We start from the raw sequence: 56,527 nt of genomic DNA, 5'->3' as shown, positions 1-56,527 counted from the left end.
TGTTGGTATAGAAACCTTCAAGCAGTATATGCAAAATAAGCAGTATAAAAATACTTCTCATCAAATACGGGTTGCGTTCGACTGTACAGTGGGAGAAAAAAGGAACCATACGCTGTGCGACGGAAAAGGTCAGCAGAAAAAGAAAGAGATAAACGGATATTTCTATGGAAAGACCCATGAGCGGTGCATAAAAAAATGCTGCAATAATGAAGAGAAAATGTGCAAACACCCCGATGCTCATGGCTGTAAGTATCCAGAAGATATCGTGTTTGTCTTCCATAACAGTGGTCTTATAGATTTTTCTGAGTACCTGGGTACCCATGAAATGGCCGATGAAAACGATGCTCATACCGATTCCGGAAAAAACCGGCGTGACAATACTGCCAAGCAGTATGAGTGTTGCACCGATATAGTAAAAACTGAAAATACGCATATATACACTTTTGTCAATGGGCGGTGTGGCAGTAAAACGGGGGAATGTTGTAAAAAGAAATCCGAAAAAGGCAGGTGTGAACATCAGATAGGTAAATACATAGACATGAAAACCGACAGGCGAAACGGACAGGTTCAGTATGCCTTTATAGGAAAGCATAAACAACAGCATACCGGCGAGAGCACTGATAAAAGCGAGAATGAAAAAAGGCTGATGTGGCTGGGAGAAGAAATAGCTGTCTTCAGCCTCTTCCGAAAAATTCATATGCATAGGATACCTTTTTTAAAAGATATCATAACAAAATAATATATAGAGAAAATTGAGCCGCCCCGGAAGAGGCGGGAAAAGAAAGTACTTTAATTGAATTCCGGCTTGGGCGTTTTCGCTGTACTTGCGGGAAACTGAGGGTAAATGATCTCAGGTTTTCTTCCTTTGAGTGCACCGAAGAAAGTCACGATCTTTTTGGCGTCTTCATCGGAAATTTTCATACCAAGCTGTGTTTCACCCATGATTTTGACAGCTTCGGCAAGATTCCATACGGTTCCGTTATGGAAGTAGGGTGCTGTTTCTGTGATGTTCCTGAGTGTCGGTGTTTTGACCAAACCGTTCTTGTCTCCTTTGAAGTCACCTACATTGGCATACTTGAACTTTCCAACTGTAGGGAAAGGTTTCATGCTTCCTCCCAGGGCAATACCTGTATGACAGGCAGTACATCCTTTGTCAATGAAAGTGGCAAGACCCTCTTTTTCCTCTTTGCTCAGAGCATTCTCTTTACCGTTGAGATAGTCGTCAAATCTTGATGGTGTGACAAGGGTTCTTTCAAAAATACCGATGGTTTTTGTGATGGTTACAAAATCTACCTTAACATCTTTGCCATATGCTTTTTTAAATGCATCAACATAGGCAGGGATAGAGTTGACCCTTGCCTCTACAAGAGAAGGTGCCGCAGCCATTTCAGGTGCCGCCTGCATAGGACCCTGTGCCTGGTCTTCAAGATTAGGGCTTCGTCCGTCCCAGAACTGTCTGTCGAAGAATACAGCATTGTAAACTGTCGGAGAGTTGAGGTGGTGAGGGTTGGCTCTCCACATATGGCCTCTTGCCGCAGGAATACCGTCTACACCGCCCAGTCCAAGGTTGTGACACGTGTTGCACGAAATGATACCGCTCTTGGAAAGACGCGGTTCGAAATAAAGTTTTTTACCCAGTTCAACTCTTGCAGGGGTAACCGTCTTGTCAGGGTCTGTCAGCTTCATCAGTGCCGCTTTGTCTGCAGGGATGGCTTTTAATCCCACACTTTTGGCTTTCTCAGCAAGACTTCCTGCACCGAACAGTAAAGAAGATGCCAGCAGTGACATCCCTACGACTTTAATTGTTTTCATTGATTTGCTCCTAAATAATTGTATAAAAAGAATTATAGGACAGTCATGCTTAAATAACGATTAAATTTATTAAATAAGAATTTTTATCTATATATTGAATTAAAGATGGATTTTTTGTATATTCTCTAAACATCAGGAAAGATAAATATGACAATTCGACACTTTTTTAACCTGCAAAAGCAACATTATGATACCCTACATGTATGAATCAATGATGAACCGCGTTTTATCAGGCGGACCATAGAACCCCTACAGGATACATATGAAAACAGAGAAATTAGCACGGACCAAAACGGCCGGATTCATATTGAAACCGGAGTCTCCCGAGATCAAAGCGTTGTATCAAACGATAAAAGCACAGTTCGAGGCAAAGGGTATTAATGTAATGCTTTCCGAAAAATCTGCTGCAATGGTCGGACTTCCGGGAGTACCTTTTGAAAAAATGTGTGAAAATTCCGATTTTCTTGTCTCTCTCGGAGGAGACGGTACACTGCTTTCTCTGGTGCGCAGAAGTTACGGTTTTCATAAACCGGTAGTAGGTATCAATGCAGGAAATCTCGGATTTCTGGCCGATATCACTATTGATGAAGTAGATGCTTTTCTCGCGCGTCTGCTTTTGGGTGAGTACCGTATAGATGACCGTATGATGATCGAGGGATATATCGAAAAAAAGAATGGAGACAAAAAGCGCTTTATTGCCTTTAATGATGTAGTCATTACCTCTCCCGAACCTTCCAAAATGGTGAAGGTCAATGCCTCTATCGACGGTGAACGTTTTAACAGCTATACGGGTGACGGGCTCATTATTTCTACCCCGACAGGCTCAACAGCATACAATCTCTCTGCCGGCGGCCCTATTTTGTACCCGCTGACACAGGCATTCATCATTACCCCGGTTTTGGCACATTCGCTGGCAAATCAGCGCCCTCTTGTCGTACCGGCTGATTTCGGTATTGAACTTGATGCGGAGAAATATCGTGCTATTGCTTCTATTGACGGACAGGAAGTCTATGATCTGGATGAAGGTGATGTTCTCTATATTGCCGGTGCCAAAAAGGGTGCGACACTGATCCACAGGAAAGAACATAACTACTTTTCCGTGCTTCGTGAAAAACTGCACTGGGGAGACCGAAATTGGTAGAGCGGCTTTATTTGCGTGACCTGGTGACTTTTCGTGAAGTGGAACTGGAGTTTGACAAGGGACTGGTTGTGCTGAGCGGACCGAGCGGAGCAGGGAAATCGGTACTGATCTCCGCACTTCTTTCCAGTTTCGGCTTTGCGACACAGGGTGCAGCCGCTTTATGCGAGCTTTCAGTGAACAAACCGCCGAAACTGAAAAGCGATGCCTATATGCTTGAAAAAGAATTGACACTCAAAGCACTCAAAAAAGAGAAGCTGCGCTACTTTATCGACGGACAGAACATTTCCAAAAAAACGCTGGCAGAACTTTTTAAACCGTATGTGCGCTATCTCAGTGTACGTGACAAAAGCGGTTTTGAATCAGAAACACTCATCGAAATGATCGATGATTCCATCAAAAGCAGGGAAAAACATTTCAAAGCATTGCTGAAAGAGTACAAAAAACGTTATGCACACTACAAAAGCAAAGCCCAGGAACTGCAAAAGATCAAGGAAGATGAAAGCAGACTGGCCGAACTGATCGAGTTTGCAGCCTATGAGATAGAAAAGATAGAACGCATCGACCCCCAGCCGGGGGAAGAAGAAAAACTGCTGAAAATCAAACAACAGCTTTCTCGGGTGGACAAGATCAGAGCTGCACTTGAGAAGGCTTCCGGTATTTTCGAACTGGAAAGCAGCATAGAGGAAGTTTACCGTCTGTTGGAGAAAGAGGGTGATGTATTCTTTGACGCGATGAATCAGCTTCGTGCCGATTTTGAAGAGACGCAGATACTTGCAGATGAACTTGAAGAGACCGATGTGGAAGAAGTGCTTGACAGGCTGAGTGACCTGACCGCCCTGAAGAACCGCTATGGCTCTGTAGAGGAAGCTCTGATATATAAAGAAGATAAAAAGGCTGAACTTTCCGGGTATGAAAACATTGAGCGTGACAAAAGCCTGCTTGAACAGTTCCTGGACCTGGAATATTCAGAGCTTTTTACCCTGGCACAGAAAATTTCCCTGGCACGTCAGAAAGAAGCAAAAGAGATCGAGAAAAGACTGGCGACTTATCTTGAAGCATTGAAGCTTTCTGCCATGCATTTTGGTTTCAGAGGCGTTGCGCTGGGTGAAACAGGTATAGACGAGATAGAAGCAGGATTGGGCAGTTCGGGTACAGCGACTCTGAGCGGCGGGGAGTTCAACCGACTTCGCCTGGCACTCATGGCAGTCAGTATCGATGAAAAGTCTGAAGGGCAGGGCGTGCTGATACTCGATGAGATCGATGCCAATGTCAGCGGAGACGAATCGATCGCTATTGCCACACTGATCGCAAAACTTTCTTCGGTCTATCAGATATTTGCGATTTCACACCAGCCTCATCTTTCTGCGAAAGCAGATCAGCATATTGTGGTTACGAAAGAAGGCATGCAGAGCAGGGTACAGGTTTTGGATGATGCGGGACGTATTGAAGAGATATCCCGTATTATCGCTGGTGAAAATCCGACAGAGCAGGCGGTAGCTTTTGCCAAAAAACTGAGAGCATAGTAGTCTACCGGTACTGCTCTTGGAGTTTTGCAAGATAGATCTTCAGGTTTTCAAGGTAGGCTTTGGCAAGGGGAAGGTCATGGCCTGTTTTAAGATAAGTGTTATAGTCTACCAGCAGATCGGCTACCCCGCCGGTACCGATATTGGTTGAAGAACCTTTGATACTGTGCGTCATGCGCTCCATTTGATGAAAATCGTTTGCATCAATGGCTGCCTGAATAAGAGGGATCTGATTCTCGATCTGTGTAATGAGTTCATCGACAAATTCTCTTGCCTCCTCGTCCGAGAGTCCCATTTCAAGCAGTCTTGAATGGCTGAATTCAGGATATTCCGGTATTTCCGGAATGCTTTCTGCCACTGTTTCTTTGGCTTCCTGTTTTGCAGCTTTTCTTTCTTCTTCCTCTTTTTGGGCCGCTGCTTCCGCCGCCTGCCGTTCCGCTTCGCGTCTGGCAGTCTCTTTGGCTTTTGCCTCGGCCTCTGCTTTTTCTCTGGCCTCGCGCTTTTTTTGTTCTTTTTTTCTCTTTGCCGCCTCTTCCGCGGCTTTTTTCTCTGCTTCGGCTTTTACGGCAGCAGCTTCCGCCGCCTGTCGTTCCGCTTCTTTTTTGGCAGCAGCCTCTTTTTCCAAAGCTTTTTTGGCAGTTTCCAGCTCTGCAGCCTTCTGCTGTGCTTCACGCTCTTTAGCTGCTTTTTCTCTGGCTCTTTGTTCTAATTGTACTTTGGTACGTTCCCTGGCAGCTTTTTGCTCCTCGTCTGTCCTTTTTTGGGCTTCGGCTTTTTTTTGGGCCTCAGCTTCTTTATTTCTGTTGTCTGAGGGTTTTTCTTCTTCTTCCGGAGGGGGTGGGGTTTTACCCGGGTTATAGATAAGCAGTGCAAAAATAAGAATTATAATAAACAGGATAATATAAGCAGCCATAGGAAAGACCTCCTCTTTTCATCGGACTGTACAATAAAAATATATCATTCACCACACAGTTTACAGCGGTTTTATTGTATCTTCCATTTTTAATTGATAAATAACTATAACCCATTTAAGATTAGAGTAAGTTTCATTTAGGCTGCCAAAACAGTAAATTTTGTTATAATTCACCCAAAAAACAGGGTTCTGTAAAAAATATGATAATAGACACACACTGCCATCTTGACGATGCACGGTACAATGATGACCTTGAAGAAGTGATAAACTATGCCAGGGAAAACGGTGTAGAAAAATTTATTATACCCGGAGCAGACCCTGAAAGTCTGGAAAGGGCTGTTGAGATTTCAGAACAGCACGATGCTGTGTGGTTCGCTGCGGGTGTCCATCCTTATGATTCCCGGAACTATGACCGTGCTTTTCTGGAAAAATTCACTGCTCACCCGAAGTGTGTTGCTATTGGTGAATGCGGGCTGGACTATTTTCGACTGCCTGAGGGCGAAACGGAAACTGCTGCAGAGAAAAAGCTGCAGAAAGAGGTTTTTACAGACCAGATCCTTTTGGCAAAAGAATTGAAAAAACCGCTGATAGTCCATATCAGGGATGCCAATGCCGATTCACTGGAATTGCTTGAAGCCTATGCAGGAGAAGAGGGCGGTGTGCTACACTGCTACAATGCAGATGAATCTCTGCTGAAACTCGCAGCGAAAAACTTTTATTATGGGATCGGAGGCGTACTGACATTCAAAAATGCCAGAAAACTGGTTAATGTGTATCCGAAAATCCCTCTTGAGCGGCTGGTGATCGAAACAGATGCCCCCTATCTGACACCGCATCCCCACAGGGGTGAACGGAATGAACCCGCCTATTGTACCTTCGTAGCACAAAAGATGGCAGAGCTGAGTGACATGCCGAGATCCCGTATGGAAACATTGACCACACACAATGCCGAAAGACTTTTCGGACTGCAGTAGGGATGAAAAAGATATATACGGGTGTCAAACCGGTTCTCTTCTGTCTGCTCCTGATACCCGCAGTACTTTTTTCTGCTTCGCTCCCGCTTGCTGAAAAATATCCTGTCTATACCTATGTATTTTCAGAATTCGATGTCGATGAAGGGTATATTGACAATGAAGATTTTGAACGCTTTGTCAGGAAGAATGAAAAGAGTATCAGGCATCTCTATAAACGTTCCATGCAAAGAGGGGAAATGATTTCACCTATGGTCAAAGGGTATTTGATGGATCAGGGGGTTTCTGATCTGTTCATCTATCTTTCCATGGTGGAATCAGGTTTTTCAACCGATGTTGTGTCTTCTAAAAAAGCCGTAGGCCTCTGGCAATTCATGCCTGCAACGGCACAGCATTACAAGCTGGATGTATGTAACAGTTTCGATGAACGCTGTGATCCGGTCAGTGCCACCAATGCCGCGATAAAATACCTTAAAAAACTGCATGAGCAGTTCGGAAAATGGTATCTTGCAGCCATTGCCTACAATTGCGGTGAAGGCCGGCTGAAGCGTGCCATTAAAAAAGCAGGCAGTGACGAGTTGGGTATTCTGACGGATGAAAGGGACAAATATCTGCCGGCTGAAACACGCAAATACATACAGAAGATCCTTTTGGCTGCCATGATAGGCGAGGGAAAATATATAGATTTCGGAGTACGGCCGGGAGAGGGTGAGTCACAGCCGGTACAGGTTGAAATTTCCGGAGGATGCGACCTTGAAAAACTGGCAGGGACCCTGGGAATGAAACCGCTCGATCTTCTGCGTATGAACAGACAGTTCAAACACGGTATCGTACCGACCAAAAAAGCCGTCTATACTCTGATGATCCCTGAAGAAAAAATGATACCTTTTTATCTCAAATATGAATTAAAACAGGAACCGGAAACCCTACCGGTAAAACCGCATTTTGTCTCCCATGTTGTCAAAATGGGAGATACACTCGAAAGTATTGCCAAAAAATACCATAGCACCGCAGAGGAAATAAGAAGAGCCAACAGACTCGATGATGACTTTCTGATACTGGGTTCTCTTCTTCTTGTGCCTGTAACACAAAAAATGTTTGATCAAATGCTGCGAAGCCTGTAAAAGCATAGATAAAGAGAAATAAAGAGATAATAACCCAAAAACAATCGAGGGCCTATGAGACGATCTGCCATGCTTTTTCTATCGGTTGCTGTGGTACTCTCAAGTCTGTTTTTTACCGGTTGTGCCAGTAAAAAGAAAATGGCCTACAGGGGAACAGGGCATACGTCTGCTGCAAGACAGAGATCGACGATGCGTGCGTACAAAGTGTGCGGAAAATGCTATACTCCCACTTATGTGGAAGTAGGGCAGAAAATGAAGGGTATTTCGAGCTGGTACGGTCCCAACTTCCACGGTAAATACACAAGCAACGGCGAGCGGTACAATATGTATGCACGGACGGCGGCACACAAAACCTGGCCAATGGATACGATGGTCCGGGTAACAAACCTTCAGAACGGGAAAAGTACGATCGTACGTATCAATGACAGAGGGCCTTTTGTTCGAGGCCGGATCATTGACTGCTCCTATGCAGCGGGAAAAGAGTTGGGACTTGACAGAATGGGCATTGCCAAAGTACAGATAGAAGTGCTTGGTTTCGCGGGCAAGGTAGAGTCTCCGGCCGCCATTGCCAAAGCCAGAAAAAATAAGACGAGCACACGTGTGCGCCTGACCAATTTCGGTGTACAGGTAGGTGCTTTCAGAAAGTATGAGGGGGCCAAAGTCTTTGAGCGCAGATATGCCCACATCGATCCGCGCTATAAGCCTATTATCAGGAAGTTCCCGGATGTGAACGGTGCACCGCTGTACCGTGTATGGCTGATGGGCTTTGATTCTGAAGGCGAAGCGAGAGAGTTTAAAGCGCATTACAATATGCCGGGCGCATTTATCGTAAGAAACTAAGGATGGTTAAATGATAGAAGTAACAAGAGAAACAAAAGAGACACAGATCACTGTAAAACTGAACCTTTACGGCAAGGGCAAAGCGAAGATCGATACGGGAGTGGGTTTTTTCGACCATATGCTCGAAGCTTTTGCCAAACATGCGCATCTCGATCTTGAAGTGCAGTGTACCGGGGATACCCATATAGATGACCATCATACGGTGGAAGATGTGGGTATTGTCATAGGGCAGGCTTTGAGAAAAGCGATCTATCCGGTACAAAGTATCGAACGTTTCGGCAATGCCACGGTAGTGATGGATGAAGCAAGCGTTACCTGCGATATAGACCTCTCGAACCGGGCGTTTCTTGTCTATGAACTGCCTATCGGCGGAAAAGTCGGAACCTTTGATGTGGAACTTGTGGAAGAGTTTTTCAGGGCATTTGCATTCAATCTTCCCCTGACGCTGCACCTGATCTATAACAGAGGAAAGAACAAGCACCATATTATAGAGGCTTCGTTCAAGGCACTGGCAGTGGCACTCCGCCGTGCAGTTGCTGTGAATGAAAATGCAGGTATTCCGAGTACCAAGGGTGTGCTGTGAGCATAGAACTGATCGTACTGGATGTTGACGGAACGATGACAGACAGCCGTATTACCTACAGCCACAACGGTGATGAGATCAAGTCTTTCAATGTCAAAGACGGGTTGGCGATCGCCAGTTGGCGGAAACTGGGAAAACAGGTAGCGATCATTACCGGCAGGAAGTCCGCTATCGTCGAACGCAGGGCAAAAGAATTGCATATCGAGTATTTTTATCAGGGAGTAGACAATAAAAAGGAAGTACTTGAAACACTGCTTGACAAACTTGATATCAGTATGGAAAATGTTGCAGCCATCGGTGATGACTTGAATGATCTTCAAATGCTTAAAACTGCGGCTGTCTCTTTTGTACCCAGAGATGCGAGTGCCTATGTGGACAGGATCGCTACTGTGATCCTGTCCAAAAAAGGCGGCGAGGGCGCGGTCAGAGAAATGATCGAATACCTCATCGTCAAAGAAGGCCTTGAAGAGAAGTATCTGGCATTATGGGCGTAAAGTTAGAACTTCTTCTTCTGGTACTGATTGCAGTAATGTTCATGCTTGGGTATACCGTGAAGCTTTCCGATGAAGTTTCAGGCAAACCAATTGCCCAAAAAGAAATGCAGTTCACCGATGCCACCCTGACAGAGGTCAATACACAGAAGCTGCTTTCAACACTGTCAGGGACATACGGTGTCCGTACAGGAGGGGTTCTTACCGTTGACAATCTCATTTATCATACCGATTCGATCGAGCGTATTTGGGCAGACAGAGGACGCTATGTGGGGGAGACAGCCTATCTTGACGGCCGGGTACGGGTAAAACAGAAAGAAGGGTTTAACTACAGTGCAGAACATGCAGTCTACAACAAAAAGACAGGCGTACTTGACATCACATCAAAGTTCACAGCAGTGCTGGCTAAAAATATCGTACACGGCAATACGGCACACTATGATACACGTAAAAAGATTCTCTTTGCCAAAGAGATCAATGCCGTGCTTTATACCGCCCAAACCCGGGAATAGAAAATTTTCAGTAGAGCCGGGTCGTCGCAGAACAAGTAATAAAATGGTATACTATATGCTAAATTTTCATAAGGGTATCTCTTGAATTGGTTTAAATACTTTCTTCCTTTTCTCTTCTTTGGTATTTTGTATGCTCAGAAGGTGGAAGTGACTTCTGATGCCATGAAAGCGGAAGACTTGAAGAAAGAAGTACATTTTATCGGAAATGTTACTGTCAAACAATCTGGCAGCTGGCTGCACGGAGACCGGGTGATCGTCTACTTCAATGACAACAATGAAACAAAAATGTATGAGGCGATCGGCAGTAAAAATCCGGTTACCTTTGAAGTCAAAGAGAAAAAAGGATTTTACAAAGGCAGTGCCCGGAATGTGAAGTATTATCCCATCACTTCCCAATATGTACTGACAGGAAAAGCCGTAATTGACGATCTGCGCAACAAGCGCCATGTCAACGGAAATGTGATCACCCTGGATATGAAAACCGGAAATGCAGCAGTGAAGGGCAGTAAGAAAAAACCGGTAAAATTTATTTTTGATATGGAGAAGAAAAAGTGAGTACACCCCGTATAGTCGAAGCATCTTTTATCAAGTCGGCGCAAAGTATTGCCGACTCTCTTCCTGAAGATATGAGTGAAGTGGTTTTTCTCGGGCGTTCCAATGTCGGGAAAAGTTCAACGCTTAACTCCCTTACCCAACGCAAAAATCTGGCGAAAAGCTCTGCTACACCGGGTAAAACACAGTTAATAAATTTTTTTGAGACCCGGTATCTGTATCATGAAGAGAACTATCCGGTACGGTTCGTAGACCTTCCTGGTTTCGGGTATGCCAAAGTGTCCAAATCACTCAAGGAAGTTTGGCAGAAAAACCTTGTAGCGTTCATAGAACACCGTGTCTCTATACGGCTTTTCATTCATTTGCGCGATGCGCGCCATCCCCATGCCAAGATCGATGATGATGTTGAAAAATATATTTCCCGGTTCATCCGTCCCGATCAGCGTTATCTGACCGTTTTTACCAAAATCGACAAACTGAACCAGAAAGAACGTGCCAAACTCAAACGTGATTTTCCCGGTTCTATTACCGTGTCCAATCTGAAAAAGAACGGCCATGACCGGGTACACTATGAAATACTCCGAACGATCTTCGGTATTGACGGGAATATACAAAACAGCAATGAGGAGAAAACAGTTTGATCACTTTTGTCAAAGCAAATCTGGCAGATATCCCTGCGATGCAGAGACTGGTCCTTTCCGAAGTCAAAGACGGCGTGATCCTTAACCGCAGCGAAGATGAAGTTGCTACGAACATACGTTCCTACGTCCTGGCAAAAGAGGGAGAAACGCTGGTAGGCTATACGGCTTTGCATATTCACTCCATGAGGGTGGCAGAGATACGCAGTCTTATTGTGGATGAAGCATACCGGGGAAAGAAGATCGGTCAGAGACTGGTTGAATTTGCGGTCGAAGAAGCAAAAACACTTGGTGTGGAAGAAGATGTACTGGTGTTGACATACAGACCGGTCTTTTTTGAAAAACTCGGATTTAGAGAGATTAGCAAAGAAGCCATTCCTGAACACAAGATCTGGGCAGACTGTATCAAGTGTATCCATTTCCCTGTCTGCAATGAAGTAGCCCTGGTGTATAAACTCTGATGCAGCACTCCTCACCGATGAAGTTTATGATGCAGGTACTTTTTTGGCTGCTGATCGTTTCCTTTGTACTTTTTTATCCTATGCTGATATCATTTTATGTGTTCCTTCCTTTGCTTATAGGTTTGATGGGGTATCTGTTCATTGAAGGCATAGAGCAGGGAAAATGGAGCTATATTCTGCTCTCTCTCATCTATTTCATCAATCTTGAAGTCAACCTTTCCCTGCCGTTTTTTCTGATACTGGTTGCGGTACTGATCGTCTATATGCTTTTTTACGGTACCCTGTCACATTTGAAAAAATGCAAGATATGCAGACCGCTTTTGACGGTTTTTCTGATAGATGTCATTTACCTCGGTATACTGCTTGCGTATGATTTTGTTTTTGGAACCAGCAGTATTGTGCTTGATACTATTCTGCTCTATTCTCTTGTCGTCGATCTTCTGATAGTGGTGGTGATATGAGATATAAAATAGTACTGCTGCTTTTTATACTGGTATGGGCCGGCATGATCACACGGCTTTACCATGTCAGTGTCAAATCAAACTTTTATTATACAAGCCTTGCCAAAGCGAATGTAGAGCGAAAAGAATTCATAAAGCCTGTCAGGGGCGAGATCACCGACCTTAACGGAAACCTTCTGGCAATGAACCAGATCGGTTTTTCTCTCTCCATCAAACCGCATTTGTCCATGAAAAGCAAAGAAGGGAAAAAGAGTCAGCTGGAACAGGCTGTCGATACGATACTTGAAACCTTTCCCGATTTGAACAAGACAACGATGATGAAGGTCTATAAAAAGAAAAGTTCAGCCTATAATCACAAATACATCAAAGTAGTTGATTTTATTCACTATGCCGATATGATGAGTGCCTACCCGACACTGAGTATGCATGATGAACTTAAGATCGAAGCTGAAACAAAACGTTATTATCCCTACGGAAAATACTGTGCACATCTCATAGGCTATACAGGACGGTCGAACACCAAAGAAAATAAAGCGGATGAAGTGGTCGATGTTGTCGGAAAAGTAGGGAAAAGCGGACTTGAACGATATTACAATACTTTCCTTGAAGGAAAACTCGGCTATCAGATCAATAAAGTAACGGCAAGGAACAAAGCGGTCGATGTGCTTGAAAAGATGCTTCCCAAAGACAATCGGAACCTGAAACTCAATATCGATGTCGATCTGCAGAAAATGATTTATGAACATTTTGGAGACGCAACAGGTGTGGCGATCGTTATGCGGACCAATGGCGAAATTCTGGCTGCGGTGAGTTATCCTGCCTATGATCCGAATCTTTTTGTGGGGGGCATCAGTTCGAAAGCGTGGAAATCCCTTCAGGAAGACCTTGCACACCCGTTTACCAACAAGATCACACACGGGACCTATCCTCCGGGTTCTTCCATCAAACCGGGTATGGCACTGGCATTCGACAAAGCAAAACCGGGTATTTTGGAGCAGGATGAATATTGCAACGGCTCGATGACCATCGGGAACAGCAAACACCGTTTCCGGTGCTGGAAACACAGCGGACATGGAAAAGTGTGGCTGCGCAAAGCTATTCAGCAGTCCTGTGACGTGTACTTTTACAAAAAGAGTCTCAAAGTCGGTATCGATGCGATGGCAAAAAACCTTCGCTCATTCGGTCTTGGTGTCAAAACAGGTGTGGATCTTCCCCGGGAATACAGCGGTGTCATTCCGGATAAAGCATGGAAGATGAGACGCTTCAAACAGCCGTGGTATCTTGGTGAAACAGTCATTGCCTCCATCGGACAGGGCTACGACCTGGTAACACCGCTTCAGGTGGCACGCTACACGGCTCTGGTCGCTACAGGCAATCTTGTCACACCCCGGGTAGCCAAAAGCATTGACGGCAAGGAGATCAATGCAACGATCGTTCCTATGAAATTTAACCCCAGAACGCTCTCCGAAGTACGCATGGGAATGTACGATGTGTGCAATACCCGCAGAGGAACCGCCTATCGTCTGATGCATGATCTTCCTGTTATTGTTGCAGGGAAAACAGGGACTTCCCAGGTCACTTCCATTCCCCAGGTAGGCAGAAGGCTGAAAGAATCGGAGTTGGCCTATTTTCACCGTTCACATGCCTGGATTACGACCTATGCACCTTATGACGACCCGCAATTTGTTGTAACGGTCCTCATTGAGCATGGCGGCCATGGCGGGAGTACATCCGCCCCTATGGCAGGAGATATATACAAATGGCTGTACAAGAACGGCTACTTTAAGAGCAAGCTGCAAAAAGAGATAGGCAATACCGCTTCCGAAACACCTGCACTTGAGGAAAAGAAAGAGAAGATCAAAAAGAGAAATGAAGACCTCAGAAAAAAGAGCGGCGGCGGTCTTTCTCTCTTTTAAGCAGTGTTTTTCAGAAGAAACATTTACATGTTCTGAAGAGTATTGTTTAGAAACAGTCCCAGAATGATTATCAGGCTGATCCCTGCTGATTTGTTGTAAAGTTTGTTTGCGGTAATGAAGACAAGAAGCAGGGTAGCAACGATCATGGTGGCAATATCGAAGATGTAGGCAGAAGCATCGATAGGCAGAGGATTGGCAAGTGCAGCCGAACCAAGAACCACTGTAGTGTTCGCCAGGTTTGAACCTATGATATTTCCTATGGCCATGTCCACTTTCCCTTTGAGTGCAGCGGAGATACTTACCACAAGTTCCGGCATAGAAGTACCGAATGAAACCATAACAATACCGATGATCCATTCAGAAATACCAAAACTTTTAGCGATTTCCGATGCACTTTCTACCGTAAAGTGGGCCCCCATGATCACGAGTACAAAAGCCCCGATCAGTACCGGGACCGTGCCTGCCCAGGAAAAATGGACCATATCGATCTCATCCAGCTCTTCAATGGGAATGCTTTTTGCATCCTGGAGCAGAAAGAGCAGGTAGGCTCCCATCAGAAGCAGCAGCAATGCTGCATCAAATCTGGAGATCACGCCGTCGAGGACCATGAGAACAAAAACGAGTACAGGGACAAGTGCCCAGGTACTGTCTTTGGCAAAAAAATCTCTGTCGGGAACGATCTTCCTGGCAATGAGGAAAACAGCAGCAAGCACCAGGGTAATATTCAGAATATTGCTTCCGATCACGTTCGCAATGGCAATATCGGGTTTATGGTCCAGACTGGCCGCAATACTGGCAGCCATTTCAGGCAGTGAAGTACCCAGTGCAATAAGGGTGGCTCCGATGATGAATTCAGGGATATTGAATTTCAGGGCAATCTTCTCACTCTGCTTGATAATAAGTTCCGCACCCCATATCAGTGCCCCCATAGCGATGACAAATATAACAAAATTCATGGATTTCCTTTAATCGTTTCGTACAATAAGGCTGGAAGGCAGACCGAATTTTTCAATGATCTCCTTTTCCTTTTGGCGCATTTCGCCATGATCTTCTTCATGATCATATCCCATAAGATGCAGCAAACCGTGGATGAAGAGCAGTTTAAGTTCGTCTTGTTCACCATGGGAGAACGCATCGGCTTTTTCTTTCACATAGTCGGCAGAAATGATAATGGAGCCCAGAGGCATCTTAAAAACACTTTCTTCTCCGAAAGGGGTTTCCATGGGAAAACTGAGTACATCTGTAGGGGCATCTTTGTCCCGGTACTCTTTATTGAGTTCCTGTATATTTTTATTGTCAGTTATGATGAGTTCTGTTTCTCTGTCTGTCAGTGACTGTGCGATCTCTTCGAGTGCACCCATATCAACATTCAGAGAGGTTTGGTTGTCAAGGTCTATTATTATACTGTTCATGCCCGAAGTTTACCCAAATCTTGGTAAAATGGGAGTAAAAAAGACAGGACGATACACATGGGTAAAAAAGCAGTCTGTATTATATCGGGTGGCATGGACAGCGCATTGAGCGCAAAGATCGCACAGAAAGAGCAGTATGAGATCATTGCTTTGCATTTTAACTACGGACAGCGTACCCAGAACAAGGAACTGGTATGCTTCAGAAAGCTGTCCAAAGCACTGAATGCATCCGAGTCTTATGAAATAGACCTTGATTTTTTTGAACAGATCGGTGCTTCGGCACTGACAGACAAAACGATCGAAGTACCTACGGGAGGACTGGAAGAGGGGGTTCCTGTAACGTATGTGCCTTTTCGGAACGGTATCTTCCTCTCTATTGCTGCTGCTTTGGCGGAGAAACACGGAGCGGAAGCATTGTTCATCGGTGTGGTCGAAGAGGACAGTTCGGGCTATCCGGACTGTCGTCAAAGTTACATTGAACAGATGGAAAAAGCGATCAATCTCGGTACGAGAGAAGAAACGTGTATTCAGATAAGGATGCCTCTTGTGGCTATGAAAAAAAGCGAAATTGTACAAAAAGCACTGGAATGGGGTGTTCCCCTGGCCGATACCTGGAGCTGCTACCAGGCAGAAGATGCTGCATGCGGTGTCTGTGACAGTTGCCGGCTTCGACTGCGCGGCTTTGAAGCAGCAGGAGAAAAAGACCCTATTCCTTACGCCCTTTAAGCGAAAATTTCCCTATCTCTTCAAGGAATGTCGTGGCATAGGAACCTTTGGGGAGATAGAAATCCGCCTGCAGAGTCTTTGTTTCTTTTTCATAGGCTGTTTCCACTTCTTTGGGCCAGATCCAGGCAAAACGTCTGTCTCCTTTGAGTGAGCTCAATTCTGTGTCATCAAAAGGCTCTTCAAGATGGTAGGCATCATTCTGTGCTCTGAGCGCATTGGCACCGCAGAGCAGACCGGTAGGCGAGATCTTTTTTTCCTGAAATACCCTGGCACTTTGCATCATATCTTTGACAAAGGATGTTTTGCCGTAGGGGTAGGGCATGACCACATCACCGAAAAAAAGTTTGAAGAACTGCGGCTGCTGAGCAAGGACCTTGACGAGTTCTGCCGGATATTTCAGTTTTCTGGCAGCACTATCTATTTTTTCTTTGCCAATAATGGCGGAAAGTTTGACCCGGGAGCCGAGCCATTTGTTGAAAAGATGGCTCTGGTATGCAGAAACCAGCAGTTTTTCCCGGCTGCCTTTGAGGCGTTTTCCGCTGTGGGCGATCTCTTTTCCCTGCAGGTAGGACTGGCTGTCTTCCCCGAAACGCTGGTATCCGTAGTAATTGGGTATGCCTTTGGTCTGCATCATTTTGGCGGTAGTATTGAAAAACTTGGCATCTTTTTCATTAATGTGATGCAGTATGACAGAAAATCGGTTCCCTTTGAGATGGCCTATTTTGATGGGTGCTTTGTTGTAGGTACGCTCAAGTATTTCTACTCTCTGGGTAGTCAGATTCTTGTTGAGCAGTTTTTCTGCCTGTTTGGGAATGGAAATGTACTGAATGGTCGTCGCACTTTTGTCTTTCAGTCCGGCATACCCGATGTCACGCTCCTGCAGTTCGGTTGCTTTGGCAAGTACTGTCAGCAGTTTGTGTGTGCTCATATCAGTCTTCTTGATTTTGAGGACAAGATAATTACCGCTGCCCGTAAAAGCATAAAGCGGTATTTCTTCAACAAAAAAGCGTTCAATGGTCTGTTTGAAATCAAAGTACAGCGGGGTATGGTCGTAGGCATAGGTCTTAATGTGATTCATGAAGGGAATTATAGCGAAATTATCGCAGATATGATGTGCGGGTAAATTTCCCAAGTCCTGTTACGGGTGAATGAAAAGTTTATCTGATTGCTGACAACCTGATAGGCTGGGAAATGTTCGGATATTTAACCCGGTAGACAGGGCAATCCTTACCCGCATTTCCCCGGAGCACACTTCATGCCTCCGCACTTGCCTTCTATCTTGCTTTTGACGCTGCCTGTCTGCATACTGTTCATCATTTGCTGCATCTCCTGGGGGTGGGAGATAAATCGATATCCTTTGTAGAGGGTGTAGAAACCGTAGAAGATCACAAGCATGGCAGCAAGCTTCATCATCGTGCCGCGCAGAGAACCTTTTTGCAGGAATTTGGTGACGGTTCCGAGAAAAAAGAGTGCAGGAATGGTCGCCAGCCCGAAAGTTGCCATAACGATGGCTCCCCAAAGCGGGCTGGCTGTACTGGCGGCAAAAATGGCAAACGAATAGACCAGCCCGCAGGGGATGATCCCGTTCAGCATTCCCAGCAGATAAAAACTCCAGAGGGACTGGTCTCCGATCAGTTTTCTAAATGCGGTATGATACCACTTGTGTTTGGAAATGGACCACTCCGCCGAGTTGAGGAATTTGAGATTGCCTACGAGTGAAAGGCCGGCGAGTACCATTAAAAGACCGGTCAGCAAAAAAAGTACTCCTTTTGTTTCAGGTGTAAATGCAATGGCTTTTCCCAGAAGCCCGAAGAGCGCACCGATGACCGAGTAGGTCGTTACCCTGCCAAAATTGTAAGCGAGATGCGAGATGGTCTGACGTGCCCATGAAGCTTTGTGGTCTATTTTGGTGGAACTGTAGGCAACGACGATACCCCCGCACATACCGATACAATGTCCGACACTCCCCAAAAAGGCTGTACTTAAAATAACGAGCAGATCAATATCGTTCATTTTCTCTCTTTGACTAAAAATTATAAAACTATAGTCTTTTTTTGTTAAAATGGTGTTAAGTCATCTATGCGCAAGGAAAATAATGCTTAAAACTTTTAAACGAAGTGTCATGAAAATGTTTCGGGAATTGCTGGTATATCATAACAGTTCTCTTGAATTTCGTGCAAAACTGTTAACCCTGATGATCTCTACGGATGATGAAATAAATGAATGCGAAAAGCAGAAACTCAAAGAGATCGCCCATACGATCTACTCGGAAAACCAGGAGCGGGCTGAGCTGCTCATAGATACAGTCTATGAATACCATACAAAGATCGTGACCAATAACGGGCTGGACTTTGAACATTTGATCGCACAGGTACGCAGGGAAGTCAAAGAGGTAAAGCGCTTTTGCGAAAAGATCGATATCGGCCTTTTGATGCAGCTGCATGAATGTATGGATGAAGAGGATGACGAAGCACTCTTTCAGCTGCGTATTATCGAATTTTTACAGGAACTCAAACATGAGTGCAGGGTGGCATAGAAGATGGAATGGTACAGATTTATCATTCAGGGCAGGGTGCAGGGTGTGTTCTACCGGAAGTTCGTTTCACAGGCACTGATGAGAAAACAGTTCAAAGGGTACATCCGGAACCTTCCGGATGGTACTGTGGAAGTAGTGGCAGAAATTTTTGATGATGATTTCGATACAGTCATGCAAATACTCAAAGAGGGGTCGCCTCTGAGCAGTGTCGAGGGGATCAGCCATGAGATCATCGATGATGCAGTGTTCAATACGGACGGTTTCGAAATCAGATATTGAAAATGATGGGAAAGGGGTGATGGAGGATGCCGGTATGCTTTTACATTGAAGCGCCCGTAGGAGCGCTGTGCTCCATGGTACCACTCAGCAAAAGATAAAAACCAAAAGATAAAAAGGACTCAAAAATGGCAAGCGGATGGGGATGTCAGTTCATGGGAAAGAACGGCGATATCAAAGAATGGTGCATGAAACTGGGGCATGTCTGTGACCCCGGATGCAGAGGATGTATTATTTACGGAAAAGTAGAATTCTCACAGCCTCAAATAGACGAGGAACAAGAGAGAAAAATAAAAAAGCGAAGTGACAACCCGCTGGGAGATAGATAGTTGTATGGAAAAATATACATGAGAGAGAAACAATAATATACTAAGAATACTCATACATAGTGTGTTGCAAATGCAACTTCAGTTCATTTTTTATTTTATGATATGTGCTATAATAATTTTTAAAATAAAATATATCATAAAATGATCGGAGGTTTTACCATGAATATAAATGTAGTATGCCCGCATTGTCTGAAAGTAAACAGAATACCCAAAAAGGACCATTACACCAAAGCCAACTGCGGAGCCTGTAAAAAATCGCTTCTGGACAGCAAGCCGGTTTCAGTCGATGCGAACAAGCTGGGGATATTTCTGGCCAATTCGGATATTCCTGTCGTGGTGGATTTCTGGGCACCCTGGTGCGGACCGTGCAGACAGATGGCACCGGCATTTGAAGAGGTGGCACTTTCGATGCCTCTGCAGGCACAGTTCCTTAAAGTCAACACGGAAGAACAACAGGCACTGGGTGCACAGTATGGAATACGCAGTATTCCGACCCTGATGGTATTTAAGAACGGTAAACAGGTAGACCAGGTCAGCGGTGCCCTGAGTGCCGGCAGGCTCGAAAGCTGGGTGAAACAGTTTGTCTAAGATCCTGCTGCTTGAAGACGATGCCAATCTCAATGAGACCGTAACAGAGTTCCTCGAAGAGGAAGGATACGAAGTTGTTTCCGTCTATGACGGACATGAAGCACAGGAGAAACTCTATGAAAGCAGATATGACCTTTTGCTGCTTGACATCAATGTCCCCGGTATGGATGGTCTGGCACTACTGAAAGAGAGCAGAGAAGAGGGGGTTGTCGCTCCGGCGATCTTTATCACGTCTATGAATTCTGTGGATGACCTTGAAAGAGGATTTGAGAGCGGCTGTGATGACTATGTCCGCAAGCCGTTTGCATTGAAAGAACTCAAAATACGTGTTGAAACACTGCTCAAGCGCAGTTTTTACCATGAGTCAAAAGAGATGATAAAGATAGATGACACTGTTTTTTACGACACGAAGAATGCAGAACTGGTCATTGACGGACAAAGTGTTTCTCTGGGCAACAAGGAATCGCGCCTGCTCAAACTTTTTGTCAAGAAGGAAGGAGAGGTTCTTTCTCATGAACGCATCTATACACATTTGTGGGATTATGATGAAGAGCCAAGCGATACGGCACTTCGTACCTATATAAAGAATCTTCGAAAGATCATCGGTAAGGAAAGAATTGTTAGTATCAAAAAACAGGGATACAAGTTCACTGCTAAGAAGTGAAAAAAAATCTCTTTTAAGATTTTTGGCACTCTATACGGCACTGGTGATCCTGCTTATTACACTGCTGTCACTCTTTTACTATCAGAGTCAGGAAAAGCTGATGTTCTCCAATCAGCGTGCCGAGCTTTCCAAGTATGCCTATATTCAGACCAAACGTCTTAAAGTGCTGCATTACTTTTTTCCCGAACGTACCACTTATCCGCGTGATCCCCGCTTCAAATCAGCTATTTACGATATTGAGCATAAAAAAATATTTTCTCTGCTTGAAGACGGAAATGTCCACTTCAATGAAGAGATCTATCTGAGTAACCACTATGTCCATTTTGTCAAACTGCTCGATACCTATTATCTTGGTACAAAATATCTTATTATCGAAGTGAAAGAAGATACTGCATGGCGGAGCGAAGCCCTGAAACGTATTGTCGGGTACGGTATGCTGGCTTTTATATTCTTTATGATGTTCGGTCTTGTTTTGGCAAGGCTTTTTCTCAAACCGATGCGTGATTCCATTATGCTGCTTGACCGGTTCATTAAAGATACGACGCATGAGCTCAACACACCGCTCTCGACCATTTTGACCAATATTGAAATGATGGATACCGAAGTCATGGCGGAGAAGAACAAAAAAAAGCTGAACCGCATCAATATTGCGGCTAAAACGGTTTCGCATCTCTACCGTGACTTGACGTACCTGACCCTTGAACAGGAGAAAAACTACAATGATGAAGAAATAGAACTGCAGGGGCTGATACGGAACCGTATCGAATATTTTGCCGCCATGGCCCAGACCAAGCATCTGCATTTTGATCTCGACCTTGACAATGTGATCATCCATGCAGACAAACAGAAAGTCACCCGGGTGATCGACAACCTTATCTCCAATGCGATCAAATACAATAAAAGAGGAGGCAAGATCGGTATCAGGCTGCGTATCGGGAAACTGGAAATATGGGATACGGGTGTAGGCATTAATGAAGAAAAGATACCGTTCATTTTTGACCGTTATATGCGTTTCAATCAGAGTGAAGGCGGTTTTGGGGTCGGCTTGAGCATTGTCAAAAAGATACTTGATGAGTATCATATAACGATAGAGGTGCATTCCAAAGTACAAGAAGGAACAAGAATGGTACTCACATGGTGAGAAGCGTAAGAAAACGTGAACTGCTTCACGTTTTTAGATTCGGAACCGAAACGGTCGGAACGAAGTGCAGCCGTGAAGGCAAAAGCGTAAGAAAACGTGAACTGCTTCACGTTTTTAGATTCGGAACCGAAACGGTCGGAACGAAGTGCAGCCGTGAAGGCAAATTATTAATCAAATCAGATTGGAGAAACCCAATGACACTTAAAATATTATTTTTTATTATGCTGTCTGTGAACATGCTGTCTGCACAGAATATCTATGAACGTAACTGTATTCCCTGTCATAAGGATCTGCCGACTTCTTTGCAGCAGATGTTCAAAGAATATCTGCTGGTTTACAGCGGAGAACAGAATGTCAAAGCAGGTATAAAACACTATTTGAAATATCCCAACAGGAGTATTTCGGTGATGTCGGCACTTTTCATCGATAACTTTGGGATCAAGAAAAAAAGTACACTGACACCCAAGGAGCTGGATGAAGCAGTCGATATCTATTGGGATAAATTTAAGGTTTTTAACAAGTTGAAGTAGATACAATATTTCTATATTATATAATTTTATATAAAACAAGGAGTACCAATGAGAAAACTGATAGGGATGGCAGCGGTTGCGCTGCTTGTATCAATGAGTGTGCCGACAGTATCGATGGCACGCGCCACTGCCAAGAAAGGCCAGAAGATCTTTAAAAAGAAATTTCGTAAGAAATGCGGTTTTTCCGGTGTGAGGTTTGCACGGACACATACCAGTGCAGAATGGGAAGATATTTATGACAGCGGAAAGTTTCAGGCCGAAGCAAAAAAGATCTGTCCAAGACTCAATGTCAAAAAGATCAAAAAATCCTGGTGGCCGTATGTCTATGAATTTTCACATAAATATGCAAGTGACGGTATCGTTCCGAAGTGTTAAATATGTAACTTCCTGAAGCAGTTCTATGAAAGCTGCTTCACATTTTTTCTTTTTCTTCACAATCTTTTCACAATTTCATGTTATTATCTTGCTGTCTTAAAATTTTACAAAAGGATGAACAATGACAAAAATGACAAAACTCGCAGTTGCTGCACTTCTTGGACTGGCTGTGGTTTCTACTACTGCTTCTGCCAATGTAAATAAAGGTAAAAAGATTTACATGAAGAAAATGAAAGCTGCATGCGGTTTCAACGGTGCAAAATTTGCTGCAAAACACACTCAGGGAGAGTGGGAAAAGATCAAAGGTGCCGGTAAATTCGCGGAAGAAGCTGCAAAAATCTGCCCGGGCCTTAAGTTGAAAAAGAAATATATCAATGATGTATATGATTTCGCACATGAGTATGGATCTGATTCAGGTAACGTACCAAGCTGTTAACTTATTATTCATATAAGTTTAAGTCAAAGAGTTATATTATATACACTTCATAAGTTGCTGGTAAGAAATTATCAGCGGCTTACAAACCAATATTAAAGGATTTACAATGAAAAAAATCGCAATCACAATGTTCTTCGCCGGTGCAACACTACTTATGGCAGACGGTGCTGCTGACTTCGCTAAATGTGCAGGATGTCACGGTGCAAACGGTGAAAAAGCCGCTCTCGGAAAATCTGCAATCATTGCAGGCCTTCCTGCAGCTAAACTTGAAGAAGATATCAAAGGATATAAAGCAGGTACACTGAACCAGCATGGTATGGGTGCACTTATGAAAGGTCAGGTGGCATCACTTGATGACGCAAAGATCAAAGAACTTGCAGAGTATATTTCTAAACTGAAGAAGTAATTCTGTTTTCAAAAGCCTTCGGGCTTTTGAAGCCCGCCTCCATCTCCTTTTTCCAGATATTCCAAGATTCCAATATTTAATTATTTTCCTGTACTGCATTTACCGGCTTGACACTTCATCGTACTGTTGGTTTCTTTTTTAAGTGCCTTTTTTGCTGTTGACGGTGCCGCATGGACATTTCCGTTAACGGTCAGCCTGCCTGTTTTCGGGTCACGTACACAGTTGTACAGTGCTTTGGTTGTTTTGGCCTTGAGGACACAGTCGCGCCGTTTGTCATCTTTTTTCATCTGATCAAGAATATTCACTTTTTTCTTGACAAGTACAGCAGAGCCGTCGACCATACTTGAACCGCATTTCCCCGCGCCGCATTTCATACCGCCTTCGGTGAGGGATTTTTCTTTTTCTTTGTCTGAACAGCCGGATAGTATCAGAGTGATAGTGAGCAGTGAGAGTGATAAGATTTTTGTATGGTTCATTGTATTTCCTTCTATTTTTCGCGTAGGGTGCTGTGTCCTCACAGCACCATTTCTATAATTTCGGTATTATCGGTGCCGTCGGGGGACAGCACCCTGCGCGGGTATTATTTTTTCTTTAATTTATGTTTTTCATACATTTCGTAAAAGATCGGTATGAGTAGTAAGCTTAGCACAGCAGAGCTTACAACTCCGCCTATCATCGGTGCGGCGATCCGCTGCATGACTTCAGAGCCCACACCATGTGTATACATAATGGGAAGCAAACCTGCGAGAATGGCGAACACTGTCATGAGTTTGGGTCTGACCCTCTGTACAGCACCTTCATAAATGGCATTGTTAAGATCTTTCTCGTCATAGGCTTCACCTCTTCTTGCTTTGACTTCATCGACACTCTCCTGGAGATAGACGATCATGACAATGGCCGTTTCTGCAGCCACACCGAGCAGCGCAAGGAAACCGACAATAATGGCGATACTCATATTGAAGTGCAGTATATCTACATAAAAGAAGCCTCCAAGCAAGGCAAAAGGAAGTGTAAAAAAGACGATCAGTGTCGGTACCATGGAGCCCAATGCAAAATAAATAAGCACAAAGATTACCAGCAGTACAGTCGGAACGATCCAGGTAATCTTCTTCATGGCAGATTCAAGATATTCGGACTGGCCGGCCCATTCGATGTAGTAGCCTGCCGGCAGTTTGATATTTTTCAAGGCTTTGATCGCTTCTTCTTTATAGGTAACGACACTCATACCGAGTTTCGGTGTGATGTAAATGAAGGTTACCGGTGTTGCCATTTCACTTTTAATGACAGAAGCACTCTGTCTGTATGTTACTTTGGCAAAAGTCGAAAGCGGAACGAAACCGAGGGGTGTTTTCACCTGGATGTTTCGTATCTCATCAAGGTTCCTACGCTCATCTTCCTCAAAACGAAGTGCGATAGGGTAACGCTCCAGGCCTTTGTACATGGTCGTTATTTTTTTCCCTCCGATCGCAGCGGATGTATAGTCAAGAATGACAGATTTGCTGATGTTATAGCGCTTGAGTGCTTCTGTATCAATATCGATATCAATAAAGAAACCGGCACTTGCCTGATCGGAAATAACGGATTGTGTACTTTTAAGGTTACGCAGTGTATTTTCGATTTGGTGTGCAACTTTCTGCAATCCTTTGGCATCTTTACCGTATAGTTTGATCCCCAGAGGGGTTCTGATACCTGAAAGCAGCATATCGATACGCCCTCTGATCGGGTAGGTCCAGGAATTGACCAGTCCAGGTACCTGAAGCGCTTTGTCCATCTCAGCCATCAGTTTTTCCGTTGTCATACCTTTGGGCCACTGGTCTTTGGGTTTGAACGTAATGATGGTTTCTATCATGCCGAGCGGTGCAGGGTCGGTTGCAGAATTTGCACGTCCCCCTTTTCCGAAGACTGTTGCAACTTCAGGAAAACTTTTGATGATCTTGTCGGTCTTCTGTGTCAGTGCCTTGCTTTGGTCTATGGAAATACCGTAGGGTGTCACAGGCATATACATGACCGTCTGCTCATCGAGCATAGGCATAAATTCCCAGTTGAGTTTCTGGTAAAGCGGTACGGCCAGCATAAGCAGTCCGGCAGCAATAGCGATGACCAGATATTTTAATTTGAGGCCGTATATCAGAATGGGATGATAGAGCCAGATAAAAAAGCGGTTCAGCGGGTTCTTTGATTCGGGAATGATCTTTCCTTTGACAAAATAGATCATCAGTACCGGTACCAGTGTGACAGCGAGCAGTGCACCTGCAGTCATTGCGAAGGTTTTGGTGAATGCCAGCGGCGTAAAGAGCAATCCTTCCTGACCTGAAAGTGCAAAGATGGGCAAAAATGAGACGACGACAAGCGCCAATGCAAAGAAAATGGGACGGCCGACTACCTGTGATGCCGACACGATAGTAGAGATACGTTCTTTGTCGGTCAGAGAACGTTCCCGTCTATGTTCCTCTTTGTGTATGGCTTTGTGGGCATTTTCTATCATGACAATGGAAGCATCGACCATGGCACCGATGGCAATGGCGATTCCCCCGAGAGACATGATGTTGGACCCGATCCCGAACAGCTTCATCAGCAGGAATGTCAGACCGATAGTGAGAGGTAGAACGATCAGCACAATAAGCGAGGATCGCAGGTGCATCAGGAAAAGCCCGATAATGATGACCACGATAATACTTTCTTCAATGAGGGTACCCTTGAGGGTATCGACTGCTTTGCCTATGAGTTCGGAACGGTCATAGGTAGTAACGACATCGACACCGTCTACCTTGAGTTCTTTCATTTTGGCTTTAATACGCTGAAGCGCACTGTAGACATCTTCGCCGTAGCGCAGCATCACGATGCCGCCTACCACTTCGCCTTCGCCGTTAAGATCTGCCATACCGCGCCGTGCAGCAGGTACTTTTTCGACACGCCCTATGTCTCCCAGTGTCAAGGGTACGCCGCCTTTGGTGGTAATGACAAGGTTTCGTATTTCATTGAGGTCTTTAATATAGCCTTTTGCCTGTACCATCCATTCATAACCGTTCTGTATCACGATACGTCCGCCGGTATCATTGTTGTTCTCTTTAAGGGTACGTGCCACGTCTTTGATAGAGAGGTTGTACTGGACCAGTGCATCATTGTTGACCGTGATCTGATAGGTGGGAATGAAACCGCCGACAGTCGCTACTTCAGAGACACCATCAACACCCATCAATGCGTACTTATAGTAGTAGTCCTGCAAAGTACGCAGTTCTTCGAGGGTCTTTGTTTTGGATGTCAAAGCATATTCATATGCCCAGCCGACACCTGAAGCATCAGGTCCCAGTGTGATTTCCATATCGTCAGGAAGCTGACTCTGGATGGAAGCGAGCTGCTCAAGCACACGTGATCTTGCCCAATAGAGGTCTGTACCCTCTTTGAAAATAATATAGATCAGCGCATTTTCATACGTGGAGAATCCCCGTACCGTATCGATGTTGGAAATGGCTAGAAACTGCGAGACCAGCGGGTAGGTTCCCTGATCTTCGATGATCTCGGGGCTTTGCCCTTTCCATGTAATTTGGACGATCACCTGCGGTGGTGAAAGATCGGGCAGGGCATCCAGCGGTGTATGTTTCATAGACCAGATAGAGCCCATGATAATGAAAAGGGTTGCCATAAGAACCAGAAAACGGTTTTTGACACTAAAGGCTATCAGTTTTTCTATCATTTTGTACAGCCTTTAGTTGAAATGTGGCCAGTCACATGAGCCTGCTGCTGAAGCAAGCCCAGTGCTAACGCAGTGTTTTGGACTTCGTTCAAAATACGTCCTGTCAATGATAAGGCTATCAGTTTTTCTATCATAATTGTTTCCTCGGTCCTGTTAATAAATACTGTTTATCTGGGCATCTGAATCCATCATAAAGAGGGCATTGTTGACAATGTTCTCTCCTTCGGATAAGCCTTTTTTTACGGTGAAATACTGATTGTCAAGCGGTACGAGTTCTATCTGGACCGGTTCATATTCTCCTTTAAAGGCTGTGGCAATGAAAGCATACCATTTGCCGTCTTTTCTCATGGCCGCAGTGCGGGGAATGACCAGCTGTGTTTTTGCCTGTCCGGAAGCATATACTTTGGCGTACATACCCGGTTTGAGTGCTTCCTTGGTATTGTTTATGAGAAGACGCAGGGTTGCAGTCGCCTCTTTCGTGTCCAGTTTGGGGTACAGCAATGCTTTTTTTGCCTTGAATTCGGCAGGTACGCCTTCTGCTCTGACGGTAAAATTTTGTAAGATATCGAGTGTTTTCAATTCATTCTGAAACAGCTTTGCTTCAAGCCATACCTTTTCAAGATTGACGATTTCAAACAGTGTTTCCTGTTTTTTGAAACTTGATCCCTGGTTGAGATTCTTTTTAAAGATCCAACCCGATATCGGTGCATAGATGGTTGTATATTCATCTGCTTTTCCTGTAGCAGTGATCCGCTCGATCTCTTTTGGGCTGACATTGAGCAGCCTCAGTTTCTCTTTGGCACCTCTGAGCATGCCCGGTACAGAACGCTGGGCATTGAATCGGATGGAGTTCAGGTAGTCCTGCTTGGCTTTGTAGACTTCCGGGGAGTAAACCTTTGCAAGGGCTTCCCCTTTTTTTACTTTTTTGTACCGTGTATCGGCATACAGTGTTTCCACGTATCCTTCATACCATGATACGACATCCACTCTGCGTGAATCTTCTACAACGATGTAGCCGTAGTTTATCTGTTCTTTTGCGGCTTTCATACGTTTGACCTTGACTGTTCGCACACTGAAAAGCTGCTCGATGACAAGTCTGTTGCGTTTTTCCTGTTCTTTTTTGGAATTTGGCTTTATGTCATTCTGCTTTTCTTTTTTCAGCATGGCAGCGTGTTCTTCCGGTGTCATGGCCGCTGAAGTGCTTTTAGCTTTTTCTTTTGGGGCTGCTTTGACTTTTTTAGGTATATTTTTCGTGCCGGTTTCTTTCCCCGAGGTACATTTTCCGGATTCGCATTTCATTTCTGCCTGTGCCGCGAGTGTGAAAAATGCAAGTAAAAGTATGAGCTTTCTGGTCATTTTGTTTCTCCAATGAGTGATTTTAATTTGGCTTTTATCCTGAGATATTCGGCTTTTGCTACAGTTCTTTCTTCTACAAGATCAAGTTTTTGTTCCAAAAGACTGGTATAGGTAAAGAGGTCTTCACCGCTTTCGATAGAGGCTTCATTGAGCTCGAACATATGCTGCAGTTTTGGCAGACTGTCATTCTGGATGATACCGTAGATGCTGTATGCTTCCTTCATTTTGGCATAGTTGATGCGTATTTCACTTTCCAGTGCATCACGATAGTCAAGCGAAGCACTCTGTGCTGCGAGTGCATCTTTACGCGCTGCTTCGGTCTCCAGTTTTTCTGAACCGTAGACAGGAAGAGAAAAGCCCACGGAGATGCTGGCATAGTCCGGATGCTCCTGACGATTGAAATATCCCACCTGTACAAAAGGATCCGGGTTGACTTCGAGAGCCTGCATCTCTCTGTTGGCATTGGCCACTCTGGTTTGCGAGACTGTTCTGTGGTATGCCGGGTTATTTCCCAAATGTGACAAATAGTAGCCCAGCGATCTTGGTTTATTGATCCTAAACCTGTCTGAAACTACGGTGTTTTTTTTCTGCACAAGGTAGGCAAGTTTTGCCTCCTGGCTTTTCAGTACAGCCTTGTATCGTTCTTTTCTGATATGCAGCCGTGATAGCATCAGTTCTGCTGCCATACTGTTGGAGTGGCTCATTTTGTCCGTTGCAGTGTAGGCATCGTAGAGGGAGATATTTTGTTTGGTAAGTTTTTCGTACTGCCTAACGATGCGAATACGCTCTTTGATCTCGAGGATGGTATACGAAGTGCTTCTGATTTCTTCGGCCAGCTTCACTTTGGCAATGTCATACGAATCCAGAATAACATTTTTCTGAGCCCTGGTGAAATGTTCTCTCGCATCGATCTTTCCAAACCAGGGGAAGCGCTGCCTGACATTGATGGCCTGATACTGCATCGGTTCGAGTGTACGGTCCGTAGGGTCATCAAACTGGATATCGTTGATGTTCAGTACCAGTTCCGGATTGGACCAGTTTCTGCTTTTTGTGATGCGGTCATCCATAGCGGAAAGACGATGCTGTATGGTTAGCAGAGAAGGGTGTTTCTTCAGTGAGTAGTCAATCAGTTGGTTAATACTTTGGGCTTGTAGCAAGCCTGCACTAACAAGGGTAAGGAGAAATACGCGCATTTTCTTGTCCTCTATTGTATAATTTATACAATATTACAGTATTTACGTGTAAGAAGTGTGCATAGCGGGAAGGTTCCGGAAAATATGGATAGAATGCAGTTACCGTTTGGGTGTCTGGCAGCCTTGCAGGTGATCAGGAGGAAAGATCACTGCATTATGGTAGTGTGAAGGCTGTACTCCTGTAGCAGAAGTAGAGCCTTTGAAAAACGATGGGTAAAAAGAATTATTTCTCTGTGCCGCTTCCTACTTTGGCACCTTTCTCCGCACCTTTGACCAGGCCTTTGGCTGTACCTTCGACAGCACCGGCAGCGGCACCGACCACACCGCCTACGACATCGCCGACCACCGGTGCGACTTCATGGCCTTTTTTGATGCCTTCTTCAATGCCTTTACCTGTACCCTTGACTGCACCTACCGCTGCACCGGCACCGGCACCGACTGTTCCACCGACCACGCCGCCGGTTGCTTCTGCCGTGCCTTTTGCAACTTTGCTTGCATCCTGCTTGACTTCTTTTGCTGTATCATTGGCCAAAAGTGTACCGGACAATGCAACGATTGCACTTATAGAGAGTAATGAACCTGTTATTATTTTTTTCATACGGTTATCCTTAATAAATAATTGATTTAACAAGGGTATTATAATCAGGAAAGATTAACAAAATAATAATAAGTTATGCCCTGAAAATACCGGCATACCGATATTGAACACAATGAGCGGTTTTCGTCAGCGTGTTTCAAGCCGGTTTGTCAGTACACCCTGTATGAATGCACCCAGGATGATGTAGAGACTCAGTACAAGGGTAAAGGCGAGGCCGAAATAACTTATCATAAGAGGAAGCCATGGCAGTTTGATGGACCTTGCATAGATAAATGCAACCACAAGTCCGTCAAGGGCGCCTTTAGCTCTCAGGTCCTGAAGCATGGGATACCAGATATATCCCGGTCCATGACTCAGTATGCCGCCGAGCAATGCGATGAACCATCCTTTGAGACCGCTCTCTTTGCCTAAATGTTTGGCGATATTTTTTTCATCTAAAAAGGTATTGAGCAGCGCCATAAGGAAAAAAACGATCAGCAGTATCGGTGCGATCATTTTTAAAATATGGAAACTTGCCTTCAGTGCCAAAAGTATTTTATCGGCATTGAAAAAATACAATACAGCATACAGGATTGCCACAACAGCCAGCATCATGTAGCCGCTTCTGTTTTTCATCTGTTTTTTTTTGCTCATGAGAAATATCCGTTAAGAAGTTCGAGCGTATAGGCTGTCGCCCAGGAAATGATCACGGCAAATACCAGGCTGAGCAGATTTCTTATGAGGGTAAATCTTGCCCCGAAGATTGAAAATTCCAAAGGAAGCTGAATGACCCCCAGTGTTACGAAAGAGAGTATGAAGGCAGTGACAGCGTAGGATGATATGCCGTCTTTGAGCAGTTCGCCCCCTATAATATAGCTTAAAAACGGTTGTCCGACCGAAATGCTGCCTGCGGCTGTTCCTATCAGCGTATCATGAATGACTTTCCCGTTAAAAAGAGTGTGAATCATTTCAGGTGTAATATACGTTTCAAAGAGGCCCACCAAACCGATGACAGCCAAAAGCATAGGTGCTATCATCCGTAAACTTTTTAAAGTAGCCAGCGTTGCATTCTTCAGTCTTTGTGTCGTCTTTTTCATGATAGTTCAATTGTAGAACATAAAATATTAATATCAGCTATATATTTTCAAATAGTCTATTCATTAGAACCAGAATCTGATCCCGGCGAGCAGAGAAGTTTCGTTTACCGGATTGTAGTCGCGGGTGCTGCCGAAAGTCTTTTCCCATGTTATCCCGATGTAGGGGGCAAATTCTCTGATGATCTCATAGCGAAGGCGCAAACCTGCCTCTATGGCAGAGAGTCCTGAACCTGTACGCATCTGCGGGTCGTCTTTGGTATAAAAGTCCGCTTCCAGAGATGGGGTCAGGATGAGCTGCTGGGTAAACAGCATTTCATACTCGGCATCCAGTCTCAGTCCCATATTGCCTTCATTGTTGAGGAGGAGAGCTGCACGTGTTTCAAAGAAGTAGGGGGCCAGACCGGCAATGGCGATCTCGCCCCAGGTTCTTGAAGTATCACTGTTCCTATCATAAGCGATACCTGCCTGAATATCCCAAAAGGGTGCGATGGCCCGGGAGTAGACAAGATCGTTCTGACTCCAGTCCAGACCGTCGGCAGTGGCAGATCCCTGAGAATAGACATAAAGTTTGTCCAGATCGTATCCGGCATAAAAACTGCCTTCCCATTCACGGCTGTTTTCGTCATTGTTGAGGATCTCGAATTTATCCATAAGCAGCATGGTACGCAGCGGATCGTCTGCGCCTGCTGCATAAAGTGTGTGCCCAAAAAGCAAAGCTGCCGTAAAACCCAATAGTAATTTTTTCATCTTCACTCCTTTAAACCACAACGACTTTTCTGAACATCCCTGCCATATGGTAAAGCAGGTGACAGTGATAGGCCCATGCCCCTTTGGCATCGACCGTAACACGATAGCTTATTTTTGATCCTGGCTGTACAAGAACAGTGTGTTTTCTTACCAGATGATTGTCATCGCCTGTCTCCAGGTCGCTCCACATTCCGTGCAGGTGCATGGGGTGGTTCATCATCGTGTCGTTGATGAATGTAATGCGCAATCGTTCTCCGTAGTGGAAAACAAGCGGTTTTGCATCGGCATATTTAATGCCGTTGATCGACCACATATACCGTTCCATATTGCCTGTAAGATGTAAAATGATCTCTCTGTCCGGTCTCTTCTCTCTGCGTGTTGAATAACGGTTTTTCATATCTGCATAGGTCAGAACCTTTCGGCCGTTGTGCCGCAATCCTACACCGGGATCTTCAAGTCTGTAGTGGGGGGCCATCGCTTTCATGGTACTTTGGGGACCGCTGGCCGAAGGAAGTTGGGTAATAGGATATTTCTCTTGCTCCATAGCTGACCATCTATACTTTTTCATAGGCATTTTCATCCCTTTTTGTTTACCTGATTTGGTCATATCCATGCCCATATCTACCATGGTAAGCGGCTGCGGCTTATCGGTTTTCGGCGGATGGACACGCAGGTCTGCGGAGGGTGTCAATGAACCAAGTGCATAGCCTGAACGCTCAATACTTTGGGCAAAAAGTGCATAAGCTTTGCTGCTTGTCGGCTGAACAATGACATCGTAGGTTTCTGCCACACCAATGCGGAATTCATCAACCCTGACGGGTTTGATATGATTGCCGTCGGCAGCAACTACAGTCATCTTGAGTCCAGGTATCCGTACGTCAAAAATACTCATTGCCGCACCGTTGATGAAACGCAGACGGATCTTTTCTCCTTTTTTGAACAGTGCAGTGAACTGTGTGGCCGGATTGTTCCCGTTCATCAGGTAGGTATAGGTATATCCCGTGACATCGGAGAGGTCTCTGTCGCTCATACGCATTTGATTCCACATTTTGCGTGCCTTAAATGCTTTGGCCAAGCCCTTTTGTTTTACTTCGGAGAAGAAGTCTCCTGCGGTTCTCTGGTTGAAATTGTAGTAGTCACTCATCTGCTTGAGTTTTCGGTAGATGGAAGTCGGCTTTTCATCACTCCAGTCCGAAAGCAGTACGACATAATCCCTGTCGTAACGAAAAGGTTCTTTTTTCTTCGGTTTTACGACGATGGCACCGTACATTCCTGTCTGTTCCTGGTAGCCCGAATGGCTGTGGTACCAGTAGGTACCGTGCTGATGTACTGTGAATCTGTAGGTAAAAGTCTCTCCCGGTGCAATGCCCTTATAGCTGATACCCGGAACACCATCCATCCCAAAGGGCAGAATAATACCGTGCCAGTGGATGGAAGAAGATTTTTTCAAATGGTTCGTTACATGCAGTGTAATCGTGTCGCCTTCCTGCCAGACAAGTGTCGGTCCCGGTATCTGTCCGTTGATGGCGGTAGCAACTGCTTTCTTTCCCGTGATATTGACCGTAGTATAATCGATATCGAGAAAGAATTCTTTACCGCTGAGCGTACGGCTTCTGTTTTGTGCCTTCCGGGGTGTTCCCGCCTCTAAATTTACGGCAGTGACCCCGAGAAGGGAGGCGGCAGCTGTCCCCTTTATAAATGTTCTTCGTTGCACCCCGATCCTCCTTTTATGTATTTTCTTTTAAATGTTTTGATTTCTCATCATACTCTTCTTTGCTGATACCTCCGCTGGCATAGCGTTTGTCCAAAATGTCCTGTGCGGAAGACCTCTGTGTTTTTCTGTTCTGGAAAAGATAATAGACGATCGCTATGAGAAGCAGCGGCAGCAGCCATCCCCATCCCATACCCATGCCCCATCCGTGTCCGAATCCATACATTATATATCCTTTGTAAAAAATATTTGTTTAGTCATCCCAGCTGTGCATGACTTGCTTTAGGTTGAGGAAAAGAATTGTCATAAAAGATTTGAATTCCGGATTTACATCAACGGTATTGACGATCTCCTCAAGTCCGATCGTTGCCAGTTTGGTCGCACCGCTTTCTTTATAGACGGAAATACGGCAGGGAAGATAGGCTGATATCTCTGCGATCTGTGTCAAAGCCTGTTGTGCACCCGACGGATTGCAAAGTTCAAAGACAGTGATCTCTTTCTCTATCGGGTATCCTTTGTCATGCAGTATTTTTTTGAATTCATAGGTTTGCAGCAGACCAAAACCAACTGCTTTTGCTTTTGCTTCGATTTCCGATTTGACTGTTTCAATATCTTTGGAAGTTTCTACTTTATAGATCATCTATCATCCTTTATTCTATGTGATAACCGAAGTGTATCCGGATAGTGTGCATATACTGTGCATATCTGCCGCAACTGCCGTTGAGTGTTTTTATGGATTTTTACAAACTTATGATATAATCACTTTATCCAAAATTAAAATGACAAGAGGAGAAGTATTATGACAAAAGAAAAAGTGATAGCGGTTTATGACAACCATGATGAAGCAGCGGAAGCAATGAAAGCCATGCTGGCAGCAGGTGTATTGAAAGAAGATATTTCTGTTGTGGGAAAAGGAGAAAGAGGCGAGCCCAAAGATGATTTTGAACTTGACAAAGAAAATACAGATATCCTAACCTGGGGAAAACAGGGTGCCTTGTGGGGAGGTATCTGGGGATTCCTCGCCGGTGCATTTTTCCTATGGGTTCCGGGTTTTGGTCCTCTTGTAGCGGCAGGGCCTGTTATTGCATCACTTGCAGGAGCACTTGGCGGTGCGGCGACCGTGGGGGGTATTGCTGCAATTATTGCCGGATTTATCGATATCGGTATTGATGAAAGCGAGGCAAAACGCTATGCCGATCTTATCAAGAATGGTAAAACTGTGATCATTGTACGTAATGCCATATCAGCGGAAAAAGCGAAAGATGTATTGGAAAACCTTGGAAAAGGCGAAGTCAAATTCTATCAAAAAGCGTAATTTCCCACAGTAGGCTTCCCCGCATATCGTGCGGGAAAAAGGGAAAGACAGAAAAAATACGTCTTATTTCCCTCCGCATTTTCCGGGAGCACATTTCATAGTGTGTTCTTTGGCAGGTGCATTTTTCATCATACCTCCGCCGCATTTTCCTGCAGCGCATTTCATTTTTTTCATCATAGGTGTTGCTTTGGCATTGTTGTATATCCATTCCGCGACGGTTTTTTTCTCTTCTGTACTCATTGATTTTCCGATCGCAGGCATCAAGCCAAATCCTTTTACAGCATTTTTCATACAAACGGTTTTTGAAGCATCAGGTGTTGTGATGTAGTCATTTACAAATTTGGCAAATGCTTCTTTGGTTTCATATTTCATTTTGATCATTGATGCAACTTTGGCCATAGGCGGTGCTTTAAGATCGTTCATAGCCTGTCTGAACTCAGGTGTTCCCGGTTTATACATAGCTCCAGGTGCCTGAAGCAGGTGACAGGCACTGCATTTTGCCTTGAAAATTTCTTCTCCGCTGTTGTTGGCGGAGAGTGCCAGTGTGGAGAGGAGCAAACCTGCTGTAACAAGTAGTGTTCTTTTCATTGTGTATCCTTATCATTTGGTTTTGTTTTCCTATAGTATAGCATCAATGTGAATTTAATGTGAATGAATGTTTCATCACACCACGGTAAACTGGCCCATCATACCGTTGTCTTCGTGTTCAAGGAAATGACAGTGGTACATGTACGGTATGGCGGCATCGGTGTAATCTGTCATTTTTACCCGGAAAGTGACATTCTCTCCGGCCGGAATATAGACAGTATCTTTGTATCCCTGTTCATTGGCAGCAATATTGGTGCGCCCGTTTCTCTTTACCAGTCTGAAATGTGTTGCGTGAATATGAAAATTATGGTCGATGTTCATGGTATTGGTTACCGTCCATTCTTCTGTTTGACCCAGGGAAACGGTTTCATTAATGACATTGATGTCCATGGATCTGCCGTTAATAGTAAAATTTCCCATTCTTCCTCCCAAAGAAAACGACCGTGTGTTTACGGCCGTTCCCAGTGTATCCAAAGCAGTCAGCTGGGCAGGCAGAACCGTGGAAGAAGCAGGATTCTTAGATACATTGATCTTTACAAAAGTTTTTCCGTAATTGAATTCATGAAGTGTCAGTGCTCTGTTCAGTTCTCCTGTAAAATCAACTACGATCTCTGCTCTTTCGGCAGGGGAGAGGACCAGCCTGTTCATACGTACAGGTGATTCAAGAAAAGCATTGTCCGTTGCGATCTGTCTAAAGGTCCTGCCGTCAGAAAAACCCAGTTCATAGACAGTAGAATTGGAACCGTTTAGAATGCGAAAACGTATTTCTTTGGCTTCTGCTTCAAAAGTCGGTTCGATGGCACCGTTGGCAATGAAGGTATCGCCTGTGTACCCGCGCATGATTTCCTGTCTGGACGGAGTGTAGACGATTTGGCCGTCGGCATTGAACTTTCTGTCCTGAAGTACGAGTGGAATATCATCTTCTCCATAGCGTTTGGGAAGATCAAGCCTGTCACTTTCACTGTCCTCTATGATGATCAGACCGGCAATGCCTTTGTACACCTGCTCGGCTGTTTTGTGGAGGGTATGCGGATGATACCAGTTTGTACATGCTTTCTGTTTTACTGTATATTCTGCCGACCAGCTGTATCCGGGCAGGAATTCCTGATGTGCCGTACCGTCCATTTTTGCGGGAAGATGCATACCGTGCCCGTGCATGCTGATTTTCTCATTGAGCATATTGGTATAGTTGATGGAAACTTTGTCGCCGTTTCTGAGCAAAAGAGTAGGACCGAGATAGCTGCTGTCCACGGCATAGGTTTGGGTGTCGGTACCTTCAAAAAATGTATGGGTACTCTCTATAATATTAAGGTCATAGTGCTGTGTACCGTTTCTGTCCGTCGGTTTTAAGAGTGTCGGAACAGGCAGTGTACCGGCAGCAGGGGTACCTCCTCCGCCAGGGTTTTCGCCACCGGGTGTTGTATCATTCATTGTACCTGTACTGCCTCCGCATCCGCTCAGGACATAAAGGGCTGTTACACTGCTGAGTGTTAAAAATGTTCTTCTTTCCATTGATGGTATTCCTTCATTTGAATTTATCAGGCAACTGTAGCTCTGATGGTATACTTCATTAAAACTGTATTCAAAAGAAATAGTATCGGTAGAGTGTGCATGGAGTGTGTATATGGATTGATAAACCAGAAGTTGTTCCCCGTCCCAAAAAGAGACTGGAAATGAATGCAGAACAGGAACAGGTGATTAGAAATCACCTTTGGCTGAACGGGCGGAAATGTCTTCCATGGCAGTTTGTACGGTTTGTGCCATTTTAAGCATTTCAGGCGGCAGCGTTCTTCCTCCGTGTATCATCAGTGTCAAATCCATGGTGTAGAGGAAACGGTCACCGTTGCCCATTTCGATAAGCATGATTCGGCAGGGCATGAAACCGCCATAGTAGTGGGAGAAATTGAGAAATTTCTTGGCAATGAACAAGCTGCAGAGTGAAAAGATACGTGCATGTTTGACTTCATTGGGCTTGGCATCTTTCTTGGTGAACATTTTGACATCTCCTGTAAGACGCATATTGTGGTTTTCCGTCAGCGCTTTGACCGACTCTGCCACTTCATCGTTGGTAACCTCTTTGTCTACTTTGTATTCGAGCACCATGGCTTCGGCAGCATTCCCTGTTTCAAGAACAGTGTTGAACATTTTCATATAGGCAGGCATGGCACCGGAGTCAAGTGTACTGACTTTGGAGATCATGCCTCCGAACATAACGAACATTGCTATGGCAGCAACAAGCGCGAGCGTACCGATAAACGCAAGTATGGTTTTGATCATTTGTTATCCTTCGTGTAAATTATTTTTGCATTATAACCAAATTATTGTGTAATTTATGTGAAAAGACTATTAACTTATATAAAAAAGCATTATGCACATAAGGTGCACGAAAAAGTTCTATAATGCCAAATAATGACTAAAGGATTAGAAATGAAAACATTATTGAAAGATCCCGTCTGCGGCATGGAAATATTGGAAGATACCGGGTTAGACACTCTGTTTGACGGCAACACATACTACTTCTGCTCACAGAAGTGTCAAGATACTTTCATGGAAGAACCGCAAAAATACAGTATGAAAAAGGATAAAACAGATGCATCCTGTATCTCCTGCAGGCCGCTGGATATCCCTGATCTGCATGAACATCACCCTGCCGGTGCAGATGCAGCAGAAACAGAGACAGGTTCAGACAGTAAAATCTATACCTGTCCGATGCATCCTGAAATTCGCCAAAAAGGTCCGGGGAGCTGTCCTATATGCGGTATGGCACTTGAGCCGGTCGTCACGAGCCTCAAAGAAGAGGAGAATGAAGAACTGGCTGATATGACGCGCAGATTCAAAATCAGCACCCTTCTGGCCATACCGGTCTTTCTGCTGGCAATGGTGGCGGATCTGGCACCGCAATGGCTGCCTTCCGGACTTTCTATGCGTGCAGTGCAGTGGATAGAATTCGCACTGGCGACACCGGTAGTACTCTGGGGAGGCTGGCCTTTCTTTGTGAGAGGTGTCAACTCTGTGAAAACCTGGAACCTCAATATGTTCACACTGATCGCCCTGGGGGTAGGAGCAGCATGGCTTTACAGTATGGTTGCACTGCTTTTTCCTCATATCTTTCCTCCGAAGATGCGTTTTGAAGGCGGACTGGTCCATGTTTATTTTGAAGCTTCGGCGGTCATTGTGGCACTGGTGCTTTTGGGACAGGTCTTGGAACTTCGCGCTCGTTCCCAGACCAATACCGCCATTCAGAAACTGCTTGGGCTGGCACCCAATACCGCACGTATCGTCAGGGAAGACGGCAGAGAAGAAGATATCGCGCTTGAAGCCGTGGCAGTTGGAGACATTTTGCGTATACGGCCCGGGGACAAGATCCCCGTGGACGGTGTAGTGACTGACGGGGAGAGCAATGTAGATGAATCGATGATCACTGGAGAACCTGTAGCCGTACCCAAAAAAGCAGGGGACAGTGTGATCGGTGCCACGGTCAATGCAACAGGTTCCATACTGATCGAAGCACAGAAGGTCGGAGCAGATACACTGCTGTCGCAGATCGTGACCATGGTGGCACAGGCACAGCGTTCACGTGCACCTATCCAAAAACTTGCAGATGTCGTTTCGAGCTATTTCGTACCTATTGTTGTGGCCATATCGGTATTTGCCTTTACAGGATGGTATTTCTGGGGGCCCGAACCCCGTCTGGCCTATGCGGTCGTCTCTGCTGTAGCAGTGCTTATTATCGCCTGTCCGTGTGCACTTGGTCTGGCCACACCTGTTTCCATCATGGTCGGTACAGGCAAGGGTGCCTCCATGGGAGTGCTCATTAAAAATGCCGAAGCACTGGAAATACTGGAAAAGGTCGATACACTTGTGGTGGATAAAACAGGTACCCTGACCGAGGGAAAACCGACACTCGTCACTCTGGAAGCCCAGGAAGGCATCGATGAAAACAGCATGCTTAAAGCCGCTGCCACCTTGGAGAAAGCAAGTGAGCATCCTCTTGCCGAAGCCATTGTGGAAGGTGCGGGAAACAGAGAGCTTGAGCTGGGTAAAAGCACAGAGTTTGATTCTGTGACGGGAGAAGGGGTAACAGGTGTGGTTGACGGCAGTAAAGTGGCGATCGGCAATGTCAAACTCTTTGAGAGACTGGGAATCGATGCCGAAGATCTTCCGGAACGCGCCGACCGTTACAGGCAAGAGGGACAGACAGTGATGCTTATCGCGGTAGACGGCAAGGCGGCAGGTCTTCTGGGAGTGATGGATCCCATAAAGGAAACAACGCATGACGCCATCAGGCAGCTGCATGAACAGGGCATAGAAGTGGTCATGCTGACGGGAGACAACGAAACGACAGCCAAAGCGGTTGCTTCCAAACTGAATATTGACAGAGTTCAGGCAGAAGTTTCTCCTGAAGAAAAATCAAAAGTCGTCCAGGTACTTCAGAAGGAAGGCAGACATGTAGCCATGGCAGGGGACGGCGTTAACGATGCTCCCGCACTGGCACAGGCACATGTGGGTATAGCCATGGGTACAGGTACCGATGTCGCGATGGAAAGTGCGGGTGTGACTCTGGTCAAAGGAGATCTTACCGGTATTATCAGAGCGATCAGGCTGAGCCGTTCTACGATGGGAAATATTCGCCAGAACCTCTTTTTTGCCTTTATCTACAATGCTTTGGGTGTACCTGTGGCGGCCGGAGTGCTTTACCCGTCCTTTGGCATTTTGCTCTCTCCTGTCATTGCTGCGGCAGCGATGAGCTTTTCTTCCGTTTCTGTCATTTCCAATTCTTTGAGACTGAAGAATGTGAAATTATAGGCGTGATTATAGTAAAATAAAAAACAGATACCTGCAATCAAGGAGAGAAGGGTGAAGATACTACTGATGGAAGATGATCCGGTCCTTGGAGACATTGTGACCGATTATCTGCAGCAATACTACACGACACACAGAGCATTCGATTCGGCAGAGGCCCAGGAGTTCATAGATGAAGAATCGTATGACCTTTTCATCTTTGATATCAATGTACCGGGTAAAAGCGGTATAGAACTGCTGGAAGAGCTGAGAAGTTTTAACGATACCACTCCGGCCATTATCATTACCGCCTATGAAGATACGGCACACCTTAAAGAGAGTTTCAATGTAGGGGCGCATGACTACATACGCAAACCGTTTGAACTTGAAGAGTTGAGACTGCGTATCGAAAAGAGCAAGGTGTTGTTCCGTATCGAACAGGATGCCCCTGTCACGCTGGATGGGAAACTGACCTACTACCCCAAAAAGCATATGGTCAGTGACGGTACAAATGAAATGACGCTGCGTCCCAAAGAGTGTGAAATACTGGAATATTTCATTGCGCATCCTCAAAGGCTGATCAGTACGGAAGAGCTGATACAGAATCTTTGGGAATTCGATGCGCTTCCGAGCGATGCGACACTGCGCTCCTACATTCGCAATCTGCGAGAAGTAATAGGCCCTGACAAAATTGTTACACAGAGGGGTATGGGATACCGTTATGAATGATCTGGAAAAGAAATCCTTTTATTCCTTTCTGGGACTTTATATCGTTTCCTCTTTTTTCCTGCTTTCCCTGACAGGTTTCTGGTACTACACGGCACAAAAACATGCGCTTGAAAAGGAAACATACTATAAACTGGAACATATTGCCGATAAAAAGTCAGGTGAGATCATCATGGCACATATGCATGGGACACCGCTGCAAGCTATGGCTGTTCCCAAAGAGATGATTTTAGCCCTGATCAATACACAGGGAAAAGTGACGGAGGGAAGACTTGTCGATCCGAATATGCATATCAGACCGGGATATTTTCTTGTAGACGGTTATAACGTATTGATCTCAGATGCACCGCGGGAACACCTCAATATCTCTTATGTTGCTGTACAATCCGATACACTCAAAGCACAGCTGCATAAGTTGAAAGATTCTGTATTGGCCGTACTGGGCATCGTTGCTTTTGCCATTGCCCTTATCGCCTGGGTACTCTCCAAGCTTTTTATGAAACCCGTTCACCAGCGTGTAAGACAGATAGAGCGTTTCATCAATGATGTGACCCATGAGCTCAATACGCCTATTACCTCATTGCATATGTCGACAGACCAGGCTTTGAAGCGCGGGGAGTGTACGGCCAAAACGCTTAATAACATTTCCATCAGTACCAAACAGCTTTATGATATTTACCGTTCCCTGACCTATTTGAATTTTTCAAGCAGGAAAGAGAGCACGGAAGTGGTTGACCTGAAAGAAATTTTGGAGAAAAGCATAGCATATTACAGCGGACTTGCAGAGATCAAACGTATCAGCTTCAAAACCGATCTGGAAGAGATGCTTTTCGCTATCCCTGAAGCCCAGGCTTCTCTTCTTTTTGGAAATCTCATCGGCAATGCCATCAAATACTCGTCTCCGAGATCCGAGATAGAAATCTCCCTGAAAGACAAGGTCTTTCATATCAGGGACCACGGTATAGGCATTGAGCCCGAACAGCAAAAAGAGATCTTTGAAAAATTCAGGAGAGGTACCTCCTATTCAGGCGGTTTCGGTATCGGGCTAAGTATTGTAAAAAGTATTTGCAGCCAATACAATATAGGCATAAAACTTGATTCTATACCTGCCGAGGGTACAGAATTCAGGCTGAAATTCTAAAATTACAATAAATTCTATAGATTTACTTGACTTTAAAAATTATTTTGGTTAAACTACGCTCATCATTATTGTCAAGCACTTCTAAAAACCCCAGAATCTGTACAATGGACAAGGGATACCCGGTTTGACCCCTTGGGGAAAAGTTGCAGCCTCCTTCTATTGTTAACTGACTTTGGAACCGGGTATCTTGTAGAGACCTGGGGTATTTAGAGGTGCCCAAGATATATTTCTTACACACTGTGTACTGCCAAGGAGAAAACATGTCACCATCATGCCCCATATCAACAAGAAGGGTTGATGCGAATATGTCCAGAATGATCTCTTCGCAGGTTGCACTTTTTACAGCATTGTTCCTTTTTACGCAGGCAGGACTGTTTCTTTTTATTATCATTTTCGATTTTACCGTAAGAGCGTTTCGAAGACCGGAACTGAGCCTCTTCTCCATGACGGGAAAGTTCATCCTTTCAATGTGGGGTGCAACACCGAGATTCTGCGATGAATCCCCCAAACGTTTTGCTCTTTACCTTGGTCTTGGAACCGCATTTTTTGCTTTGGTACTTTACAGTTTTGGTTTTGCAGCGGCCGCTGTAGCGGCAGCAGTTGTGTTACTTTTCTGTGCCTTGCTTGAAGCATTGTTCGATTTTTGTATAGGATGTAGGATATACTACGTCCTTCAAATCATAAAGGCAAAATTACAGTATGACAGGTATTTCAACTAAAACGATCTATGCGGTCGCGGCACTCCATGAACTCAGTCAGGTACAGGAGGATGCAGTCCTCAAGATCAAAGATATCGCTTCCCGGGCGGCTGTCCCCCAGAACTTTTTGGAACAGATACTTCTGGAACTCCGAAAAAAGAGCATTCTTATCAGTGTCAAGGGAGCTCACGGCGGGTACAAACTGGCTAAACCGCTTAAAGATATTACGCTGAAGGATATTGTGATGATCCTGGAGACGGATGCGCTTTCCGATGTCTGCCGGACCGACAATCCGACACTGAAACTCTTCTGGGAAGATATACGGGAAGGAGTGGCGAATGTATTTGACATTCCTCTTTCCGAACTCAAGAATTATCAGCAAAAAGCCAATCATACCTTGAATTACTCCATATAGGAACAGAGATGACAAAAGATTTCGATTATTTTAATACACTGCTTGTACAGGGTGTGGGTTCAAAAACCGGACCCATTGCACCGACCATAGTACCGTCTGCCGCATACGGATACGCAGATGCCGAAGAGGCAGAAGGAATCTTTGCGGGTGAAGTGAACAAGCCGCTTTATGCCAGAGTCGGAAATCCGACCAATGCCAAGCTTGAATCAGTCGTTGCCAGAATGGAAGGCGGATGGGGCGCTATAGCAACTGCATCGGGTATGGGCGCCATCTCCATGGTGACCACTGCTTTTTTAAAAGCCGGGGATGAAGTACTCTGTATCGGCGGTTTTTTTGGCGGAACCTATACCCTTGTCAATGAGACCATGAAGCGTTTCGGTGTCAGCAATACCTTCTGCGAGGTTGATGATTTTGACCATATCGGGTCCACACTCAAACGGGGGGTCAAAATGGTGATCATGGAGAGTGTAGGCAATCCGAGCCTCCGTCTGCCCGATATCAAAAGAATTGCAGCGCTCTGCAATACCTATGAAACACTTTTAATGGTGGACAATACTGCCACACCGCTCATCGTTCAGCCCCTGGCACTGGGTGCAGATATTGTAGTACACTCTTCTACCAAAAATATGAGCGGACATTCTGCCGCACTTGGCGGAGTTGCCGTTTTCAGACCGGTCAAAGAGAAGAATGACAAACTTTTCAATGAAAAATATGCTGATGTACACAAGATCGTCAACAAGATGGGTAAAAAGGCTTTTATTCCCATTTGCAAAAAAAGGGCGATCAGGGATATGGGCATGACAGCCAATGCTTTTGGCTCGTTCCTGACAATGCTTGGACTTGAAACACTCGCGCTCAGGGTAGAACGTGTCAATCGTTCCGTTGCGAAAGTTGCACAGATACTGGATGAAAACCTGCCAGAGGGCATTGAGGTCAACCATCCCTCGCTTCCCAAAAGCGAAGACCATGCGCGCTACCGCAGTGACTTTCCCGACGGCTGCGGACCGCTGCTGACCATTGACTGCGGCACGCCGGAACGTGCTTTTGCCTTCCTCAATGCATTGAACATGGCTACACTCACGGCCAACATCGGTGACAACCGCACTCTTGCGCTGCATATGCAAAGCACGATATACAGCGACTTCGATGCCCAAACCCGAAAGTTCCTCGGCGTCACTGAAGGGCTCATCCGCATCTCCATCGGTCTGGAAGACCCGGAAGCGATCGCCAAAGACTTCCTCCAGGCAGCCGCAAAAACCGCATAAATTGATGCGGGATTCCTCTTTTGTGCATTTGTCGGTACATTGGGCTATCATGTTTTCCTGGGCAGATGCTTTTATGTGCTAAAAAAGTATGGATTTCAATCCGTAAAAATACCCCTGCAGTTTTACAAGACTTTGGGTGCCGAAGCTTTCCAAAAATGCATCCAACTTGTCTTTTTCTTTCCAGACCGGTTTTTTGACTTTTGCCAGGGCTGCTATTTCAGTTTTGGCGGTATGCATGGTACCGATCTCGTCAATGAGGCCTGCTTTTTTTGCTCTTTTGGAAGAGAAAATATGCGCATCGGCATATGTTTTTGAACGGTTAATGTCCAGTCCTCTTGCTTTGGCAACATCGGAGACAAAGAGTTCATAGGTATCTTTGGTAAGCCGCTGAAGTTCTTCTCTCTCTTTGGGTGTCCATTTGCGTGTCGGGGTACCGGCTTCTTTGTAGGTACCTTCTTTGACCACCTGCATACTGATGCCGACTTTTTTCATGATCCCTGCAAGGTCAGGGCTTTCCATGATGACTCCGATAGAACCGATGACCGACCCGGGATTGGCAATGATCCTGTTGGCATAAATGGAAGCATAATAGCTTCCGCTGGCCATGATGCCGCTTGCATAGGCAATGACAGGTTTGTGTTTTTTGAGCTCTTTGATGGCATAGGCTATCTCTATGGATGGCGGTACGGAACCTCCGGGAGAATTGACATTGAAAAGGACACCTTTTATGTCAGGGTCCTTTTGTGCCTTCTCTATTTCTCTGACAACTTTGTCGGAACTTATGATCGGCCCTGAAAGCCTTATCTCCTGTAAATTGGCGGGTTTGAGTTCGGATTCTGATTTCGGCATGACAAGAATGAGTACGATAAGCAGAAACAGAAGCCCTTTGAAATGATCGCCGATCCATTTGATACCGTCACTGATGCGTTCAAACATATTGTTCTCCTTCTATGTAGACCGCATCCGCCTGTCTGGTATAGAGTATGCTCCACAGTGCGATCTCTTCCGGACGCTTGGGGAGTTCAGGCAGTGTAACGAGAGCAAAGTCTGCATTCTTTCCTACTTCAAGAGTGCCGCTGTTCAGGCCCAGGGCTTTAGCCGCATCTTCGGTAGCAGCTTTGATGAGCCTGAGTGAAAGCTCCTGGACAGGGGCCTGGTGGTGCAGCATGATTGCCGACCTGAACTCATCGAATATGTTGAGTGAATCGTTCGAACTCAGTCCGTCTGTGGCTACACTGTAGGGAAGTTCAAGTGCTCTCAGCTTCTCTATGGCAAGCCTGCCGCATCCAAGGTAGCGGTTGGAACGCGGACAGTGCGCCACGGTGTGTCCTTTTTGCGCAAGATATGCCAATTCTTCATCATTTGCCTGTACGCAGTGCACAAAGTGTGTCGGGTAAGTGTCGAAGGCATGCATGAATTCCCTGATGGTAGTGACCGGTGTGGACGTGTTGAAGAATTTTTCAAAAAAGGTTTTAAAGTCTCCTTCTGCCTTCTCGAGCCACTCGCGTTCGGCCTGAGATTCAAGAAAATGTGTCGTAAGGGGCATTTTGTTCTGTTTGGCAAGGCTGACGGCTTTCTGCAGAATGACCGGATGCACCGAGTAGGGCGAGTGGATGGCGACAGCAGGCGTAATGAGACTGTCTGCATCACAACTCTGCGAAGCTTTGATGCGTTCCAGAAAATCTCCGTAGAGCATATCGGCATACTGTGCATTGGAGCCGATGAGTTCATTAAAAAAGACTACCCGCTGCGGGCTTTCTTCGCAGACTTGAAGTTCCGTCCCGAAACTGGAAATGGCACCAAAAGCGGTAATGCCCGAACGCAGCATTTCCTGACATTCGTTCTGCATGATCTCATTGCTGCAGTCTTTCATCAGGTCGTCACGGTGTTCTATGACCGAATCGAGCCACGGCATGAAGGTACCGTACTTGAGCGAGGTTTTATTCGCCGAGAATTCAAGGTGTACATGGGTATTGATAAAACCGGGGAAGAGTACGGTGTAGGGTTTGGTCCGTATCAGCTTTGCATCGGGATATTTTTTCAAAAGTTTTTCCGGAAGATCGACCGCTTCAATGTGTGTGCCAAACGCAATAGCAAGGTTTTCAGCAAACTTTCCGTCTCTATAGATGTAGTCAGCAATGATGATTTTCATAAAATCTCTCCTGTTTGGGATATTTCATAGGTACCCTTTAACCCTATTTGGATAAAATAATACCCAAAATATATATTAAGAAGGTAGTTAAATGAAAATAGTTGTAATCCAGGGTCCAAACCTCAATATGCTCGGAATCAGAGAACAGAATATCTATGGTCCGATGAAACTCGAAGATATCCACAAGCAAATGAAGGGATTTGCAGAGCAGAACAAAGTTGATATTGAGTTTTTTCAGAGCAATCTTGAGGGTGAGATCGTAGACCGTATTCAGGAATGTATCGGAGATGCGGACGGGATCATCATCAATGCGGCAGCTTATACGCATACCTCCATCGCCATCCGTGATGCGATCGCTGCGGTACAGCTTCCGACACTGGAAGTACACCTTTCAAACATTCATCAGAGAGAAGAGTTCAGACATAAATCCCTGCTCGCTCCGGTATGTGCAGGTCAAATCATAGGTATGGGGCCGTTCGGTTACCATCTTGCGATGGTCGGTATGACGCAGATACTTTCCGAAGTGGCTGCGATGAGAGAACACCAGGCTAAAACACAGGCAGCGGCACAGCAACAGCAGCAGTAAAACCCTCAACTTCTGTGTTTCCTGCAGAAGACACTCTCTCGACCTGTACAGGGTTGAACGGTGCGAAATACCGCACCCCGCAGTCACCTTCCGATTTTTAAAAAAGGCTTTACATGAACTATATGCTCAAAAATGAAAATGCTGTTTACTATGAATGCGGATACAGCTGTGACAATGCACTCTACCTGCATTTGGGGAAAGAAGCATTTTTTATTACGGACAGCCGCTATACGGTTGATGCACGGGAACATGTCAGAAAGGCCAAAGTTGTTATAGACGGAGACCTGTACGGCAGAGCAGCTAAAATACTGAAAAAAGCCCGTGTTGGGAAAGTACGTTTTGATCCGAAAGAGTGGAGTGTGGCAGGATTTGAAAAAATCACGTCCGGAACGAAGACCGTTTTTGCAGCGGAGCCGGATCTTTCACATAAAAAACGGATCATCAAGAGTGACGAAGAACTGAAGATACTTTCCAAAGCAGCCAGGCTTGGTGCCAAAGCCTTTAACGCACTGGCAAAAGAGTTCAATGAGAAAGGTTTTGGCGAAAACGAGTTTACTTTGACGTACAGAGCCAAAACAGTTCTGGGCGGTTTTGGAAAGTATGATCTCAGTTTTGACCCCATTGTAGCCATTAATGCCAATGCTGCCAGACCGCACGCGACACCGACAAAGAAAAAATTAAAAAAAGGTGATCTGCTGCTGGTGGATGCCGGGCTGAAATACAAACGCTACTGTTCGGACAGAACACGTACGGTGCATGCCGAGAAAGATTTTCTCTTTGGTACCAAGCAGTCTTTTGGGAAAAAAAAGATCCAAAAAGCATATGATACTGTGCTCAAAGCCCATGACAGAGCTATTTCCAGGGCCCGTTCCGGCATGAAAGCCAAAGAAGTGGACGCCCTGACACGCGATTTCATCGACAAGGCAGGCTTTGGAGCATATTATGTGCATTCGACAGGTCACGGTGTAGGATTGGATATTCATGAAATGCCCTATATTTCCAGCCGTTCAGACACGATTATAGAGGATGGTATGGTTTATACGATAGAACCGGGTATCTACATTCCCGGAGAGTTCGGTATACGCATCGAAGATATGGTAGCCATGGTGGACGGAAAAGCACGGGTACTTTGATACTATAGGGGGCTGTCGTGTTCCCACGGTACCATTTTGCAACATCATGGGTGCTGTCGGGAGGCAGCACCCCAGGATAAACGAGGAAAATGAATGGTAAAAAGAAAACAATTGAACAAAGACCTGACATTGCTTTTTACCCCGCATTTTCCCTATAATACCAACAGAAATTCACGTATGCGCTATAAAGCGCTGCTTGGGATCGGCGGGAACATGGGTGATGTACTTCGGCGTTTTGAACATCTTTACTGGTATTTCAAAGCATCCGGTTTTGTTCATGTGCTTGAGACTTCTCCTCTATTGAAAAATCCGCCGTTCGGCTTTCTGGAACAGGCTGATTTCCTAAATGCACTGATCTGGGTAGAAACTGACCTGACGCCGAAGCAGCTGTTGCGCTATGTGCTTCGGGTAGAAAAAAAATTCGGAAGAAAACGTCTTTTCAAGGATGGACCGAGAACCCTGGATATCGACCTGATATTCTATGAAAATATAACAATGCAGAGCAGAGAACTGACACTTCCCCATCCTGCATGGATGCAGAGGGCTTCGGTGCTGATCCCTCTCTCGATGATGAAAACAAAGGTAAGATGATGATCAATGAAACATTTGTAGCCTCCAACCCCAAAAATGCCTATGAACAGGCGGTGGAAAAATACGGTACCGATATCAGGATCGTCTCTGCAAAACAGGTGAAGTACAGTGATGACGAACTGCGCTCGGAAGTGGTCATTGCCGTACCCAAAGAACTTTTTATGGAAAGATCTTTCGGTACACAGGTACCGAAAAGCGAATTGGAAAATGAAGAAGAGGCGCTTCTCGGTGAAATAGGCGAACTGAAAACACAGCTTGAAGCAATGCGGGACGGACTGCTGGAAAAAGGCAGATTCGGCGATGTGGCAGATGATGTCAAAAAACTTTTTATGAAAAAAGGTATTAGCGAACGCTGGCTCGATACTATTCTTATTCCGCTCATCGGTACACCGGTCATGGAAGATGCCCAGCTTCTTGTCTCCTACCTGCTTGAAGAGATCGATGAGACACTCAAGGTCAAAGAAGAAGAGCTGGACACATCGAAGATCATGATGCTTGTCGGGCCGACGGGGGTGGGGAAGACGACCACGATTGCCAAACTGGCGGCACGTTATGCCTACCTGCTTGAACGGCCCTATAAAGTGGCTCTCATCAACCTTGACAGTTACAAGGTCGGTGCCATCGAGCAGTTGGCACATTATGCAGACATCATGCAGATAGAACATTATTCCATTGCATCAGCGGATGCTTTCGGAAAAAAGATAGAAGAACTGGGTTCCCATGATATCATTCTGGTAGATACCGCCGGTATGTCCCCGTACGATACACAGAAGTTCGTCAAAACGATCGAATTTGTCAATACAAAGATACCCAAAAAGCTCGAAGTGGCACTGGTACTTGCGGCAACGGTGAAGTATGAAGATATGGAAGATATTTATGAGAACTTTTCTTTTCTAAACCTGGATTCAGTGATCATTTCCAAGTTTGACGAAACGAAACACTTCGGTACACTGATGAATTTTATGCTGCTGTATGAGCTGCCGATGAGTTATTTTTCGACAGGCCAGGAGGTACCTGACGATCTTCTTGCGGCCAGTAAAGAATATTTGCTTGAACAGTTTATAGGAGATGTGCATGATGGCTGAAAACCAGGCACTCCGGCTGGAAAAACTGATGCAGAAACATCAGTGTTATCCGGAATATGAATTGTGTCTGCCTTCTGTTTCTGTCAAAAAAGCCGCACTTAGGAAACTGAGAAAAGGGGACCTTCTGCTTCTGGGGATGAGCCGTATGGATATGCTGCTTGTTTCAAAAGAGCATGGCTCTGCCAAAGCCGTACTGTCTTCCTGTGATGAAGGGATGACCATTAGGGTCATGGAAGCCTGCAGAGATACGGCAGAAGAATTTGATAGTAAAAAATATAAAAACATAAAGATTTCCCTGGGAATACTGCAAAGCAGGGTACTTGAGGCAGGACACAAGATAGAGACGGCACAGATCGATATGGATAATATCCTGCTCTACGCAGAGGAAAAAAAGATCGCATCTGCCGCACTTGTCATGGTGGATGATGAAATCGCTGTACAGATAAAAGAGGTGGAAAAACAATGAAAAAAGGAAAAGTGCTTGTAGGAATGAGCGGCGGGGTTGATTCTACCGTAACATCGGTCCTGCTCCAAAAAGAAGGGTATGAGGTCGAAGGTGTCTATATGAAGCTGCACGACAAACCCGGATACCATGAAGAGAACTGGAAAAAAGTACAGAAAGTCGCCGACTACCTGGGGGTAAAGGTCCATTTCTACGACTTGAGCGAAGCCTTCAATGCGAATGTATATGAATATTTTGTAGAAAGTTACAAACAGGGACTTACGCCCAATCCCTGTGTCATGTGCAACCGTACCATAAAGTTCGGAAAGATGATTGATTTTGCAGACAGTATCGGTGCCGATTTTATCGCTACGGGACACTATATCCAGTGTGACGGCAGCTTTATTTACGCGGCAGACGACACCAACAAAGATCAGAGCTATTTTCTTTCAGAAGTGAAAAAAGAAGTTCTTCCGAGGCTCATTTTTCCTCTTGGTACCTGGGTGAAAGAGGATGTCAAAGCCTATGCCGCCGAGATTGAACCGCTCAAAGAATTTTCGACACAAAAAGAGAGTTCAGAGATCTGTTTCGTGGAAAATACCTATGATGAGGTGCTGGCAAAACATATGAATATTGATGTACCCGGAGAGACGGTCGATACCGAGGGTAATGTGGTCGGAACCCACAAAGGCTATATGCACTATACTATCGGCAAGCGCAGAGGCTTCTTCGTCAACGGTGCACATGATCCGCATTTTGTCGTAGAGATCAAACCCGAAGACAATCAGATCGTAGTCGGTACACGTGAAAAACTCGAAGAGAATGCTTTTGAAGTGAAAGAGATCAATCTTTTTGAAGCTTTGACAGAGTTCGATTGCGAAGTAAAAGTACGCTACCGTACAAGCGCTGTACCCTGTCATGTCAAGATAGAAGGAGAGAAGGCCACAGTCCGCCTGAAGGAACCGGTCTTCGGACTTGCCAAAGGGCAGGTCGCCGCATTTTATGACGGTAAAAGACTGTTGGGCGGCGGAGTGATCTGCTAAACCCGGAAGCAGCAGGAAAGTTACTGCCCATCCGCGTCAATAGCAGAGGGGAGAGTTGCTCCTAATCCCCCTGTTTGTCCCGTTTGCACTTTCTTTCATGCCACTCTTTCATTGCTGAACGTTTCCACATCCAGTTCAGCAGCAGGTAAATGAGGTAGGCGACAATGGTAGAGTAGAACGCGGTACCGACATAGAGCGGCACAACGATATGATCCCAGTTATCCTCAAACCATTGCATGGTAAGGTGAACATCATGTACGCCTTCATAGCCCAGAATGAAATTTCCTGTCACATATTCAAGATACCACAGCGGCGGATAGGTAAAAGGATTGCTCAGCCAGACAGTGGCCAGTCCAATGGGAACATTGAAACGCAGCAGGGGAGTGGTTATCATGACCCCTGCCATTTGCATCGGCATGGGAATGAAACCCCAGAAGAGGCCGACGAGTATACCTTTGGTGATCATTTTTCTGTTAATATTGAAATATTCTCTCGGTATTTTGTATTTATCCAAAATATGGTCGAATTTGTCTTTGTGTGTTGCTGCTTTTCTAAAAAACTGTCTTATCATCTCAATCTGTACTTATCTGTTTTATTTTATTTAATTAATGCGGTAATAGTGTAGTATCAAAGCGCTTTATATTCCCTTTGTGCGGAGATTTAATCCTGGCATCAGATCTTCTTGGGGCAGATTCAGCGGTTGGTAGAGGTTCCCTTTAGGCTATTTGGTGTAAAATACGTCTACCAAATTTTATATGAAGGTACATTATAATGAGCGGATATATGATATTTTCCGGAACTTCTAACCCTGAACTCTCGGAAGAGATAGCTACCTACCTTGAAATGCCTCTTTCCAAAGCCAGTATAAACCGTTTTTCCGACGGTGAGATCAATGTTCAGATCTCTGAGAGTGTACGCGGTAAAGATGTATTTATTGTCCAGCCGACTTCTGCGCCGGCCAATGCCAACTTGATGGAACTGCTTATCATGACCGATGCACTGAAACGTTCTTCCGCCAAGTCCATTACTGCGGTCGTACCGTATTATGGTTATGCACGGCAGGACAGAAAAGCGGCGCCGAGGGTACCTATTACAGCCAAACTGGTCGCAAACCTCATGGAAACAGCGGGTATAACACGTATGGTGACTGTCGATCTGCATGCTTCGCAGATACAGGGTTTCTTTGATATTCCTGTCGATAACCTGTATGGTGCGATTCTCTTTATGGATTATATCAAAGCGAAGAATTTCCCAAATCCTGTGATCGCTTCTCCTGATATCGGCGGTGTGGCAAGGGCCAGGTATTTTGCCAGCAAACTCGGGCTCGATATGGTCATTGTCGACAAACGCCGTGAAAAAGCCAATGTCTCCGAAGTGATGAACGTGATCGGCGATGTCAAGGGGAAAGATGTAATACTGATAGATGACATGGTAGATACAGCCGGTACCATGGTCAAAGGGGCCAAAGCACTGAAAGAGCTTGGAGCGGCATCCGTTATGGCCTGCTGTACACACCCGGTACTTTCCGGTCCTGCCTATGATCGTATTGAAGAGGGTGAGCTTGACGAGCTGGTTGTTGCCAATACCATTCCGATGACCAGAACGTGCAAGAAGATAAAGATGCTTTCCACGGCTTCCATGCTCGGTGAAGTAATCCGAAGGGTACATAACAATGAAAGTGTGAATTCTCTTTTCGAAACCAATTAGACGCTGTAGGGTGCTGTCTCCCTGCAACAGTACCACAACATCAAGCAGCGTGCTGTCAGAAGACAGCACCCTACGTAATCCCAACAAGTTGAGACAAGGAACAAAGTGACAAAAAAAGTACCACAGGAAAATATCCGAAACTTCTCCATCATTGCACATATTGACCACGGCAAGTCCACTCTGGCCGACCGTATTATTCAGGAATGCGGTGCAGTCAGTGACCGTCAAATGTCTTCACAGGTGATGGATACGATGGATATTGAAAAAGAGCGCGGTATCACGATCAAGGCACAGTCGGTCCGTCTTGATTATGTCAAGAACGGGGAGCACTATATCCTCAACCTCATAGACACTCCGGGCCATGTGGATTTCTCTTACGAAGTCAGCCGTTCCCTGGCTTCATCGGACGGTGCACTGCTCATTGTTGATGCGGCGCAGGGGGTAGAGGCACAGACGATTGCCAATGTCTATATTGCCATAGAAAACGATCTTGAACTGCTGCCTGTGGTCAACAAAATAGATTTGCCTGCAGCTGATCCGGACAGGGTATTGACAGAGCTTGAAGAAGCCATCGGTATCGATGCGACGGAACACAACCTTGTCTCTGCCAAAACAGGGGCCGGGGTCAAAGAACTTATTGATTCGATTGTGGAGCGTGTCCCCGCTCCCAAAGGTGATGCGGAAGCACCGCTTAAAGCACTTATCTATGACAGCTGGTTCGACAACTATCTCGGGGCGCTGGCACTGGTCCGTGTTTTTGACGGAAGCATCAGCAAAGGACAGATGGTAAAGGTGATGGGAACCAAGGACCAGCATCAGGTACTCAACCTGATGTATCCCAACCCTATTGCTCCGGTCAAGACAGATGAGATCCGTACCGGAGAGATCGGGATCGTTGTCATGGGTCTCAAGACGGTAGACTCCCTCCAGGTAGGCGATACCATTACAGATGCGAAGCATCCGACGGCGGAAGCCATCGGCGGCTTCGAACCGGCAAAACCTTTTGTATTTGCCGGTATCTACCCTATAGAGACAGATAAGTTCGAAGACTTGCGTGATGCACTCAACCGCCTCAGGCTCAACGATTCTTCTTTGAGTTTTGAACCGGAAAGTTCCATGGCACTGGGCTCCGGATTCAGAACCGGTTTTCTTGGTATGCTGCATATGGAAGTGGTCAAAGAGCGTCTGGAAAGAGAGTTCAATCTTGAACTCATCGCTACAGCACCGACAGTTGTTTACCGGGTCAAACAGACCAACGGTGAGGAAGTGGAGATACAGAACCCCAGCGAATTGCCTGAACCGCAGAAGATCGATACGATTTACGAACCGTATGTCAAAGCGACCATTCTGACACCGCAGGAGTATGTAGGCAACCTGATTAAACTGCTCAATGACCGGCGGGGTGTGCAGATCAAGATGGATTATCTGAATGAAACGCGCGTGCTTATGGAATATGATATTCCCATGAATGAGATCGTCATGGATTTTTATGACAAACTCAAATCCATTACCAAAGGGTATGCGAGTTTTGACTATGAACCTATCGGGTTCAGGCCTGGAAAACTGGTGAAACTCGATATCAGGGTAGCCGGAGAAGTGGTAGATTCGCTTTCGATCATCGTACCGGAAGAAAAAGCGCGTACAAGGGGGCTTGCTTTTGTGGCACAGCTCAAAGAGCTTATTCCCAGACAGCTTTTTGAAGTTGCGATCCAGGCGAGCATTGGCAATAATGTCATTGCCCGCTCCAATGTCAAGTCCATGGGAAAGAATGTGACGGCGAAATGTTACGGGGGAGACATCACCCGTAAGAGGAAACTGCTTGAAAAACAGAAAGCAGGTAAAAAAAGAATGAAATCCATCGGCAAGGTGGAAGTTCCCCAGGAGGCTTTTATGGCTGTATTAAAGTTGGATAGTTAAGTGGGTTGGGCGATACATATTCACCTGATCGCAGCGATCGCCTGGATAGGCGGTTCCATTTTCATGTTCGCACTCGGTGTGAGTATGCGGGACAAAGAGGCACAAAAAGCGGTTTATCCGCATATTGGGCCGATCTTCGGCTATTTTGAAGTTGTTGCACTGCTGTTCCTGCTTGCAACAGGTGTTTACATGATCACTGATTTCGGTTTGATAGAATTGCTTTTTACCGACTATCACTCTCCTGTAGTGGATGCGCTGCGTACCAAACTGTGGTTCGTACTGGTACTTCTGATCGTAACGGTCATACATTTTGTTATCGCACTCAGAACAAATAACAAAGAGCGGACACCTCTGCAGCATTTTATCTCAAGAAGCTCGTCCATGCTTATCTTTATTTTGAACCTGTTCATTCTGCATTATGCCATGATCATCAGAGATATTCTTTAGGGGTTCCCTTTATGTTTTTTTACTGCGGCGCAGGTGCCCGGACAGATAGATCCAGAGGAAGGAGCGGCCCATGGGAAATACACTGATCATGATCGGTCTTGGGCTGATATGTGCCGGTGTGGCATATAAATTCGGTCTGCTTGGATGGTTCGGACATCTCCCCGGAGACATAAACTACAAAGGTGAAAACAGTTTTGTATTCATTCCCATTACCTCCATGCTGCTTGTTTCAGTATTTCTTTCTGTGGTCTTTTGGATCATAGGTCGGTTTTAAAGTTGCCGATATGCGCTGTTGTTCCTGCGGCGGGCTGAGTCTTCGCGTCCTTTGTGATAGATGCCGTGAGACGCTTTTCTCCCCTACTGTCCATACCCGTACCGTCGGTACACTCGATATTATTTCTTTTTACCGTTACAGTACTTTGGAACCGCTGCTTCTAAGCAAACATAAACCGGAAGGATGGCGCATTTACAGGGAGCTTGGAAAAATGCTCTTTCGTCCCTTTATGAAAGAGTTCATCGAGCATGACGACGGCACTGTCTATATCGTAGGTGTAGATGAAAATGTAAAAAGCGGGTATTCCCATGTAGCACAGCTTACCCATGCGATGAAGATGAAACATGCCATTGTACAGCCTGCATCTTTACGGGCAGGGAACCACGTGAACTATTCCGGTAAGCCGCTTCAATACAGGCTTGAGCATCCCCGTGATTTTGTCTATAGCGGGAAAAAGGATGTCAATGTGATACTCGTTGATGATATTG

Annotated in this window: 67 protein-coding genes (1 of these 67 cut by a window edge); 42 read left to right on the top strand and 25 right to left on the bottom strand. The window is 45.4% G+C overall.

Annotated elements, in window-relative coordinates:
• Window positions 1-703: the 5' portion of an NnrS family protein gene (locus F8L24_RS08400; RefSeq protein ID WP_294954479.1), read on the bottom strand. 488 nt of this gene lie to the left of the window's left edge; the window shows 703 of its 1,191 coding nt (coding positions 1-703); it begins with the start codon at window positions 701-703; its stop codon lies off the left edge, out of view.
• Window positions 704-789: 86 nt separating this feature from the next.
• Window positions 790-1,812: a cytochrome-c peroxidase gene (locus F8L24_RS08395; RefSeq protein WP_294954476.1), complete on the bottom strand. Its 1,023-nt coding sequence runs from the start codon at window positions 1,810-1,812 to the stop codon at window positions 790-792.
• A 262-nt stretch (window positions 1,813-2,074) separates the two neighbouring features.
• Between F8L24_RS08395 and F8L24_RS08390 the strand changes: the two genes are divergently transcribed.
• Both F8L24_RS08390 and F8L24_RS08385 read left to right on the top strand, forming a co-directional pair.
• Window positions 2,075-2,953, top strand: a complete 879-nt coding sequence (locus F8L24_RS08390) for an NAD(+)/NADH kinase (RefSeq protein WP_294954473.1) — start codon at window positions 2,075-2,077, stop codon at window positions 2,951-2,953.
• Window positions 2,947-4,476 (top strand): AAA family ATPase, encoded by a 1,530-nt coding sequence (locus F8L24_RS08385; protein WP_294954470.1) that lies wholly within the window; start codon window positions 2,947-2,949, stop codon window positions 4,474-4,476. The genes F8L24_RS08390 and F8L24_RS08385 overlap by 7 nt, the downstream gene beginning before the upstream one ends.
• Before the next feature lie 4 nt (window positions 4,477-4,480).
• On the opposite strand, the gene F8L24_RS08380 is transcribed toward F8L24_RS08385, so the two are convergent.
• Window positions 4,481-5,389: an Hpt domain-containing protein gene (locus tag F8L24_RS08380; protein ID WP_294954468.1), complete on the bottom strand. Its 909-nt coding sequence runs from the start codon at window positions 5,387-5,389 to the stop codon at window positions 4,481-4,483.
• A 200-nt stretch (window positions 5,390-5,589) separates the two neighbouring features.
• Here F8L24_RS08380 and F8L24_RS08375 point away from each other — a divergent pair, with 200 nt between their 5' ends.
• From F8L24_RS08375 to mrdA, 11 genes are all read left to right on the top strand, one after another.
• Window positions 5,590-6,363 (top strand): TatD family hydrolase, encoded by a 774-nt coding sequence (locus F8L24_RS08375; RefSeq protein ID WP_294954465.1) that lies wholly within the window; start codon window positions 5,590-5,592, stop codon window positions 6,361-6,363.
• 2 nt (window positions 6,364-6,365) lie between these two features.
• Window positions 6,366-7,484: a lytic transglycosylase domain-containing protein gene (locus tag F8L24_RS08370; RefSeq protein WP_294954462.1), complete on the top strand. Its 1,119-nt coding sequence runs from the start codon at window positions 6,366-6,368 to the stop codon at window positions 7,482-7,484.
• A gap of 54 nt (window positions 7,485-7,538) precedes the next feature.
• Complete coding sequence (locus F8L24_RS08365; RefSeq protein WP_294954459.1) at window positions 7,539-8,324, top strand: septal ring lytic transglycosylase RlpA family protein; 786 nt, start codon at window positions 7,539-7,541, stop codon at window positions 8,322-8,324.
• 10 nt (window positions 8,325-8,334) lie between these two features.
• The gene (gene hisB / locus F8L24_RS08360; RefSeq protein WP_294954456.1) at window positions 8,335-8,907 is read left to right on the top strand and encodes an imidazoleglycerol-phosphate dehydratase HisB; all 573 of its coding nucleotides are present in this window, start codon (window positions 8,335-8,337) and stop codon (window positions 8,905-8,907) included.
• A complete protein-coding gene (locus F8L24_RS08355) occupies window positions 8,904-9,401 on the top strand; it encodes an HAD-IIIA family hydrolase (RefSeq protein ID WP_294954453.1) in 498 nt (165 codons plus the stop codon). Before hisB ends, F8L24_RS08355 begins: the two co-directional genes overlap by 4 nt.
• On the top strand, window positions 9,392-9,910 hold the full coding sequence (locus F8L24_RS08350) for a hypothetical protein (protein WP_294954450.1): 519 nt from the start codon (window positions 9,392-9,394) through the stop codon (window positions 9,908-9,910). Before F8L24_RS08355 ends, F8L24_RS08350 begins: the two co-directional genes overlap by 10 nt.
• An 81-nt stretch (window positions 9,911-9,991) precedes the next feature.
• A complete protein-coding gene (gene lptA, locus F8L24_RS08345) occupies window positions 9,992-10,465 on the top strand; it encodes a lipopolysaccharide transport periplasmic protein LptA (protein WP_294954448.1) in 474 nt (157 codons plus the stop codon).
• Complete coding sequence (gene yihA, locus F8L24_RS08340) at window positions 10,462-11,103, top strand: ribosome biogenesis GTP-binding protein YihA/YsxC (RefSeq protein ID WP_294954445.1); 642 nt, start codon at window positions 10,462-10,464, stop codon at window positions 11,101-11,103. The genes lptA and yihA overlap by 4 nt, the downstream gene beginning before the upstream one ends.
• Window positions 11,100-11,561 carry an N-acetyltransferase gene (locus F8L24_RS08335; protein WP_294954443.1) on the top strand — a complete coding sequence of 154 codons (462 nt, stop codon included), beginning with the start codon at window positions 11,100-11,102 and terminating at the stop codon, window positions 11,559-11,561. The genes yihA and F8L24_RS08335 overlap by 4 nt, the downstream gene beginning before the upstream one ends.
• Entirely contained in the window at window positions 11,561-12,022 is a 462-nt protein-coding gene (locus F8L24_RS08330; RefSeq protein ID WP_294954440.1) for a hypothetical protein, read from the top strand. Before F8L24_RS08335 ends, F8L24_RS08330 begins: the two co-directional genes overlap by 1 nt.
• Window positions 12,019-13,938, top strand: coding sequence for a penicillin-binding protein 2 (gene mrdA / locus F8L24_RS08325; protein WP_294954437.1), 1,920 nt, complete (start codon window positions 12,019-12,021; stop codon window positions 13,936-13,938). Before F8L24_RS08330 ends, mrdA begins: the two co-directional genes overlap by 4 nt.
• Window positions 13,939-13,961: 23 nt before the next feature.
• On the opposite strand, the gene F8L24_RS08320 is transcribed toward mrdA, so the two are convergent.
• Complete coding sequence (locus tag F8L24_RS08320; protein WP_294954435.1) at window positions 13,962-14,894, bottom strand: calcium/sodium antiporter; 933 nt, start codon at window positions 14,892-14,894, stop codon at window positions 13,962-13,964.
• A gap of 9 nt (window positions 14,895-14,903) precedes the next feature.
• Window positions 14,904-15,338 (bottom strand): rRNA maturation RNase YbeY, encoded by a 435-nt coding sequence (gene ybeY, locus F8L24_RS08315; protein WP_294954548.1) that lies wholly within the window; start codon window positions 15,336-15,338, stop codon window positions 14,904-14,906.
• A gap of 69 nt (window positions 15,339-15,407) precedes the next feature.
• Between ybeY and queC the strand changes: the two genes are divergently transcribed.
• Window positions 15,408-16,076 (top strand): 7-cyano-7-deazaguanine synthase QueC, encoded by a 669-nt coding sequence (gene queC / locus F8L24_RS08310; RefSeq protein ID WP_294954432.1) that lies wholly within the window; start codon window positions 15,408-15,410, stop codon window positions 16,074-16,076.
• Here queC and F8L24_RS08305 read toward each other — a convergent pair.
• A complete protein-coding gene (locus F8L24_RS08305; RefSeq protein WP_294954429.1) occupies window positions 16,057-17,154 on the bottom strand; it encodes a tRNA pseudouridine(13) synthase TruD in 1,098 nt (365 codons plus the stop codon). The two genes, queC and F8L24_RS08305, sit on opposite strands and share 20 nt — an antisense overlap.
• Before the next feature lie 149 nt (window positions 17,155-17,303).
• Window positions 17,304-18,089, bottom strand: coding sequence for a sulfite exporter TauE/SafE family protein (locus F8L24_RS08300; RefSeq protein WP_294954426.1), 786 nt, complete (start codon window positions 18,087-18,089; stop codon window positions 17,304-17,306).
• Window positions 18,090-18,171: 82 nt separating this feature from the next.
• Between F8L24_RS08300 and F8L24_RS08295 the strand changes: the two genes are divergently transcribed.
• The 10 genes from F8L24_RS08295 to F8L24_RS08250 all read left to right on the top strand — a co-directional run bounded on the left by F8L24_RS08295 (window position 18,172) and on the right by F8L24_RS08250 (window position 23,357).
• On the top strand, window positions 18,172-18,612 hold the full coding sequence (locus tag F8L24_RS08295) for a hypothetical protein (RefSeq protein ID WP_294954423.1): 441 nt from the start codon (window positions 18,172-18,174) through the stop codon (window positions 18,610-18,612).
• A gap of 3 nt (window positions 18,613-18,615) precedes the next feature.
• Entirely contained in the window at window positions 18,616-18,891 is a 276-nt protein-coding gene (locus tag F8L24_RS08290; protein ID WP_294954421.1) for an acylphosphatase, read from the top strand.
• 125 nt (window positions 18,892-19,016) lie between these two features.
• A complete protein-coding gene (locus F8L24_RS08285) occupies window positions 19,017-19,217 on the top strand; it encodes a hypothetical protein (protein WP_294954418.1) in 201 nt (66 codons plus the stop codon).
• Window positions 19,218-19,376: 159 nt separating this feature from the next.
• Window positions 19,377-19,805 (top strand): thioredoxin TrxC, encoded by a 429-nt coding sequence (trxC, locus tag F8L24_RS08280; protein WP_294954415.1) that lies wholly within the window; start codon window positions 19,377-19,379, stop codon window positions 19,803-19,805.
• Window positions 19,798-20,469: a response regulator transcription factor gene (locus F8L24_RS08275; RefSeq protein WP_294954412.1), complete on the top strand. Its 672-nt coding sequence runs from the start codon at window positions 19,798-19,800 to the stop codon at window positions 20,467-20,469. Before trxC ends, F8L24_RS08275 begins: the two co-directional genes overlap by 8 nt.
• On the top strand, window positions 20,423-21,610 hold the full coding sequence (locus F8L24_RS08270) for a HAMP domain-containing sensor histidine kinase (protein ID WP_294954409.1): 1,188 nt from the start codon (window positions 20,423-20,425) through the stop codon (window positions 21,608-21,610). Before F8L24_RS08275 ends, F8L24_RS08270 begins: the two co-directional genes overlap by 47 nt.
• Window positions 21,604-22,140 (top strand): hypothetical protein, encoded by a 537-nt coding sequence (locus F8L24_RS08265; RefSeq protein ID WP_294954406.1) that lies wholly within the window; start codon window positions 21,604-21,606, stop codon window positions 22,138-22,140. Before F8L24_RS08270 ends, F8L24_RS08265 begins: the two co-directional genes overlap by 7 nt.
• Before the next feature lie 48 nt (window positions 22,141-22,188).
• Entirely contained in the window at window positions 22,189-22,515 is a 327-nt protein-coding gene (locus tag F8L24_RS08260) for a hypothetical protein (RefSeq protein ID WP_294954402.1), read from the top strand.
• Window positions 22,516-22,636: 121 nt separating this feature from the next.
• Window positions 22,637-22,951: a cytochrome C gene (locus tag F8L24_RS08255; protein WP_294954399.1), complete on the top strand. Its 315-nt coding sequence runs from the start codon at window positions 22,637-22,639 to the stop codon at window positions 22,949-22,951.
• A gap of 106 nt (window positions 22,952-23,057) precedes the next feature.
• Window positions 23,058-23,357 (top strand): c-type cytochrome, encoded by a 300-nt coding sequence (locus F8L24_RS08250; protein ID WP_294954396.1) that lies wholly within the window; start codon window positions 23,058-23,060, stop codon window positions 23,355-23,357.
• A gap of 80 nt (window positions 23,358-23,437) precedes the next feature.
• Here the strand turns inward: F8L24_RS08250 and F8L24_RS08245 are convergent, their stop codons facing one another.
• The 12 genes from F8L24_RS08245 to F8L24_RS08190 form a co-directional block, all read right to left on the bottom strand.
• Complete coding sequence (locus tag F8L24_RS08245) at window positions 23,438-23,833, bottom strand: hypothetical protein (protein WP_294954394.1); 396 nt, start codon at window positions 23,831-23,833, stop codon at window positions 23,438-23,440.
• A gap of 104 nt (window positions 23,834-23,937) precedes the next feature.
• On the bottom strand, window positions 23,938-27,051 hold the full coding sequence (locus F8L24_RS08240) for a CusA/CzcA family heavy metal efflux RND transporter (protein WP_294954391.1): 3,114 nt from the start codon (window positions 27,049-27,051) through the stop codon (window positions 23,938-23,940).
• On the bottom strand, window positions 27,048-27,185 hold the full coding sequence (locus F8L24_RS08235; RefSeq protein WP_294954388.1) for a hypothetical protein: 138 nt from the start codon (window positions 27,183-27,185) through the stop codon (window positions 27,048-27,050). Before F8L24_RS08235 ends, F8L24_RS08240 begins: the two co-directional genes overlap by 4 nt.
• A gap of 19 nt (window positions 27,186-27,204) precedes the next feature.
• Window positions 27,205-28,407 carry an efflux RND transporter periplasmic adaptor subunit gene (locus F8L24_RS08230; RefSeq protein WP_294954385.1) on the bottom strand — a complete coding sequence of 401 codons (1,203 nt, stop codon included), beginning with the start codon at window positions 28,405-28,407 and terminating at the stop codon, window positions 27,205-27,207.
• Window positions 28,404-29,600, bottom strand: coding sequence for a TolC family protein (locus F8L24_RS08225; protein ID WP_294954382.1), 1,197 nt, complete (start codon window positions 29,598-29,600; stop codon window positions 28,404-28,406). The genes F8L24_RS08230 and F8L24_RS08225 overlap by 4 nt, the downstream gene beginning before the upstream one ends.
• Before the next feature lie 223 nt (window positions 29,601-29,823).
• Window positions 29,824-30,198, bottom strand: coding sequence for a hypothetical protein (locus F8L24_RS08220; protein ID WP_294954380.1), 375 nt, complete (start codon window positions 30,196-30,198; stop codon window positions 29,824-29,826).
• Between the two features lie 126 nt (window positions 30,199-30,324).
• Complete coding sequence (locus F8L24_RS08215; RefSeq protein ID WP_294954377.1) at window positions 30,325-30,831, bottom strand: permease; 507 nt, start codon at window positions 30,829-30,831, stop codon at window positions 30,325-30,327.
• The gene (locus tag F8L24_RS08210) at window positions 30,828-31,274 is read right to left on the bottom strand and encodes a permease (RefSeq protein WP_294954374.1); all 447 of its coding nucleotides are present in this window, start codon (window positions 31,272-31,274) and stop codon (window positions 30,828-30,830) included. Before F8L24_RS08210 ends, F8L24_RS08215 begins: the two co-directional genes overlap by 4 nt.
• A 63-nt stretch (window positions 31,275-31,337) precedes the next feature.
• Complete coding sequence (locus F8L24_RS08205; RefSeq protein WP_294954371.1) at window positions 31,338-32,021, bottom strand: copper resistance protein B; 684 nt, start codon at window positions 32,019-32,021, stop codon at window positions 31,338-31,340.
• A gap of 10 nt (window positions 32,022-32,031) precedes the next feature.
• A complete protein-coding gene (locus F8L24_RS08200) occupies window positions 32,032-33,735 on the bottom strand; it encodes a copper resistance system multicopper oxidase (protein ID WP_294954368.1) in 1,704 nt (567 codons plus the stop codon).
• 13 nt (window positions 33,736-33,748) lie between these two features.
• Window positions 33,749-33,958, bottom strand: a complete 210-nt coding sequence (locus tag F8L24_RS08195) for a hypothetical protein (protein ID WP_294954365.1) — start codon at window positions 33,956-33,958, stop codon at window positions 33,749-33,751.
• Between the two features lie 27 nt (window positions 33,959-33,985).
• Window positions 33,986-34,372, bottom strand: coding sequence for a DUF302 domain-containing protein (locus tag F8L24_RS08190; protein WP_294954362.1), 387 nt, complete (start codon window positions 34,370-34,372; stop codon window positions 33,986-33,988).
• Window positions 34,373-34,531: 159 nt separating this feature from the next.
• Here F8L24_RS08190 and F8L24_RS08185 point away from each other — a divergent pair, with 159 nt between their 5' ends.
• Window positions 34,532-35,047 carry a general stress protein gene (locus F8L24_RS08185; RefSeq protein WP_294954359.1) on the top strand — a complete coding sequence of 172 codons (516 nt, stop codon included), beginning with the start codon at window positions 34,532-34,534 and terminating at the stop codon, window positions 35,045-35,047.
• Window positions 35,048-35,110: 63 nt separating this feature from the next.
• Here F8L24_RS08185 and F8L24_RS08180 read toward each other — a convergent pair whose 3' ends face one another.
• The 3 genes from F8L24_RS08180 to F8L24_RS08170 all read right to left on the bottom strand — a co-directional run bounded on the left by F8L24_RS08180 (window position 35,111) and on the right by F8L24_RS08170 (window position 37,912).
• Window positions 35,111-35,635, bottom strand: a complete 525-nt coding sequence (locus F8L24_RS08180; protein WP_294954356.1) for a c-type cytochrome — start codon at window positions 35,633-35,635, stop codon at window positions 35,111-35,113.
• Window positions 35,636-35,710: 75 nt separating this feature from the next.
• Entirely contained in the window at window positions 35,711-37,147 is a 1,437-nt protein-coding gene (locus F8L24_RS08175; protein WP_294954354.1) for a multicopper oxidase domain-containing protein, read from the bottom strand.
• A gap of 186 nt (window positions 37,148-37,333) precedes the next feature.
• Entirely contained in the window at window positions 37,334-37,912 is a 579-nt protein-coding gene (locus tag F8L24_RS08170; protein WP_294954351.1) for a DUF302 domain-containing protein, read from the bottom strand.
• A gap of 150 nt (window positions 37,913-38,062) precedes the next feature.
• Between F8L24_RS08170 and F8L24_RS08165 the strand changes: the two genes are divergently transcribed.
• From F8L24_RS08165 to F8L24_RS08140, 6 genes are all read left to right on the top strand, one after another.
• Window positions 38,063-40,441: a heavy metal translocating P-type ATPase gene (locus F8L24_RS08165; RefSeq protein WP_294954348.1), complete on the top strand. Its 2,379-nt coding sequence runs from the start codon at window positions 38,063-38,065 to the stop codon at window positions 40,439-40,441.
• 51 nt (window positions 40,442-40,492) lie between these two features.
• Window positions 40,493-41,146 (top strand): response regulator transcription factor, encoded by a 654-nt coding sequence (locus F8L24_RS08160; RefSeq protein WP_294954345.1) that lies wholly within the window; start codon window positions 40,493-40,495, stop codon window positions 41,144-41,146.
• Entirely contained in the window at window positions 41,139-42,284 is a 1,146-nt protein-coding gene (locus F8L24_RS08155; protein ID WP_294954342.1) for a HAMP domain-containing sensor histidine kinase, read from the top strand. Before F8L24_RS08160 ends, F8L24_RS08155 begins: the two co-directional genes overlap by 8 nt.
• Window positions 42,285-42,544: 260 nt before the next feature.
• Window positions 42,545-43,003, top strand: coding sequence for a DUF4395 domain-containing protein (locus F8L24_RS08150; RefSeq protein ID WP_294954338.1), 459 nt, complete (start codon window positions 42,545-42,547; stop codon window positions 43,001-43,003).
• Complete coding sequence (locus F8L24_RS08145; protein WP_294954335.1) at window positions 42,984-43,397, top strand: Rrf2 family transcriptional regulator; 414 nt, start codon at window positions 42,984-42,986, stop codon at window positions 43,395-43,397. Before F8L24_RS08150 ends, F8L24_RS08145 begins: the two co-directional genes overlap by 20 nt.
• Before the next feature lie 8 nt (window positions 43,398-43,405).
• Window positions 43,406-44,662: a PLP-dependent transferase gene (locus tag F8L24_RS08140; RefSeq protein ID WP_294954332.1), complete on the top strand. Its 1,257-nt coding sequence runs from the start codon at window positions 43,406-43,408 to the stop codon at window positions 44,660-44,662.
• Between the two features lie 78 nt (window positions 44,663-44,740).
• Here the strand turns inward: F8L24_RS08140 and sppA are convergent, their stop codons facing one another.
• Together sppA and F8L24_RS08130 are read right to left on the bottom strand one after the other, a co-directional pair.
• Window positions 44,741-45,598 carry a signal peptide peptidase SppA gene (gene sppA / locus F8L24_RS08135; protein ID WP_294954329.1) on the bottom strand — a complete coding sequence of 286 codons (858 nt, stop codon included), beginning with the start codon at window positions 45,596-45,598 and terminating at the stop codon, window positions 44,741-44,743.
• Entirely contained in the window at window positions 45,591-46,814 is a 1,224-nt protein-coding gene (locus F8L24_RS08130) for a metal-dependent hydrolase (RefSeq protein ID WP_294954326.1), read from the bottom strand. Before F8L24_RS08130 ends, sppA begins: the two co-directional genes overlap by 8 nt.
• A 91-nt stretch (window positions 46,815-46,905) precedes the next feature.
• On the opposite strand from F8L24_RS08130, the gene aroQ reads away from it, so the two are divergent.
• From aroQ to mnmA, 6 genes are all read left to right on the top strand, one after another.
• A complete protein-coding gene (gene aroQ / locus F8L24_RS08125; RefSeq protein ID WP_294954323.1) occupies window positions 46,906-47,400 on the top strand; it encodes a type II 3-dehydroquinate dehydratase in 495 nt (164 codons plus the stop codon).
• 113 nt (window positions 47,401-47,513) lie between these two features.
• Window positions 47,514-48,533 (top strand): M24 family metallopeptidase, encoded by a 1,020-nt coding sequence (locus F8L24_RS08120; protein ID WP_294954320.1) that lies wholly within the window; start codon window positions 47,514-47,516, stop codon window positions 48,531-48,533.
• A 93-nt stretch (window positions 48,534-48,626) separates the two neighbouring features.
• Window positions 48,627-49,124, top strand: a complete 498-nt coding sequence (gene folK / locus F8L24_RS08115) for a 2-amino-4-hydroxy-6-hydroxymethyldihydropteridine diphosphokinase (protein WP_294954317.1) — start codon at window positions 48,627-48,629, stop codon at window positions 49,122-49,124.
• Complete coding sequence (locus F8L24_RS08110; RefSeq protein WP_294954314.1) at window positions 49,124-50,209, top strand: flagellar biosynthesis protein FlhF; 1,086 nt, start codon at window positions 49,124-49,126, stop codon at window positions 50,207-50,209. The genes folK and F8L24_RS08110 overlap by 1 nt, the downstream gene beginning before the upstream one ends.
• Entirely contained in the window at window positions 50,199-50,675 is a 477-nt protein-coding gene (locus F8L24_RS08105) for a hypothetical protein (RefSeq protein ID WP_294954311.1), read from the top strand. The genes F8L24_RS08110 and F8L24_RS08105 overlap by 11 nt, the downstream gene beginning before the upstream one ends.
• Window positions 50,672-51,694 carry a tRNA 2-thiouridine(34) synthase MnmA gene (mnmA, locus tag F8L24_RS08100; protein WP_294954307.1) on the top strand — a complete coding sequence of 341 codons (1,023 nt, stop codon included), beginning with the start codon at window positions 50,672-50,674 and terminating at the stop codon, window positions 51,692-51,694. The genes F8L24_RS08105 and mnmA overlap by 4 nt, the downstream gene beginning before the upstream one ends.
• Window positions 51,695-51,755: 61 nt before the next feature.
• Here mnmA and F8L24_RS08095 read toward each other — a convergent pair whose 3' ends face one another.
• Window positions 51,756-52,265 carry a DUF2062 domain-containing protein gene (locus F8L24_RS08095; protein WP_294954304.1) on the bottom strand — a complete coding sequence of 170 codons (510 nt, stop codon included), beginning with the start codon at window positions 52,263-52,265 and terminating at the stop codon, window positions 51,756-51,758.
• 200 nt (window positions 52,266-52,465) lie between these two features.
• On the opposite strand from F8L24_RS08095, the gene F8L24_RS08090 reads away from it, so the two are divergent.
• From F8L24_RS08090 to F8L24_RS08070, 5 genes are all read left to right on the top strand, one after another.
• Window positions 52,466-53,401: a ribose-phosphate pyrophosphokinase gene (locus F8L24_RS08090; protein WP_294954302.1), complete on the top strand. Its 936-nt coding sequence runs from the start codon at window positions 52,466-52,468 to the stop codon at window positions 53,399-53,401.
• A gap of 105 nt (window positions 53,402-53,506) precedes the next feature.
• Window positions 53,507-55,318, top strand: a complete 1,812-nt coding sequence (gene lepA / locus F8L24_RS08085) for a translation elongation factor 4 (protein ID WP_294954299.1) — start codon at window positions 53,507-53,509, stop codon at window positions 55,316-55,318.
• Complete coding sequence (locus F8L24_RS08080; RefSeq protein WP_294954296.1) at window positions 55,319-55,765, top strand: hypothetical protein; 447 nt, start codon at window positions 55,319-55,321, stop codon at window positions 55,763-55,765.
• A 70-nt stretch (window positions 55,766-55,835) separates the two neighbouring features.
• Window positions 55,836-56,039: a DUF2905 domain-containing protein gene (locus tag F8L24_RS08075; RefSeq protein WP_294954293.1), complete on the top strand. Its 204-nt coding sequence runs from the start codon at window positions 55,836-55,838 to the stop codon at window positions 56,037-56,039.
• A 10-nt stretch (window positions 56,040-56,049) separates the two neighbouring features.
• On the top strand, window positions 56,050-56,527 hold a 478-nt coding region (locus F8L24_RS08070; RefSeq protein WP_294954291.1), incomplete at its 3' end, for a ComF family protein.

It is taken from the genome of Sulfurovum sp., assembly GCF_015493435.1.
In the GTDB taxonomy this organism is placed as follows: Bacteria; Campylobacterota; Campylobacteria; order Campylobacterales; family Sulfurovaceae; genus Sulfurovum.
Note: the sequence above shows the minus strand (reverse complement) of the source record. Positions and strands in the feature narration are given on the sequence as shown.

Coding starts and splice junctions, on each gene's coding strand:
- F8L24_RS08225 (WP_294954382.1), bottom strand. CDS start 29,600: ATGCGCGTATTTCTCCTTACCCTTGTTAGTGCAGGCTTGCTACAAGCC.
- F8L24_RS08235 (WP_294954388.1), bottom strand. CDS start 27,185: ATGATAGAAAAACTGATAGCCTTATCATTGACAGGACGTATTTTGAAC.
- F8L24_RS08220 (WP_294954380.1), bottom strand. CDS start 30,198: ATGAAAAAAATAATAACAGGTTCATTACTCTCTATAAGTGCAATCGTT.
- F8L24_RS08190 (WP_294954362.1), bottom strand. CDS start 34,372: ATGATCTATAAAGTAGAAACTTCCAAAGATATTGAAACAGTCAAATCG.
- F8L24_RS08300 (WP_294954426.1), bottom strand. CDS start 18,089: ATGAACGATATTGATCTGCTCGTTATTTTAAGTACAGCCTTTTTGGGG.
- F8L24_RS08145 (WP_294954335.1), top strand. CDS start 42,984: ATGACAGGTATTTCAACTAAAACGATCTATGCGGTCGCGGCACTCCAT.
- F8L24_RS08390 (WP_294954473.1), top strand. CDS start 2,075: ATGAAAACAGAGAAATTAGCACGGACCAAAACGGCCGGATTCATATTG.
- trxC (WP_294954415.1), top strand. CDS start 19,377: ATGAATATAAATGTAGTATGCCCGCATTGTCTGAAAGTAAACAGAATA.
- aroQ (WP_294954323.1), top strand. CDS start 46,906: ATGAAAATAGTTGTAATCCAGGGTCCAAACCTCAATATGCTCGGAATC.
- mnmA (WP_294954307.1), top strand. CDS start 50,672: ATGAAAAAAGGAAAAGTGCTTGTAGGAATGAGCGGCGGGGTTGATTCT.
- F8L24_RS08330 (WP_294954440.1), top strand. CDS start 11,561: ATGCAGCACTCCTCACCGATGAAGTTTATGATGCAGGTACTTTTTTGG.
- F8L24_RS08120 (WP_294954320.1), top strand. CDS start 47,514: ATGAACTATATGCTCAAAAATGAAAATGCTGTTTACTATGAATGCGGA.
- F8L24_RS08090 (WP_294954302.1), top strand. CDS start 52,466: ATGAGCGGATATATGATATTTTCCGGAACTTCTAACCCTGAACTCTCG.
- F8L24_RS08320 (WP_294954435.1), bottom strand. CDS start 14,894: ATGAATTTTGTTATATTTGTCATCGCTATGGGGGCACTGATATGGGGT.
- F8L24_RS08150 (WP_294954338.1), top strand. CDS start 42,545: ATGTCACCATCATGCCCCATATCAACAAGAAGGGTTGATGCGAATATG.
- F8L24_RS08265 (WP_294954406.1), top strand. CDS start 21,604: ATGGTGAGAAGCGTAAGAAAACGTGAACTGCTTCACGTTTTTAGATTC.
- F8L24_RS08375 (WP_294954465.1), top strand. CDS start 5,590: ATGATAATAGACACACACTGCCATCTTGACGATGCACGGTACAATGAT.
- F8L24_RS08365 (WP_294954459.1), top strand. CDS start 7,539: ATGAGACGATCTGCCATGCTTTTTCTATCGGTTGCTGTGGTACTCTCA.
- hisB (WP_294954456.1), top strand. CDS start 8,335: ATGATAGAAGTAACAAGAGAAACAAAAGAGACACAGATCACTGTAAAA.
- F8L24_RS08210 (WP_294954374.1), bottom strand. CDS start 31,274: ATGAAAAAGACGACACAAAGACTGAAGAATGCAACGCTGGCTACTTTA.
- F8L24_RS08350 (WP_294954450.1), top strand. CDS start 9,392: ATGGGCGTAAAGTTAGAACTTCTTCTTCTGGTACTGATTGCAGTAATG.
- F8L24_RS08075 (WP_294954293.1), top strand. CDS start 55,836: ATGGGAAATACACTGATCATGATCGGTCTTGGGCTGATATGTGCCGGT.
- F8L24_RS08215 (WP_294954377.1), bottom strand. CDS start 30,831: ATGAGCAAAAAAAAACAGATGAAAAACAGAAGCGGCTACATGATGCTG.
- folK (WP_294954317.1), top strand. CDS start 48,627: ATGGTAAAAAGAAAACAATTGAACAAAGACCTGACATTGCTTTTTACC.
- F8L24_RS08095 (WP_294954304.1), bottom strand. CDS start 52,265: ATGATAAGACAGTTTTTTAGAAAAGCAGCAACACACAAAGACAAATTC.
- F8L24_RS08175 (WP_294954354.1), bottom strand. CDS start 37,147: ATGGAAAGAAGAACATTTTTAACACTCAGCAGTGTAACAGCCCTTTAT.
- F8L24_RS08155 (WP_294954342.1), top strand. CDS start 41,139: ATGAATGATCTGGAAAAGAAATCCTTTTATTCCTTTCTGGGACTTTAT.
- F8L24_RS08305 (WP_294954429.1), bottom strand. CDS start 17,154: ATGAATCACATTAAGACCTATGCCTACGACCATACCCCGCTGTACTTT.
- F8L24_RS08250 (WP_294954396.1), top strand. CDS start 23,058: ATGAAAAAAATCGCAATCACAATGTTCTTCGCCGGTGCAACACTACTT.
- F8L24_RS08380 (WP_294954468.1), bottom strand. CDS start 5,389: ATGGCTGCTTATATTATCCTGTTTATTATAATTCTTATTTTTGCACTG.
- sppA (WP_294954329.1), bottom strand. CDS start 45,598: ATGTTTGAACGCATCAGTGACGGTATCAAATGGATCGGCGATCATTTC.
- F8L24_RS08170 (WP_294954351.1), bottom strand. CDS start 37,912: ATGATCAAAACCATACTTGCGTTTATCGGTACGCTCGCGCTTGTTGCT.
- F8L24_RS08185 (WP_294954359.1), top strand. CDS start 34,532: ATGACAAAAGAAAAAGTGATAGCGGTTTATGACAACCATGATGAAGCA.
- mrdA (WP_294954437.1), top strand. CDS start 12,019: ATGAGATATAAAATAGTACTGCTGCTTTTTATACTGGTATGGGCCGGC.
- F8L24_RS08140 (WP_294954332.1), top strand. CDS start 43,406: ATGACAAAAGATTTCGATTATTTTAATACACTGCTTGTACAGGGTGTG.
- F8L24_RS08105 (WP_294954311.1), top strand. CDS start 50,199: ATGATGGCTGAAAACCAGGCACTCCGGCTGGAAAAACTGATGCAGAAA.
- F8L24_RS08195 (WP_294954365.1), bottom strand. CDS start 33,958: ATGTATGGATTCGGACACGGATGGGGCATGGGTATGGGATGGGGATGG.
- F8L24_RS08130 (WP_294954326.1), bottom strand. CDS start 46,814: ATGAAAATCATCATTGCTGACTACATCTATAGAGACGGAAAGTTTGCT.
- F8L24_RS08255 (WP_294954399.1), top strand. CDS start 22,637: ATGACAAAAATGACAAAACTCGCAGTTGCTGCACTTCTTGGACTGGCT.
- F8L24_RS08260 (WP_294954402.1), top strand. CDS start 22,189: ATGAGAAAACTGATAGGGATGGCAGCGGTTGCGCTGCTTGTATCAATG.
- F8L24_RS08240 (WP_294954391.1), bottom strand. CDS start 27,051: ATGATAGAAAAACTGATAGCCTTTAGTGTCAAAAACCGTTTTCTGGTT.
- F8L24_RS08230 (WP_294954385.1), bottom strand. CDS start 28,407: ATGACCAGAAAGCTCATACTTTTACTTGCATTTTTCACACTCGCGGCA.
- F8L24_RS08370 (WP_294954462.1), top strand. CDS start 6,366: ATGAAAAAGATATATACGGGTGTCAAACCGGTTCTCTTCTGTCTGCTC.
- F8L24_RS08290 (WP_294954421.1), top strand. CDS start 18,616: ATGGAATGGTACAGATTTATCATTCAGGGCAGGGTGCAGGGTGTGTTC.
- F8L24_RS08295 (WP_294954423.1), top strand. CDS start 18,172: ATGCTTAAAACTTTTAAACGAAGTGTCATGAAAATGTTTCGGGAATTG.
- F8L24_RS08205 (WP_294954371.1), bottom strand. CDS start 32,021: ATGAAAAAATTACTATTGGGTTTTACGGCAGCTTTGCTTTTTGGGCAC.
- F8L24_RS08165 (WP_294954348.1), top strand. CDS start 38,063: ATGAAAACATTATTGAAAGATCCCGTCTGCGGCATGGAAATATTGGAA.
- F8L24_RS08180 (WP_294954356.1), bottom strand. CDS start 35,635: ATGAAAAGAACACTACTTGTTACAGCAGGTTTGCTCCTCTCCACACTG.
- F8L24_RS08245 (WP_294954394.1), bottom strand. CDS start 23,833: ATGAACCATACAAAAATCTTATCACTCTCACTGCTCACTATCACTCTG.
- F8L24_RS08285 (WP_294954418.1), top strand. CDS start 19,017: ATGGCAAGCGGATGGGGATGTCAGTTCATGGGAAAGAACGGCGATATC.
- queC (WP_294954432.1), top strand. CDS start 15,408: ATGGGTAAAAAAGCAGTCTGTATTATATCGGGTGGCATGGACAGCGCA.
- F8L24_RS08395 (WP_294954476.1), bottom strand. CDS start 1,812: ATGAAAACAATTAAAGTCGTAGGGATGTCACTGCTGGCATCTTCTTTA.
- F8L24_RS08110 (WP_294954314.1), top strand. CDS start 49,124: ATGATCAATGAAACATTTGTAGCCTCCAACCCCAAAAATGCCTATGAA.